Below are 47983 nucleotides of genomic sequence, written 5' to 3' on the forward strand. Positions count from 1 at the left end.
TCCACTTTAGTGGGATTGTATCACACACAGTCGTCTTTTTTGTTACATTTTAGAATTTTCAGTCAAGAAACTGCGAATAATCTTTTCACGCATGGCTAAGAAAATTGTGTTGTGACCAGTAGGGTGGACACGGTTGGTTAATAAAATTAAACCTGATTTTTTGATTCGATCTAGAATTATTAATGTGCCAGTAAAACCGGTATGAAGAATGATTGGGTAATGATTTTGAGGATCAAAACGTAAGTCCCAGCCCCAAGAACGCGGTTTGACATTTTGTGGCGTTTTATCTTCGAATAATTGGCTAACCACGTCTTGACTATAAGGCAAGACATCTCGCTTGAGACCAAGATAGCCTTGGCTAAAAGTGATTAGATCACGCATGTTAGAAAAGAGTCCAGCAGAGCCACAATCCGCTCCTAACTGTCTAGCTTTAGGATCATGGGGGATGCCTTGCAAAACGTGACCATTAACAATTGCTGTGGGCACGCATTCTTCTTTTTTAGGCGAAAAAGTTGTATTAATGAGTGGCATTTGATCAAAAATTTCGTGGGTGGCAACTTCTTGTACGGGTTGATCAAAAATCTTTTTGATTACTAATCCTAATAAAATAAAGTTGGTATCTGCGTAGCGCATTTTATGTTCAAACTCATCAGTTACTGGCAAATTAATAAGTGCCTTAAGTAGTTCGTCATGATTCAATTCATCACGGTGGGGAATCCAACCACGAATACCACTAGTATGAGTTAAGAGATGATAAAGTCTAACCCGAGGATCTTTAAACTCAGGTATGAATTCTTGCAATGGTTCTGTGAAGTTGAGTTTGCCCTGATCATAGAGTTTGAGCAGCTCATTTTCTGTAGCCAAAACTTTAGTCAAACTAGCCAGATCGTATTCTGCGAATGGACTCAGCTGCGTAACTTCAGGATAGATGCTAGCAAAGCCGGTTGTTGATGTGAAGATTTGCTTACCTTTAATAAAAGTGTAATTAACACCAGGTACAACGCGTTCAAAGACCATTGATTCAATTAAATGTTGTGTTTTATTATAGTTGATCATTATGCACATTCACCATCCATTAGTAACATTATAGACAAAATGACTTGACAAGCATAGCCAAAAACAGCATAATAATGAATGTTGATTCGCCCGTTGGTCAAATGGTTAAGACGCTACCCTCTCAAGGNCTACCCTCTCAAGGTGGAGTTATGAGTTCAATTCTCGTACGGGTGATTTACTGGGATATAGCCAAATTGGTAAGGCACAGGATTCTGGTTCCTGGATGTTTGGGTTCGAGCCCCAATATCCCAATAATTAACAAGTCGCAGTGATGCGGCTTTATTTTTTTGTATAAAAAAGACGGTTCACATTTTTGTGAATCGTCTTTTGCTTTTTTACATACCAGCCTTGATGATCTTCTTTTCAGCCATTTTCTTTCTGAGTGCAAGCATTGCAGTATAAGTTGAAAGAATGTAAACCTTCTTGGTTGGTAAATTCTTAATTTCTTCAATTAAACTATCATCGTCTGGGTTAGTACTCATCTTACCTGGATCGAAGCCAGAGATTTCTAATCTAAAGCCCATATCGTGCCAACGTTGACCACCAACGAGAACTTTCTTAATCTTCTTGCGATTAAGACCTTCGAAGTCTGCATCCCAAATCCAAGAAGTATCAATCCCATCAGCATGGTTAGCGTTAAGTAAAGTTACCAATGAGTAATCATCCTTCTCGGTATTTAGCATATGCAATACTTCGTCCAAACCAACAGGGTTTTTAACCAGAATCAAATCGATGTCCTTGCCACCGTAATGAATTAATTCTTGACGGCCAAAGATTCGTTTATTTTCTGCAAAAGCTTGTGCAACCTCAGCTTCGGTTAAGCCAAAGTGACGAGCAACAGAGTAAGCAGCTAAAGTATTGTAAATGTTGTAAGTACCACCAATATTGATTGAGTAATCTTTCTTACCCATTTGGAATTTCAAACTGTTAGGAGTTTGATTAATGATCTTATTAACCGTAAAAGTTAAATCAGGACGATGATAACCACAGTTAGGACAGAAGAAATCACCTAAGTTAGCGTAAATTCTTTCATGGTAGTGCAAAATATGATCGCATTTTGGACAAAGGACGCCATCAGTATTAACTGGTGCCTTGAAGTCGTTGTCTGCTTTGTCATTTGCTAATTTAAAACCATAAAAGATCTTCTTGTTGGGTAACTCTACGGACGAGAAGATGCTGGCATCCCCGTTAGCAATAATGGTTGCGTCAGGAGCTAGCTTGATTCCGTTAACGATTTTGTCGTAAGTCGTGTAAATTTCACCATAGCGGTCCATCTGATCACGGAAAATATTCGTTAATACGAAAACGCTAGGATGAAGCAGCTTCGTTACCATTTTTACATTTGCTTCATCAACTTCCAATACAGCGATCTTGCGCTTAACGCGTTTATGCTTGTGAGCTAAGAAAGCAGTAACGATTCCTTGTTGCATGTTGGAACCGGATGGGTTGGTTAACACGTCGCCATACTTTTTCTTCAAAGCTTCAACAATTAAGGCGGTAGTCATGGTCTTACCGTTAGTACCGGTGACGATCACGGTCTCGTAGCCTTTAGATAATGAATTAAGCACATCTGGATCAATTTTCATTGCGAACTTGCCAGGAAAACTTGTACCGCCCTTCAAGACATTGTGCAAGAACCAGTAACTGGACTTCCCAGCAATTTTAGCGATTCCTGATTTAAAACTCATGTACATCCCTCACTTTAAAACTATGTTTTAGTTTAGCATAGAGCGGGGATTAAAACGAGTTTTACTATTCATTTAACTGCACAAATTTTATTTTTCCTCTATACTATTAAGGCAAAGACTTTTTGATCAAGAGGGAGGAGCCGAAAAGTGGCGCAATTATTTTTTCGTTATGGTGCGATGAGCAGCGGCAAAACGATTGAAATTTTAAAAGTAGCACATAACTACGAAGCCCAAGGTCGTAAGATCGCCCTAATGACTAGTGGCTTAGATAATCGTAGTGGCGTAGGAACAGTCGCCTCAAGAATTGGACTTCATAGGAAGGCGATTCCGATTACTAGTGAGATGAATTTATTTGATTATATCAAAAAAATGAATTCACAAGATTTGGCTGACGGCGATGGCAAATTAGCTTGCGTGTTAATTGATGAAGCTCAGTTTTTAAAGAGACATCATGTCTTAGAATGCGCTAAAATTGTTGATGAGTTCAACATACCTGTAATGACATTTGGCTTAAAAAATGATTTTCAAAATCATTTATTTGAAGGCAGCGAGAACTTATTGATTTTTGCTGATAAAATAGAGGAAATGAAGACTATTTGTCATTATTGTGGTCATAAGGCAACGATGAATTTGAGAATAAATAATGGCAAGCCTGTTTATGAAGGTGAACAAGTACAAATTGGCGGCGATGAGAGTTATTACCCAGTATGTCGTTTCCATTATTTTCACCCGGATGCTAAGAGATAGAGAGGATATTTAATTTATGGATAAAGTTATGGCTCAATTAGAGGGTTTAGTCGCCCACTATGAAGAACTGCAAGAAATGATGGCCGATCCAGAAGTTATTAATGATACTAAGCGTTATATGGAGATTTCTAAGGAAGAAGCCGACTTGCGCGAAGTTGTTCAAAAGTACAAGAAGTACAAGCAAGATAAGAAAGAACTTGAAGACAACAAGAAGATTATTTCTGGTGATTCAGATCCTGATTTAGTAGAAATGGCTAAGGAAGAAAACTCAGAAATTGAAAAAGAAATTCCTAAGCTAGAAGAACAAATCAAGATCTTAATGCTACCTAAGGATCCTAATGATGATAAAGATATCATCATGGAAATTCGTGGAGCTGCCGGTGGTGATGAAGCTTCATTATTTGCTGGCGATTTGCTCAGAATGTATGAAAAATACGCTGAAAGACAAGGCTGGAAAGTTTCTTTGATTGATTCCGAACCAACAGAAGTTGGTGGTTACAAGCGTGTTGCCATCATGATTACTGGTGACAAGGTTTACTCAAAATTAAAGTATGAAAACGGTGCTCACCGTGTTCAACGTATCCCAGTAACTGAATCTCAAGGTCGTGTTCATACTTCAACTGCCACTGTTGCCGTTATGCCAGAATACGAGCAAGTAGACATTGATATTGATCCTAAGGATATTCGTGTTGATGTTTATCGTTCAAGTGGTGCCGGTGGTCAGCACATTAACAAGACTTCTAGTGCCGTTCGTATGACTCACTTGCCAACTGGTATTGTGGTTGCTATGCAGGACCAACGTAGTCAGCAGCAAAACCGTGAAAAAGCAATGCAAATTTTGAAATCACGTGTTTATGATTACTATGAAAGTCAAAACCAAGCTAAATACGATGCTAAACGTAAGAATGCTGTTGGTACTGGTGATCGTTCTGAAAGAATTAGAACTTACAATTACCCACAAAACAGAGTAACTGATCACCGGATTGGTTTAACTATTAACAAGCTTGATCGTGTAATGAACGGTGAACTTGATGAAATCATCGATGCATTGATTCTTTACAATCAAACTAAGCAATTAGAGGAGTTAGCTGATAAGAATGCCTAATACTTTAAAAGATTTGCGCATTGAAGCTGGAGAAGCTGCTGAAGACATTCGACCAGAAGATGTGGATTATGTTTTGGCTGAAAGACTTAATTTAACACCCAGTGAATTTGAAATGAAGCAAGACATGGTTTTATCCGATGAGCAGGTAAAACAGGCTAATAAAGATATTAAGAAGCTAGCTAAAGGCGTTTCCCCGCAATATATTTTGGGCTATGCTTGGTTCTTAGGTTATAAGATCATGGTTCAACGTGGAGTTTTGATTCCTCGATTTGAAACTGAAGAATTAGTTGAATGGGCTCTGCAGTCATTGAAGTCAGGCAATAAAGTTTTAGATTTAGGTACCGGTTCGGGATGTATTACTGTTGCTTTAGCAAAAGAAGCAGAGAAAAAAGGCATCAAGGCTCTAACTTTATATGCGAGTGATGTGACCGATACTGCTTTAAGAACAAGTGAAGAAAACTTCTTGAATTATCATCTTGATGTGACAACACGTAAGGCTAATGTCTTAATTGGCTTGGAAAAATTTGATCTGATTATTTCTAATCCACCATATATCAAAACAACTGAAAAGAATGTAATGGATAAGAACGTCTTGCAAAATGAACCTAAAGAAGCTCTTTTTGCAGGTAAAGATGGTTTAGACTTCTACAAGAAGTTTGCTAAGCAAGTTCGTGATCACTTGAATAGTCATGGCGAATTCTTCTTGGAATTTGGTTTTAGCGAAGAGGAACAATTAAAAGAACTATTTGCTAAGGAATTACCTGATTTTGATATTGAATTTAGAAAAGACATGGCCGGTAAGCCACGCATGATTCATGGAAGGTGGCAAAAATAAAAATTATGGAAACTAAGATTTTTAAAAAAGATCAATTGGATGAAGCTGTTAAGTTACTGGCAAAAGGTGAACTGGTTGCTTTTCCAACAGAGACAGTTTATGGCTTAGGAGCTATTGCAACTAATGAAAAGTCTGTTAAGGGTGTTTATGCTGCTAAAGGGCGTCCTAGTGACAATCCATTAATTGTGACTGTTTCTGGTGAAAAGATGATGGAACGTTATGCTAAAGAGGTCCCAGAAAGAGCTAAGAAATTGATCAAGCATTTTTGGCCAGGTCCTTTGACTTTACTTTTATTTGTAAAACCAGGTACTTTACCAGATGCTGTAACTGGTGGTTTGGATACAGTAGCTTTCCGTTGCCCTGATGATCAGTTGACTCATGATTTGATTGCTAAATTAGGTTATCCAATCGTTGGTCCATCTGCTAATACTTCGACTAAGCCCAGTCCAACAACGGCCCAACATGTTTACCATGACTTAAAGGGAAAGATTGCTGGCATTATTGACGGTGGTCCTACTCGTGTTGGTTTGGAATCCACGATTATCGACTTATCTGTAAAGACACCCATTGTTCTTCGTCCCGGTGAGATTACACCAGAAGAATTAAGTGAAGTTTTAGGTGAAAAAGTTTTAATCAATACTGGTAAAGTTGCTGATAAAGATGTGCCTAAGGCTCCTGGCATGAAGTATCGTCACTATGCTCCAAGCGAACCAGTTATTGTTGTTGACGATCCAGCTGATTTTAGCAAGATTAACTTTAATGAAAAAACTGGTGTGGCTGCTTTAGGTTCAGTTTTGGCTAAGATTGATTTGCCTAAAGAAAATAAATTTGATTTGGGCAATAATCTGGTTGATGCCGATCACAATTTGTTTGGCGGTTTGCGCTACTTTGATGATATGGATAATATTGAAACGATTTATGTGCAAGGATTCAATGAAGGCGAAGAAAGTTTAGCTTATATGAATCGTTTGAACAAAGCAGCTGGCGGACATCATTTTAATAAATAAAAAATAAGGCGCAAAGGGCTTTAAACCCTTTGCGTTTTTGATTAAAATATTTAGTGATTAAGTTATTTGATAATAGGAGGCATATATGGGAAAGTTTGTAGTTTTGGATCACCCATTGATTCAACATAAATTGACAATTATTCGTCGCAAGGATACGGGTTCAAATGAATTTCGTAGAATTGTCGGTGAAATTGGTGGTTTGATGACTTATGAAATCACAAGAGATTTGCCACTTGAAGATGTTGAAATCGAAACGCCAATGGGTAAGACAGTCCAAAAAGAAATTGCTGGTAAGAAATTGACAATTGTGCCAATTCTGCGTGCTGGTATGGGAATGCTTAACGGTGTTCTTGAGATGGTACCATCAGCTAAGATTGCGGTTATCGGTATGTATCGTGATGAAAAGACTTTGAAGCCACATGAATATTTCTTCAAGGCTCCAAAGGATATTGCTGAACGTGAATGCTTAGTCGTTGATCCAATGCTTGCAACTGGTGGCTCAGCTAATGATGCTATTGCTGCATTGAAGAAGCGTGGCGTTAAGGAAATTAAATTAGCAGTTTTGGTAGCAGCTCCAGAAGGTATTAAGGCTGTTCAAAAGGAAAACCCTGATGTTGACATCTATGCAGCAGCTGAAGATGAAAAATTGATGCCTAATGGCTACATCTTCCCAGGTTTAGGGGATGCCGGTGACAGATTATTCGGCACTAAGTAATCGTCCTTTTTGAAAAAAATATTAGCTCTAATGCGCTTTCATGTTACACAAAGATGATTTTTGGTGTTAAGATGATTTACGTGTTCGAGTTTTATTCAACACGAGAAGGGAGGTCACGAAGTAATGGAGAAATCATTTGTTTTTAAATTCATGGGCTTGAATTTTGATCTTACTGGGATCATTGGTTCAACGCTAATGGCTTTAGCAGTTTTTCTTATCTGCATTTGGCTTGCACGAAAAGTAGAAATGAAACCAAACAAGAGACAAAATGTATTCGAATATCTGCTTGATTTCACTAACGGTATCGTTAATGATAACGTTAGTGATGTAGATGCAAGGAAGCATTTGTCACTGTATGCTTTTGTTTTATTCCTTTTCATTTGGTTCATGAACCAATTAGGGATGTTCCTTGAAGTCAAAGTTGATGATTGGGTATTTGTAAAATCACCAACTGCTGATCCAGTAGCGACAATGACGTTTGCAATGATGACCTTGCTTCTATCGTTCACATTTGGCGTACAACGATTTGGCGTTGGCGGATATTTGAAGAATTATACGCAACCAGTTGGTTTTATGCTTCCAATTAACATAATTGAAGAGTTCACCAACTTCTTAACCCTATCATTACGTCTTTATGGGAATATTTATGCTGGTGAAGTTTTGCTAACATTAATCGGTAATGATCTGGCACATGCCGGTGGACCATTCACATTGATTCTAGCAGCTCCATTAGCCATGATTTGGCAAGGTTTCTCTGTCTTCATTGGCTCTATCCAGGCATATGTTTTCGTAACTTTGTCAATGGTTTACATTGGTAAGAAAGTTACTACAGAATAAATTTTTGGAGGTATAAATTTATGAAATATCTAGCAGCATCCATTGCGGCTGGTTTAGCAGCTTTGGCCGCATCATTTGGTAACGGTAAAGTTATTTCAAAGACTCTTGAAGGTATGGCTCGTCAACCTGAAAGTGCAGGTAACTTAAGAGCAACAATGTTCATTGGTGTTGGTTTGATCGAAGCCGTTCCTATTTTGTCAGTCGTTGTTGCCTTCTTGATTCTTTTCCTTTAATCGAAAGTCAAAAGTTTTTAGTTGAAGGATTTAATTAAAAAGAGAGAAGGGCAGTAAATGACTATTCAAACATTGTTTGCAGCCTCACATCATATTTACCTAGGTAATGCTATCTGGTATTTAATTTGTTTCGCCATCTTGATGCTTCTCGTCAAGCACTATGCTTGGGGTCCAGTATCAGATATGATGGAAAAGCGGCGGCAAAAAGTTATTAATGACTTGGATGCAGCTGCAAGTGATCGTAAAAAGGCTGAAACGCTTGCTAATGAGCGTGAAGCTGCCTTGAAGAACTCAAGACAAGAAGCGACACAAATTCTCTCTGACGCTAAGAGTAATGCGCAAAATACTGGCAAAGAAATCGTAGCAAGTGCTAACGAAGATGCGGCAGCAATTCGAAAGAAAGCAAATGAGGAAGCTGCTAAGGCTAAAACAGATGCTTTGAATTCTGCACGTGATCAAGTTGCTGATATTTCTGTAGCAATTGCTGAAAAAGTTATTGCTAAGAATTTATCTGCTGAAGACCAAAAAGATTTAGTCGACCAATTTATTAAGGGGTTGGATGATTAATGGCTTTAAGTAGAGAAGAAATAGCTGCACGCTACGGTGCCGCTTTGTTCGGTTATGCGCAAGATAGTAAAGTACTCGACACTGTTTATGAAGAAATGGCGGAATTAAAAAAAGCAGTTACTGCTAATCCCAAAATCATCAGTGTCCTCAGCGATCCTATTTTAAGTAGTAAAGATAAAAAGTCTGTATTGACTGCAATTGAAAAGGATTTTTCAGATGAAGTTCAAGGCTTTTTGAATTTGTTACTTGAATATAACCGCTTTGGCGATTTGGTTGATATTATTGACCGTTTCGTTTTGCTTTATGATAATGAAAAGAAGATTGCATCTGGTATAGCAACTACTGCTATTAAACTAGATGATGATCAGCTTAAACGTTTAGGTAAAAGTTTCGCTAAGAAATATAACCTAAATAATGTGCGTCTTGAGAATAAAGTTGATCCAAGTATATTAGGCGGCGTGGTCCTTCAAGTTAAGGACCGTGTGATTGATGGATCAGTTAAAAATAAACTGAAGAAGATCCGTGCGCAAATAATTGATAAAAATTAAAAGAGGTGAAACCATTGAGCATTAAAGCGGAAGAAATTAGCTCCTTGATCAAGCAACAACTTGAACATTACGATGATAAGCTCGATATCAACGAAGTTGGTGTTGTAACTTATGTTGGTGATGGTATCGCCCGGGCTCACGGACTTAATGATGTATTAGCTGGTGAGTTGTTAAAATTTGATAACGGTTCATACGGTATTGCGCAAAACCTTGAATCTAATGATGTTGGTATCATTATTTTGGGTCAATTCGATAATATTCGTGAAGGTGACCGTGTTCAAAGAACTGGTCGAATCATGGAAGTTCCTGTTGGTGACGCCTTAATCGGTAGAGTAGTTAACCCATTGGGTCAACCAGTTGATGGTTTAGGTGAAATCAAAGCCGACAAGAGTCGTCCTATCGAAGCTAAAGCTCCTGGTGTTATGGACCGTCAATCCGTTAAGCAACCACTTCAAACTGGTATTAAGGCTATTGATGCCTTAGTTCCAATTGGTCGTGGTCAGCGTGAATTGATTATCGGTGACCGTAAGACTGGTAAAACTAGTTTAGCTATCGATACTATCCTGAACCAAAAAGGACAAAACGTAATTTGTATTTACGTTGCTATTGGTCAAAAGGAATCAACCGTTAGAACTCAAGTAGAAACTTTAAAGCGTTTTGGCGCAATGGATTACACCATTGTTGTTGAAGCGGGCCCAAGTGAACCAGCACCAATGCTTTATATTGCACCATATGCTGGTACTGCTATGGGTGAGGAATTTATGTACAATGGCAGGGACGTATTAATCGTATTTGACGACCTATCCAAACAAGCCGTCGCTTACCGTGAACTTTCCTTGCTTCTCCGTCGTCCGCCTGGTCGTGAAGCCTACCCAGGTGACGTCTTCTACTTACACTCACGTCTTTTGGAACGTAGTGCAAAGTTGAGTGACAAACTTGGTGGTGGTTCATTAACGGCCTTACCAATCATTCAAACTGAAGCCGGAGACATTTCAGCATATATTCCAACCAACGTAATTTCTATTACTGATGGTCAGATTTTCTTGCAAAGTGATTTGTTCTTTGCTGGTACTCGTCCAGCCATTGATGCCGGTAACTCAGTTTCTCGTGTTGGTGGTAACGCACAGATCAAGGCAATGAAGAAAGTTGCTGGTACTTTACGTACTGACCTTGCTGCTTATCGTGAACTTGAAAGTTTCGCTCAATTCGGTAGTGATCTTGATCAAGCAACTCAAGCTAAGTTGAACAGAGGTCAAAGAACTGTTGAAGTTTTGAAGCAACCACTTCATGATCCAATTCCTGTTGAAAAACAAGTTTTGATTCTTTATGCTTTGACACATGGTTACCTTGACTCTGTTCCAGTTGAGGACATTAGCCGTTTCCAAAATGAATTGTTTGATAACTTTGATAGCAGTCATGCTGATTTGCTTAAGACAATTCGTGAAACTGGTGAATTGCCTGATGATAAGAAATTATCAGCAGCCGTTGAGGAATTCAGTGAAAGCTTTACACCAAGTAAGAAATAGGAGGTAGATTATGCCTGCATCTTTACTTGAGTTAAAGAGAAAAATTGCTTCAGTAAAACAAACTGGTAAAATCACAGAAGCCATGAGAATGGTTTCTGCATCAAAATTGAATCAAACTGAAAATCGTGATAAGGGATATACCGTTTATAACGATCATGTTCGTCAAACGATTTCACGTTTAATCAGTTCTCAAGTTGTAGATAGTTTACGTGACAAAGATATCTCTATCGATAAGAACAATGTTGCGAAGATCGACTATACTGATGTCTTTGGCTTGGGAATAACAGCTGATATGATTCAACCACGTAAGCATATCAAGACTACTGGTTTCTTAGTTGTAACTGGTGACCGTGGCTTGGTTGGTTCTTATAACAGCTCTGTTATTAAGAATATGATGAGCATCTTTGAAGATGAACGTGCTCAAGGACACGAGATCAAGGTGCTTGCCGTAGGTTCTGTTGGTGCACAATTCTTTAAGAAGAATAACATTAATGTTGTTTACGAAAAAGATGGTGTATCTGACGTACCAACTTTTGATGAGGCTTTACCAATCGTTTCAACTGCAATTAAGATGTTTTTGAATGGTGTATATGATCAACTTTATGTATGTTATACGCACCATGTTAACTCATTATCATCTGCATTCCGTGTTGAAAAAATGTTACCAATTGTCGATTTGGATATTGGCGTTAAAGAAGCTGAAGCACATAAAGAATTAGAATATGATATCGAACCTGACGTTAACAGCGTATTAATGAAGCTGCTTCCACAGTATGCTCGTTCAACAATCTATGGTGCTATTTTGGATGCTAAGACTGCAGAACATGCTAGTTCAATGACAGCTATGCAGAGTGCGACTGATAATGCTAATGATTTGGTATCAAACTTAACAACAAAATTAAATCGTGCTAGACAGGCACAAATTACTACTGAAATTACCGAAATTATCAGTGGTGCAAATGCCTTAGAGTAATAAAGAAAAGGAGGTAGATGTTTTGAGTGAAGGTGAAATCGTTCAAGTAATCGGCCCAGTTGTCGATGTTAAATTCCCAACCGATAAGAACTTGCCTGATATTAACAATGCCTTGCGTGTACTTAAATCCAAGGATGAAAGCATTGTCCTTGAAGTTACGCTTGAGCTTGGTGATGGTGTGTTAAGAACGATCGCCATGGAATCTACCGATGGTCTTCAACGTGGTATGAAGGTCGAAGATACTGGTGCTCCTATTTCAGTTCCAGTTGGGGAAGATACTTTAGGTCGTGTGTTCAACGTTTTGGGTCAACCAATTGATGGTGGTCCAGAATTTCCAAAGGATCACCCTCGTGAAGGTATCCACAAGGAAGCACCTAAGTACGAAGATTTGACTACCAGTCGTGAGATCCTTGAAACTGGTATCAAGGTTATTGACTTGCTTGAACCATATGTACGTGGTGGTAAAGTTGGTCTGTTCGGTGGTGCCGGTGTTGGTAAGACAACTATCATTCAGGAATTGATTCATAACATTGCCCAAGAACACGGTGGTATTTCCGTATTTACTGGTGTTGGTGAAAGAACTCGTGAAGGTAACGACCTTTACTTCGAAATGAAAGCTTCAGGCGTTTTAAGTAAGACTGCCATGGTATTTGGTCAGATGAACGAGCCGCCTGGTGCCAGAATGCGTGTTGCATTAACTGGTTTGACTCTTGCTGAATACTTCAGAGATGTTGAAGGTCAAGACGTATTGCTCTTTATCGACAATATCTTCCGGTTTACTCAAGCTGGTTCAGAAGTTTCAGCTTTGCTTGGTCGTATGCCTAGTGCCGTAGGTTATCAGCCAACTTTGGCAACAGAAATGGGTCAATTGCAGGAAAGAATTACTTCTACTAAGAAGGGTTCAATTACTTCAATTCAAGCCGTTTATGTTCCAGCCGATGACTATACTGACCCAGCTCCATCAACCACATTCGCACACTTGGATGCTACTACTAACTTGGAACGTAGCTTAGTTGAACAAGGTATTTATCCAGCTGTTGACCCACTTGAATCATCTTCAAGTGCCCTTGACCCAGAAGTTGTTGGTAAAGAGCATTATGAAGTTGCTACTCGTGTGCAACACGTTTTGCAACGTTACCATGAATTACAGGATATTATTTCTGTTTTGGGTATGGATGAATTGTCAGATGAAGAAAAATTGATCGTTGCACGTGCACGTAAAGTTCAATTCTTCTTATCACAAAACTTCTTTGTTGCTGAACAATTTACTGGTGTACCAGGTTCATATGTTCCAATTAAGGAAACCATTAAAGGCTTTAAGCTTATTTTGGATGGTCATCTTGATGATTTACCAGAAGATGCCTTCCGTGGCGTTGGCCCAATTGAAGATGTTTTGAAGAAAGCACAAAAGATGGGTGTAACTCCAAGTGATCCAGAAGCTAAAGCATTGCTAGAAAAGTAGGGTGATGTCAAATGGCAGATCCAGAAAAACTTTTTAGAGTAAATGTGGTAACTCCTAATGGAATGATCTATTCCCACCGTGGAAGCATCGTTGATGTACGCGCTGTTGATGGTGAACGTTCTTTGATGTACAACCACTTACCATTATTGACTCCACTTGTAATTAGTGAAGTTAAGGTTAAGCGTAGTCGTGAAATGAGTTCGAGAATCGATCACATCGCTATTAGTGGCGGTTACATTGAATTCTCTGATAATGTTGCGACAATTATTGCTGATAGTGCTGAACGTGCTAGAAATATCGATGTTTCTCGTGCTCAAGCCGCTAAGGAAAGAGCAGAGAAGCGTTTGAAGGAAGCACGTGAAAAGCATGATGAACGTACTGAAGAACGTGCTACAGTTGCTTTGAAACGAGCACTTAACAGAATCAGCGTTTACAACACTAAAGGTCACTAGAAGAGTAAAAAGACGGATGCAAAATTTGCATTCGTCTTTTTTTGTTAATAAGGAAAAAATATGTTTCAATTAGGTGTTCACGCTATTATTAGCATTATTATTTATTTAATTGCTGTTGGTTTATCATTCCAAGCGATGAAGGCTGTGCAATTAGATAAAATTATTCGTAAAGGTCGAATTTTTGAAACTCAATTGTTATATTTATTTGGTGCGATTGCCTTAGGATTTTTAGTAGGCAATTTTGTTATTACCTTTATTGATACTTCAATGCAACTTAGTAATTTGTTTTAAAGATTGTCTTAAAACAAGGAGAGTGAAGGAAACTCTTTGTTATTTATGGTAAAATGGACCATGAATAATTATGGAGGGTTATCGTGGCACGAGATATAGGAATTGATTTGGGGACAGCTAATGTATTAATCAATGTCTCTGGAAAAGGAATTGTTTTGAATGAACCTTCTGTAGTTGCTGTAAATACCGATACCAACAAGGTAGTTGCAGTTGGCTCAGAGGCATATGAAATGGTAGGTAGAACACCAGGTAATATTCGCGTAATTCGCCCACTTAAGAATGGTGTAATTGCGGACTTTGATATTACCGAAGAAATGCTGTCCTACTTTATTGAAAAGTTAAACGTAAAAGGTTTTATGTCTAAGCCTAATATTTTGATTTGTGCTCCAACAGGAGTCACTTCAATTGAGCAAAAGGCAATTATCCAAGCTGCCGAAAAATCTGGTGGTGGCAAGGTTTACCTTGATTTCGAACCTAAAGTTGCTGCTGTAGGTGCAGGGTTAGATATTTTTAAGCCTCAAGGCAATATGGTAATTGATATCGGTGGTGGTACTACCGATGTTGCAGTTTTGTCAATGGGTGAGATTGTTACTTCACGTTCACTTCGCTATGCGGGTGATCGGATGAATCAAGCTGTAATTAGCTATATCAAGAATAAGCATAACTTGCTCATTGGTTCTAGAACAGCTGAACAAATTAAGATCGAAATTGGTAGTGCATTTGAGCCTGATGAAGATCAACAAATTACTGTTCGTGGTCGTGATGTAGTTGATGGTTTGCCAAAACAAACTACAGTAACTGCACCTGAGATTCAATCAGCTTTGCATCCAGGACTAATGTCAATTATCGCTGCAGCTAAGGAAGTTCTTGAAACTACACCACCAGAACTTTCTGCCGATATTATTGATCGTGGTATTATGCTTACTGGTGGTGGAGCATTATTAAAGAATATTGATAAGTTGATTTCATATTACTTGCAAGTTCCTGTATTAACAGCTGATCATCCACTTGAGGCTGTTGCTTTAGGTACAGGTACCTTGCTTAAGAATATTGAAAAACATCAACGTCACTAAGTGAGGAGATTACTTGCGTAAGATTTTGATTTTTTTAGTGCGAGTTTATCAGAAATTAATATCTCCACTCTTTCCACCAAGTTGTAGATATTATCCAACATGTTCCACATATATGATTGATGCTCTCAAAAAACATGGCCCTATTTTAGGGTTAATTATGGGAATCTGTCGTATACTTAGGTGTAACCCATTTATTCGTGGTGGAGTGGACCCTGTTCCTGATAATTTTACTATTTTTCGAAATCCACATCCGGAGAAATATGAGGATGAAATTATTGCATCGAAGTTTCATCCGGATAGCAAGTAGGAGGATCTATGTCAAAAAAATTAGAAAATATTGATATTGAAGTTAATGAACTTAAAGGTAAGAGCTTGCTAACGTGGGAAGTTGTTATTCCAAATAAGAAGTCCATTGGTTTAATTGAAAAAGTTGAAGGCCGTTATCGTGCTACTACTACCAAGACTAGCAACGTTTTGTTTGCTAATAGTCTTGAAAGCAGCATCAATGATTTGCTTTCATACTTCACATTACATGAAAAATAATATATAAGTAGTGATTATTTAATGGCAAAAGTTGAAAATGAAACGAGTCTGATGGACCGATTGGCTTGGAATGCAATTATTCCAATCGTAATCTTGGCCCTAATCAGTTTGTACTGTATTTATGTAGCTGCTTTAGGGGACCCGAGTCATATTGGATCTCCGGTAAAGGCTGTGCTAATGCAAGCAATCTGGTATCTGATTTCTATTGCAATTGTGGTAGTTGTCATGCAGTTCGATGCGGATCAACTATTTAAGATTGCACCAATTTTCTTTGGAATCGGCATTTTCCTGCTAATAGCAGTATTATTCTTATATAACCGTAGTACATTTGCTGATACTGGAGCAAAGAGTTGGTTTAAGTTAGGACCGATTACCTTTCAGCCATCAGAAATAATGAAACCGGCATTTATTTTGATGTTGGCTCGTGTAGTTAAGGATCATAACGATAAGTATGGTCATACGATCAAGTCAGATTGGTTGTTACTAGGAAAAATAGTTGCTTGGCTTGCTCCAGTTGCAATATTATTAAAATTGCAAAACGACTTTGGTACTATGCTGGTTTTCATCGCCATTGTAGGTGGCGTAGTTTTAGTATCCGGAATTTCGTGGAAAATTATTATTCCGCTTTATGGGATAGTAATTGTTGGTGCGATTGCCGTTATCTTGCTAGTGGTTACGCCAGGTGGTCAAGCATTATTAAGCCATTTCTTCCAGGCTTATCAGTTTGAAAGAATTAAGTCTTGGCTTGATCCATCTGGTGATACTTCATCAGGTGCTTACCAATTATGGCAGAGCATGAAGGCCATTGGTTCAGGACAATTATTTGGTAACGGTTTTGGTAAAGCTAGTGTCTATGTTCCAGTTCGTGGATCTGATATGGTTTTCTCAGTAATAGGTGAAAACTTTGGTTTTGTTGGCTGTGTAGCTTTGATTTTAGTTTATTTATACCTAATTGTTCAAATGGTTAAGATATCGTTTGACACTAGAAATATGTTTTATTCTTATATTTCTACTGGTGTTATTATGATGATCTTGTTCCACGTTTTTGAAAATATTGGTATGAATATTGATCTATTACCATTGACAGGTATTCCATTGCCATTTGTTTCGCAAGGTGGTTCTGCTTTGCTAGGAAATATGATTGGCATTGGTTTAATCCTATCAATGAAATTCCACAACCGAGATTACATGTTCAGTACAGCTGGCGACTTTTAGAGAATATTTTTAAGCATTTGGGTAGATTTGCTCAAATGCTTTTTCTATACAAAAAAGGATTCAAGCAATCTTGATTGATACTTGAATCCTTTTTTAATGAAAAATATTTAATTATTTCTCTAAAGCATTAGCAATTTCTTCAGCACGGCATACTAAAACGTCACACTTTGAAGTTCTAGTTACGTATTCAGTAACACTACCAATAAGCAAACGTTCAACAGCGTTCAAACCAGTAGCACCTACAACGATCAAATCAATGTTGTGCTTCTTAGGGAAGTCGTGACCGATAATTGTCTTAGGTGAACCGAATTCAATTGAGTAATGAGAATCCTTAACGCCAGCCTTAACAGCACGAGCTTGGTAATCCTTCATTCTCTTTTCGGCATCCTTTGAAACTTGTTCAACCATTGCGGAATCAAAGCTAGAAACGTTTTGGAATGAACGAGTATCGATTACGTGTAAAATTTCCAAAGTTGCGTGGTTACGTTTAGCGATGGCTACAGCCTTGCTGAAAGCTAAATCAGCTTCTTTTGAACCATCGACAGAAACTTGAATATTCTTATATTGTGAAAGCATTTTCTAAGCACCTCTTCCTAACTTCTATTTTACCAAAATTTTGCTTGTTATTAGGAATTAATTATTCTTTATTCGTAATTGATAAACCAAATGCCAAAATGGTAAGGGAAGCAAGGAATAAAATAATTAGGTTCAAATACTTGTTTCCCATAAATAAAATAATAATTCCAATGACGCTTTCAATTAATAGAGCGATTGAAGTCCACTTCAGAATATTAGCTAGATGTGGATCGCCACCAACGTCATAAATCAAAAAATGACCATTTCTTCTGTGCCACATATACCAAGCAGTTAATAACAAAAGAAAAATAAAAACGATCATTACGATCTTAATTATCATATTTATATCAAACTCCAATTATAAAAAAAGACGGTCAACTTAAGACCGTCTCATTTAATATTCTAAAGAAATCCGAGTTGACTAAACATAGCATAATGACGCTTGTTGAACCCGCAGTGTTCAAAATTTGAGCTGACGTCGCAGCGAATATGGATCTTGCGCTGAGGCAATGTTCCGATTCGGTAGTTATTCGCCAACTCCCACGTCTTATAGTTTGATCGGTCAACTTTATACATTTAAGCTTGTCGATCAACTCAGATCACTTATTATAATACGCAATATTATTAATTTTGTCAATAATCATGAATGCGCTAACTTAGCTATTCTGGTGGTGTTTTTGCAAATCAGCTTGTTGCATCTTTTTCAGTTTCTGATAGATCATTTTATATCTTTCTTCGACTTTAGAATTTCCTTTAGGTGTGAAATAGCTAGCGTTTATTAAATTATTAGGCAGATATTGTTGAGCGACCCAATCGTTTTGATAATCGTGTGGGTAAAGATAATTAATACCATGACCTAATTTCTTAGCTCCAGAATAATGCGCATCTTTTAAGTTAGCTGGAATAGCTCCTAACTTTTTGCTTCTGACATCGCTAAGAGCGGTATCGATGGCTGAAATTGCACTATTACTTTTAGGTGATAATGCCAGCTCAATTACAGCATTAGCTAAAGGGATGCGAGCTTCTGGCAAGCCAACCATTTGAGCAGCTTGAATAGCTAACATTGCATGTTCAGCAGCAGCGGGATTTGCTAATCCAATATCTTCGTAAGCAATAACGGATAGACGCTGGCAAATTGAGATTAAATCACCAGATTCAATTAATCTAGCCAAATAATGTAATGCTGCATCAGTATCGGACCCTCTGATAGATTTTTGAAAAGCAGAAACTAAGTCGTAATGCCCATCTCCTGAAGCATCAAAATTCTGAACTTTCATTTGAATAGAATCTGCCATTTCTTTCTGTGTAATTAGAATAGTAGAATCATCTTTTTGTTCATTTTTTAATTCTTGCTTAGTAGATAGGACAGCTAGTTCAAGGCTGTTTAAAGTGGATCTTAAATCACCGTTGCCTTTTTCGATTAAAAGTTTGCGTGCATCATCAGTTAGTTTGACATGATACTTTCCCAAACCATTTTCTTTATCTGTAAGAGCTCTATCGATGGCTTTAGAGGCATCTTCACTAGAAAGAGGCTTTAATTCGAAAATCTGACAACGAGAACGAATAGCAGGAGAGATCGAAATATAGGGATTTTCAGTTGTCGCACCAATTAAAATGATTTGTCCAGATTCTAATAAAGGCAAAAGAAAATCTTGTTTTGTTTTATCTAAGCGATGAATTTCATCAAGAAGTAAAACAACTGTACCACTCATTTTGCCTTCTTCAGCTACTTGTTGTAGTTGCTTCTTACCATCTGTTGCAGCATTGAGCTTTCTGAAAGCATATTTAGTTGAACCGGCTATAGCACTAGCAATACTGGTTTTACCAATGCCTGGTGGGCCGTAAAGGATCATAGAAGATAAAAGGCGAGCTTCAACCATTCGACGAATGATCTTGCCAGGACCAATCAAATGTTGTTGACCAACAACTTCATCAAGATTTTTAGGTCGCATACGATATGCTAATGGTTTCATTTTTTATCTCCATGAAACAGACGATGCCAAAATCCTTCACGCTTCTTGTTAGTTGTATCAAGCTCTAATCGAGGCATTTCAGGAGCATAGACTTGGTTAATCTTGATTCGCTGACGATTAATAGCTTTATTGGATACAACTAAAACTGCGGTGTCATGAGGGCCTGTTTTGGCTGTTTCATTATTTACTAAGGTAAAAGGAATATCATGCTTGCTACAGCTGGCTTCAACATCTCCTAAAAAGCCATCATCAGTAATATTACCGTTGATTAAAATAGTATAACCTTTGAAATCAGTAACATGTTTTAAAAATAGGGAAGTTAATTTAGAATCTTTAACTTCAGTATTATCCATTCGAATGAGGCAGCGTTCACGCAAAGAACCTAAGAAACGTCTGCGTTCGTCAGGTTTGGTTTGTGGTGTAATGCCTTGAGCAGCTTGCTCAACGCGTTTGTTTAAGTCTTCAGTCATGTAATCATCCTTTCTGCTTAGTATTAATTGTAACAAAAAAACCTTTCCCATAATGGGAAAGGCTTTTCGACAAAATAAAATGTAAAAATTAAAGTAACTTGTTGTAGTATTCAACAACGAGTGATTCATCAATTTCTGGTTCCATTTCGTCACGTTCTGGTAAACGTACAAGAGTACCTTCCATCTTGTTGTCATCAAATGAAACAAATGATGGACGAGCAGTAACTGCGTCTAAGGCATCCTTAACTTGTTGCAAGTTCTTTGAGTTTTCCTTCAAACCAACAACTTGGCCTACGCTGACTTCGTATGAAGGAATGTCAACGCGCTTACCATCAACAGTGATGTGACCGTGGTTAACTAATTGTCTAGCTTGTTCTCTAGTAGTAGCTAAACCAAGGCGGTAAACAATGTTGTCCAAACGACGTTCAAGCAAGATCATGAAGTTAACACCGTGTTGACCTTCACGAATCTTACCAGCGCGTGCGAACAAAGTTCTAAATTGACGTTCGTTTAAGCCGTACATCCAACGTAACTTTTGCTTTTCGTGTAATTGTTGGCCATATTCTGACAAACGACCGCGGTTGTTAGGACCGTGTTGACCTGGAGCGTAATTACGACGTGCGATTTCCTTACCAGTACCTGAAAGGGAAATACCTAATCTTCTTGAACGTTTCCAACTTGGACCTGTATATCTTGACATAAAAATCCTCCATAAAATTTAAATAATAATTTTTGGAGTAAAATATTACGAATAAGTTCAACATTCGTGCATCTCAAATTCACATTTTCGCCCCATGCAGCGTGGGTTACTCGTTCACTAAAGCGTTTCAAGATGTTGACGTTCTTGTCACTTATTGCTGCAAATATTTTACACGATTAGTATTATATAGAGTTAGGAATAATAAATCAAGAAATGGAACAGCTTTTTCACATCTTTAGGTCATGTTTTGTTATAATTATGGTAGTTTTGGAGGATAAACAATGCCATCAATTCAAGCTATTATTATTATCGCCGTTGTAATCCTGATCATTGTTATCATCGCTTCAATGTTGCTCATCAATCGCAAGCAGCTTCGTGAGATTGAAGTAATTGCCGCTGCTGTTGACGAAATTGAGAAGATGCATCTTGAGGAAGATATCAAGCGACTGAATAAGATGGATTTAGCGGGTGAAAGTTTAACTACATTAAATACTTGGCGAAAGAGCTATAATGATGCTTCAACCAAAAAAATACCACATGTTCGCAAATTATTTGAAGAAGCAGCTAATGATAATTCAACTTATAGACTCTTTAAAGCTAGAAAAAAGATTAAAAAAGCACAAGAAATTATCAAGCCAACTTTAGAAGATGCTCGTAATACGAAGGCTGTCTTTACTGAACTACTCGAATCAAATAAAGAAAATCAGATTCAATATGATGCCTTGATTAAGGTATATCGGGAGCTTAGAAAAGATGTCCTGGCTAGTTCATTTGAATATGGTGCTGCTATTGATCAAATTGAAGATCAATTAGCTTCAATGGAAAGTGACTTTGAAGAAGCTAAGAATTTATCTTCACAAGGTGACCATGTTGAAGCTAAACGAGTTCTTTCTAAGATCAGAATGGCCTTGGGTGGATTGCAAAAACAATTGCCTAAAATTAAAGATGGTTATCATCAATTAGAAGTTGTTTTCCAAGATCAATTAAGGGAATTATCTGATGCATATAAGAAGATGATTTCTGAAAAGTACTATATTACTGATGTAGATGTTTTAGAGCGCATTAAAGAAATTCATGACGAAATCGATGATGCACGTAAGCTTTTATCAGAAACTAAGGTAGACGAATTAGCTAAGACTAATAAGAAAATCTCTGGTGAAATTAGTTCACTTTATAATGTTTTGGCTAAGGAATATAAAGCTCGGCCTTTCGTTGAAAAGAATCAGAATAAGATGTTGACTTTGATTGCTCACCAACAGGCTGCTTCTAAAAAGTTGGTTGAAAAACTGCAGCATATTGATGAGAGTTATGAATTGACTCATGGAGAACTTGAAAAAAGCAAGGAATTAGAAAAAGAAGTCAACAACATGAACCGTCAATATACTGTCGATACGCAAAATATTGCTGACGGTAAGGGTGTTTATTCAGCAATTCAAGATTCTTGGCTTCAAATGCTCGATCGTTTGCGTAAAATCGATCAAGAGCAAGCAAAGATGTCTACTGATGTTGATGGCTTATACGATTCAGAAAATGTAGCTAATGATTCAATTAAGCGTTTTAAACAAGAAGTTTCATTAGTTTACCGTCGACTTGAGCGTCGTAATTTGCCAGGCAATCCAGATAGTTTTGTTCAAATGTATACTTTGGTTGTCAATGAAATTGGTCATGTCAGTGATGAGTTAAGCCGAGTCAGAATTAATATGGAAAAAATTTCCAATGAATTAATTCAGATTTCTGACGATGTGGAGAGACTTAAGCGTGAAGCTGATGACATCATTAATTCTAGCAACTTGGTAGAATTAACTATGCAGTATGCCAATAAGTATGCTGATAAGGATCCGGTTAAACAAGCTCAAAAGACGGCTATGCAGCTTTATGATGAATATCATTATAAGGAAGCTTTAGATACGATAGCAACAGCTCTTGAAAAAGTAGAGCCTGGTAGTTATCAAAGATTGGAAAATTCATATTATTCAGAACAAAGAGAATAAATTATTGAAGCATTTCGATATTTAGGCTAAAATTTAAAAGTCGTTAAAACGGTCAAGTCATTGACCGTTTTTTGATAGAGGGGTAATATTAGTGATTTATTTTGACAATAGTGCAACAACAAAAATAGATCCTCAAGTTTTAGATACTTATAATAAGGTAGCAACTAATATTTGGGGTAATCCTTCAAGTTTGCATAAGATGGGTGATAGAGCTCATCAACTGCTTGAAGCTTCACGTAAGCAAATTGCTGATTTATTGGGAACCAAACAACATGAGATCTTCTTCACGTCGGGTGGTACAGAATCAAACAATACGGCTATTAAAGGAACGGCAATTCAAAAGCGTGAGTTTGGTAAGCATATTATTACTTCTAGCGTTGAACATGCTTCTGTCGCAAATAGTTTTACAGCCTTAGAGAATTTGGGTTGGCGTGTAACTCGTTTACCTGTTGATAAAGAAGGCAGAGTAAATGTCAATGATTTAAGGAATGCGATTGATTCAGATACTACTCTGGTTTCAATTATGGGTGTTAATAACGAAATTGGAACTATTCAACCAATTGAAGAAATTAGTGATTTGCTAGAGAATTATCCGACAATTCAATTTCACGTTGATAATGTCCAAGCTTTAGGTAAGAACATTTGGGACAAAGTCTTTACGCCTCGAGTTGATCTTTCTAGTTTATCTGCTCATAAGTTTCATGCACCACGTGGTATCGGTATCTTATATAAAAAGGAAGGTAAGATGCTGAGTCCACTTCATGATGGTGGTGGTCAAGAAAAAGGCTTGCGTTCAGGTACCGAAAACTTACCTGCTATTGCTGGTATGGCAAAGGCTATACGTTTGCTTTTACAAAATGAGCCAGAAAAGGCTGCTCGAGAAGCTGCAATTAAGGCTAAGATCGTTGATTATCTTAAGCAAAAGCCTGGCATTGATATCTTTTCACCAGTTCAAGATAATTTTGCACCGCATATTCTTTGCTTTGCTTTAGAGGGTATTCGTGGTGAAACTTTAGTTCATACTTTGGAAGATCAAGATATTTATACATCAACTACATCTGCATGTGCTTCTAAGACAGCTGATGAGGCAAGTACCTTGGTTTCTATGCATATTGATGATAAGATTGCTACTAGTGCAATACGTTTGAGTTTTGATGAGACAAATACGCTTGCAGAAGCAGATGAATTTATCAAGGTCTTTGATAAGATCTACAATCATTTTGCTAAAATTAATCATTTGGGAGAGAATTAATGGAATATACAGAAGTTATGGTCCGTTATGGGGAACTCTCAACTAAGGGGAAGAATAGAAAGGACTTTATCAATCGTTTAGCTACTAACGTTGAAAGAGTCTTGAAGGATTTCCCTCAAATTGAATTTCACCCACGGCACGACCGGATGCACATCATTTTGAATGGTGCACCATTTACTGAAGTTGATAAGCGACTTAAAAAGGTTTTTGGTATTCAAACCTACTCACCAGCTATTAAAGTTCCTAAGACTTTAGAGGATATTAAGAAAACCTCTTTGGAATTAATGAATGAAACTTTTAAGCCAGGAATGACTTTTAAAGTTAATACTAAACGAAGTGATCATAAGTTTGAATATGATACTAATCAACTTAACAATTTAGTTGGTGACTACTTATTTGATCATATCGATCATTTGAAGGCTGAAATGAAGCATCCGGATTTAGTATTGAGAATTGAAGTTCGTCAAGATGCTGTTTATATTTCAAATCAATTGCTTCATGGTGTTGGCGGGATGCCAGTTGGTACTGCTGGCAAGGCCGTTATGATGTTATCAGGTGGGATCGACTCACCAGTTGCTTCATGGCTTGCCCTCAAGCGTGGAGTAGATATTGAAATGGTCCACTTCTTTAGCCCGCCTTACACTACTGAGAAGGCTTTGGCTAAAGCTAAGGAATTAACTGGTATTTTGGCAAATTACGCTGGCAAGATTAACTTTATTGCTGTCCCATTTGCTGAAATTCAGGAAACCATTAAGGAAAAGTTGCCTGAAGGTTACTTGATGACAGTTCAACGTCGTTTTATGTTGCAATTAGCTGATCGTATCCGTAAGATGCGTGGGGGCTTGGCAATTTTCAATGGTGAATCTGTTGGTCAAGTTGCTTCTCAAACATTGCAATCAATGGTAGCAATTAACGATGTAACAACCACTCCAGTTATTCGTCCCGTAGCTACGATGGACAAGACCGAAATCATTGCTAAGGCTGAAAAGATTGGTACCTTTGATCTGTCAATCAAACCATTTGAAGATTGTTGTACTATCTTTGCTCCGCCTCGTCCTAAGACTAAGCCAAAGTTAGAAAAAGCACGTGAATATGAAGCACGTCTGGATGTTGAAGGACTGATTCAGAGAGCTTTGGATGGTATTGAAGTAACACCAATTTATCCAAATGAAAAATTCTTGGATGATAAAGCACAAGAAGATAAAGATTTATTGTAAAAAGAAAGCATTCTATAGTAATTAACTATAGGATGTTTTTTGCTAGAAAAAATCTGATTTTTATCTATTGATTCTTTCTATATAGAAAGTAGGAATTTCAAATGACAATAGGAGAATTACTAAAATCAACTCGCTTAAATGCTGGCTGGACTCAAAAAGAAATGGCAGCTGGTGTTGTTTCGGAATCGTTTTATTCTAAAGTAGAACGCAGTATTCATCATATAGACGCAGATACTTTGCTTGAAATCTTGAAAGCTAAAAGAATCAATCCAGCTCTTTTTTTTAATGCAGCTCCTACTGATGAAAAAAATACAGCAAGTAACTTAATAACTAATAAAATTGTCAATGCAACGAATCGTAGAGACATACAAGCTTGGCGGCAAGCAGCAGAAGAATATGAAGAAAATAAGAAAAAGGGTATTGAATACACGCAATGGGTAAGTTATGTGCTAGATCTTGGACAAGCATGGATACTGCGTTCACCTGAAAAAGTGACATTAAAAACGCAAGCACAGATAAAGAGAATAGTTAATGAAGACAATTGGAATATGTTTACCTATAATCTTATTGGCATGGCGTTTATTGTCCTAAAACCAGATGAAGTAAAATATTTTACTCATCGGGCTTATTCAATCTTTAAAAAGTCTAAGGGAATAGTGAATGATCAAGTAACAAATAGTGTAAATTCTTTGGCAGTTAATTTTTTGATATATGCCTATATTCATAATTTTGATAAAAGAGAATACCAAGAAACATTCGAACTTTTTAAAGAATTACCGATGGATCCAGGAAATCTTATTTATCGCATAGTTTTAAAATATTATCAGGCTTTGTTAAACCAGAGTCAGAATGATATTGAAAAATACGGTTCTCTTTTAAAAGGTGAAGAATTTTTCTGTGTTTTACAAGATGATAAGTAACTAAGAAAGGCTTAGAATATAGCCTTTTTCTTTTACCCTAAAATTCAACTTTCGATATAGAAAGTTTGCGTACTATATAAAAATTTTCCAATAAGATATTTTTGGAAGTGACAGAATATGGTAACAATAGGGCAACAATTAAGTAAAACTAGACGAAAATTAGTCTTAAATAAAAGTCAAATGGCTAAGCATATAATAAGTGTTTCCTTTTATTCCAGAGTTGAAAATAATACAACTACAATTTCAGCAACAAATTTAATTAGACTTTTGCGTTATCACGATCAATCGATTATTAAATTCATGCAACCTTTTGCAAATAATGCTCTTAGTTTGCAAATTTATGAAAGTAAAATAAATGAGGCTTTTCAACGTAAGGATATTACAAAACTGCAACAACTCAAGAGTAAAATGAATTTCAAAATGATTCATCAGATCATTAATTTAAAGTTGAATGAACTTGAACAAAATGCAAAAACTCGTTCACCAGACGTTACGCATCTAAAGCATGACATGCTTCAAATTGAAAATTGGGATGCTAATTATTTATGGGTATTTTTAAACATAATGAATTATTATGAATTCACTGATTTGGAAGGATTAATAGGATCTATATTTAATAAATATAGAAATAGTAGTCAATATGATCCCACAACGTTGAAATTTTTAGCAGAAATTGCAGTAAATTATCTAAAAATATGTTATTCCAATCAGGATACTAAATTCGAAATGAAGAAAGCTATAGATTTTGTAAAGTCATTGCCAAACACAGTCGATATTTTTAATGAAAAACTAGTAATTACATATTTTGAATCCGTAATTAATAAAGAGGATAAGACTGCAATTGAGATATCTCAATTAGCACAAAATATTGGTTATACAATATAGCCTTTTTAGTCAGAATATGAATATTAAGCTTTAATTAGTTTCTCTAAGATTATTTGCAAATATGTAGTTTTTAAGTTCTGAGAGAAATCGATCTTCATAATATGAGTAAAAGAAAAAATTATCTCAATTCTATTATGAAAATATGATAGAGGAACATAAATGACTATTGGTGAGCAGTTAAAAAGAGAGCGATTGCTTCTTGGAATTACTCAAAAACAAATGTGTGCGGGAATAATTACAGATGCAACTTATTCTAGAGTGGAAAGAAATAAAATTGAAATTAATATCATTAATTTAATACGTATTCTAAATAAATGGCAAATTTCATTTAATGATTTCTTTTCTCCATTTGATATTTCTCCAATTAACCAAGAAATTGGTTATGCGTTTATCAATCGAGATATACCTAAGCTTGAAGCTTTAAGCAAGGACGGACGTGTTCAGGATGAAAGCCATCAATTTGAATTTCGACTGATAAAGGCTATTTTAAATGATAAGATTGCAGATTTATCTGCTGATATGAAGCAAAAAGCTAGATGGCAAATCTTACCAGTTGGAGAATTTAATACTAATTTTTTGTTCAAGTTACAATTAGTAATGCCATTCTATAGTTTTGAAGAGAGTAAGTTACTTATTAGTTACGTTTTAGATTCTAGTAAAGAAATAGATGTAACTGATAAAAGCACAAGTTTTCTTCTGAGCGTACTTGTTGCCTATATAAAGCAATGTATTCAGAGTAATCAGATGGATGAAGCAAGAAAAATTATTGATTTTATTCAGAATTTTCCAAACGGCTCTTCCGTTTATGTCTATAAAGCATTGGCTTTATATAATTTAGCTGATATTGAGAAAGATGAAAAAAGAAAAGTAAAGACAAAGAATTTAATAGACCTTGTAGGTTATTCTAAATGTCTTAATTAGTGGTATAGATAGGAGTTTTTATGAGAAAATCAATTAAATATTTAGGTATTATTTCAGTAGCCTTGTTTGCGGTATCACCCTTGATTCCTGCTGATCTACAGTTATCAGTTGATACAGTTGATGCTTCTGCCAAAATTGATAACGATTCAACTTTTATTAAGCTTATTAAGAGTAAGCCATATTTTGTTGTACAACCTGGTCAAGATATCGCAGACTTTGAAAATTCAATTGGCTTAAATGATGATGATGACAAAGATCAATCAATTAACGACATTACTCCAAGTGTTGGGAAGGTCGACTTAACGGAAGGTGTAAGTTATGGTCGGTACTATTTAGCAAAAAATGGAGAAATGTACGAATACGATGAGGATGCCTTTAAGGCGGGTAGGACATATGTTTTGATACCCAACTTTACGATCACTGATTTGAAACCAGGAGCTAAATACACATTATATAGTAACGGGTCTGATGGTATTTATGATAATGAAAAAGCAGATGAAGATGGACAATTAAATGCTGAATTCTGTATTCCAATCTATGTGGGACAAGCTCCAAGCAATACTTCAACGTCGGGTTTAATTCCAGGTAAAGACTTTAGTTTTGATGCTAATAAAGGTTCTAGCTCAGCAAAGAGCAATATTACTTCTGGTGTAAAGAAGACTAAAAAAGTTGGCTTGAAAAAAGTTCAGACTAAACAGTTTAAAACTAAGTTATACAGTGCTAAAGGTATGGTAAAGAAAGTTTTGCATGGCCGAAAAATATTGAAAATTAATGGAAAGAAAAAAATTAAAGTAAGTCACAAATATCGTGTGGCTTATAGAGTCAAGATTCATTTTTCAACTTATTATATTTTAGCTAATAAATTAAAGCTGATTAAATAAAAAATACACTCGAATTCCAAGTTACTGGTTTTCGGGTGTTTTTTATTTATGAAATAAAAATTAAAATTCACTCTTGATTTAGCAAATATGTAAAAAATAAGGTCTGATAAAATCCCGTCTTTATAATTTAAACGGTAATTAAGAGTGAATGAAATAAATAAGGATGAATAAAGCTTAATGGATAAATTGTCAATTGTTGTGCCTTGCTTTAATGAAGAAGAATCAATACCGCTATTTTATTCAGCAGTAAATAAAGTCTTAGAGAAGATTCTTAATCTTGAAGCGGAGTATTGGTTTGTTAATGATGGTTCAAAGGATTCTAGCTTGGCAAAGATGAAGGAATTACGTGAAAAGGATAAGCATGTTCACTATATTTCCTTTTCACGTAATTTTGGTAAAGAAGCCGCATTATATGCAGGCTTGCAAAACGCAACAGGCAACTATGTTGTAGTAATGGATGTAGATTTGCAAGATCCACCTAAGTTCTTGCCTAAAATGTATGACTTGATTAAGTCTGGTCAATATGACTCTGTTGGATGCAGACGCGTAGATCGCAAAGGTGAGAATAAATTTAAATCATTCTTGAGTGATAAATTCTACGCTGTCATTAATAAGATATCAAAGACTCAAATTGTTCCAGGTGCGCGTGACTACCGTATGATGACCAGACAGATGGTCAATGCCGTTTTATCTATGAAAGAGTATAGCCGTTTTTCCAAAGGTATTTTTTCATGGGTAGGATTTAAGACCAAATATCTTGAATATCACAATATTGAACGTGTAGCTGGTGAGACTGATTGGACTACTTGGAAGCTATTTAAATATGCAATGAATGGAATTGCAGATTTCTCCCAAGCACCTTTGAACCTTGCAGTTTGGATTGGACTTTTTTCTTTTGCATTATCCCTGCTTGGGATTTTGTTCATTATTATTAGAAAAATCGTCAGTCCAGCTTCAAGTGTTTTTGGTTGGGCAAGTTTAGTTGCAGTTATTTTGCTAATTGGGGGATTGCAGCTTCTGTGTATCGGTATAATTGGCCGATATGTTGGAAAAATTTATCTTCAAGTTAAAAATCGTCCAGTTTATATAGTTAAAGAAAAGGAATAATGAATGAAAAATATTAAGTGGGAAAAAGTCTGGGGAGTAGTTTGGCCATATTTAGTATTTATTGCAGTAACAACGATTATGATTTGGCCACAATTAAAAATAGGAGTTTTTACAAGCGGTGCAGATACATTCTTTCATTCTGCTCGCTTTTATGATGCTGCGATGCAAATACATAATCATAATTTTAGTTCTTTTCAATCAAATTATGGTTTCCAACAATCCGGTCGTGTCATCAATGCGTTGTATGGACCAGGTTTTGCATATTTAAATGGATTAATTTTATTGATGGTAAAAACGTGGTTTAATTATCAAATTTTAACAGATTACTTTATCTGTTTATTGGGTGCAGGTACTATGATGTGCCTTTTGCAATATGTAAAAATTAATAAACCACTTTCTGTACTTCTGAGTATTCTTTTTATAAATATTGGTATGATCCCATCATATATAAATAGTCATACTTTTAATGGATGGGGACAAGCATGGATGCCACTAGTTTTACTGTGTGGTGTACGAATAATTATAGACAAGAAAAGACCGATTAACTGGATACAGTTAATGGTAGTTATGAGCGTAATTATTCAAATTCATATATTGAGTACTTTAATGGCTGTTTTTTTGTTAATACCCTTTTTTATAATTTGTTTATGCCTACATAAAAATGATAAAAAAATATGGATTGATTTATCTAAAGCAATTCTTGGAACTATATGTTTAACAGCAAATGTTTGGGGAGCATATATAGCTTTATATTCTTCTAATAGACTTGCAACTCCTGATGCATATGACTTGAGATTGGGTGGAGTTCAGTTAAGTGGATATAAAGGTTATTTTGGAACTTATGGAACAGTATCTGGTCACATATTGCCGTTAGTGTTGTTTTTAATTATCTTACAATTCATATTCATAATTCGTAATTTTAAGCAGAATCTTATTAATACAACTGTTACTATTTATGGTTTGATCATTCTTGCTGTAGCCTCAATTTATTTTCCATGGGGTGTTGTTCAAAGAATTTTTCCATTCACAAAATCATTGTTTCAATTTCCGTATCGATTAATAGTAATTGCTTACCCATTATTAATATTGGGAATAGGATTAACAATTCGACTTAATTTTATGCAAGTAAATTGGAAAAAATATATATCTATTATATTTGTTGGCCTTGCATTAATTGAAAGCATAGTTTCAACAGTACGCACAACGCGTTATTTTAGTTCATATCATACAGTTAGCGCTACAGTGCAGCGTGCAAGTAAAGATAAGGATTTATCTAAGATCTTTGATAATAAAGTTTATGGTAGACAGTCTGATTACCTTTCAGTTTCTAAAGATTATGTTCCTGGAAAAATGAATAATTTATATAGGAAGAAAGTACTAAAGAAACAGAAAGGTTATAAGCATTTTGTAGATCACAATCGTTTAATACTCAAATGGAATGCTGAAAATAGTAAAAAGGTTACATTGCCATTAGTAATGTATTCTCAAAGTGAACTGATTGTAAACGGAAAACATTTTAATGGAAAGAAAAATTCGGTAGGAAGCCCAATTATTTCACAGAAAAAAGGAGCCAACAGCGCAATTTTGAGTTTTAAAGTTCCTACATATTTTTATGTATTGTTGTGGATAACGATTGTTTCTTGGGTTATATTATTAATTTTTGGTTTATATAAAGTTGGATTGAAATTTACAAAATGATAAATAAAAAAGTTGAAGGTATATTAAAAAAGATTTGGCCATATCTGGTATTTATTGTAGTTGCCATTCTTTTGGTTAGTTATCAAATTCAAAAGCATACCACTATCGTAGTTGCAGATAGTTATTTTCATTTTTCTCGTTTTTATGATGCGGCCGAACAAATTAAGAACCATAATTTTAGTTATTTTCAAATGAATTATAGTTTTAATCAGACTGGCAGAATAATTAATGGTTTCTATGGGCCATTTTTTGCATATCTGATGGGCGGATTACTGCTTTTAGTAAAGAATTGGTTTAATTTTCAAATAATAACTACATTCTTAATATCTTTAATTTCAAGTGTTGGAATGTATTTATGCTCTAAAAAGGTAACTAACAATACAATAATTAGTACTTTAGTAGGTATTATTTATATGTCACAAGTAAAACTATGGAGTAGTGGTTCAACTTTTACATCAATTAGTTCCATGCTTGTGCCGTTCGTCTTATTATGTGGAATTAGAATGGTAACTAACCATGAAAAACCAATTAATTGGATACAATTAGCGTTGATTATGGGAATAGTTTCACAAATTCATGTTTTGAGTATTGTTCTATTTATAATTCTATTATTACCATTCTTTATTGGCGGATTAGTAAAAGCAAAAAGTAAATCAAGAATGTGGTTGGATTTGCTTTTTGCTGTATTGATAACTTTCTTACTTACAGCAAATATTTGGTTTAGCCTTTGCTATGCCAAATTAGGTGAGAATCTATTTAATCCAATTTCTACAAGTATGACAGGAGGAGCAATTTCTCTTCGTCGTTTTACCATACTTACAATTATCGTATATTTAATTCAATTGGTTTACGTGATAATCCATTGGAAAAAAAGTTTTTTAAATAGTTTTATAACAAGTCTGGCAGTTGTATTCGGAGTATTGTCTACTAAAATTTTTCCATGGAGATTGATTCAACAGCATTTTCCAATTTTAAAAGAAACATTTCAATATCCAAGACGAATTAGTGTTTTGTTTATTCCTTTAATTTTAATTGCACTTGGAATAACAGCTAATGAAATAGTGAAAAAAGATAATAGAGAAATTAGCGTAGGCGTTATTGTATTGCTTAGTTTAGTATTTTTAAGTAGTTATAATCGTACAATAAGATTGAATAGTTTTTATACTGTTAATACTTTTATGCTGAATACGGAAGAGAATCATAGGCAAATTGCTGCCGTTAGGTCTAAGAATCCAGGTGAGTTATTTGTGAAAAAGATTATAACAGAACCGGATTATTTGCCTAAGTATAAGAATATTTCTAGTAGAAAAGCTATTCGAGTTTATAGCAAGACTTTAAAGGATTCTAATAGCAGGTTTAAACATAAAGTCCTTTCTAAAGGAAGATTAGAAATTAGTTGGAAAGGAAAATCCTTAAAAGAAATCACACTACCTTTAGTTATCTATAAGAGATCCCAATTGATATTAAATGGTAAACAAGTTGGTAATGTGCACAAAAATGCTGTAGGAATGCCTCGAGTTAAACAATTAGTTGGTAAAAACGTTGCAATTCTCAGTTTTAAGACCACATTCTTATTTAAGATGCTTATAACCATTGCTATCTTAAGCTGGATAATAATATCTGTATCAGGTATTTCATTTACAATCAAAGAACGAAGAAACGGCAAGAGTGAAGTTTTATGAGAAAAGTAATACCAAAATACCTTTTATGGATGTTGGTTAGTATCTTTGCATTTTTACAAATATTAGGTGGACAATTAAATTTTATGGTTTTATCCTTCAAGGGCTTGTCTGCTTCAATACTAAATAATGTGTTCATTATACTTATATCTTTAATATTGGGGTATAAATACAGCGGTAAGAAAATAAAACCAGTTAATGTATTTATATACTGGATTTTGACAGTAATAACTTTAATGATTGTATATCTGGCATACTGGGTCAGATATCCTCAGAACATGAATATCTGGCAATTACTGCATATATTTTTTCCAGTCTTAACTAGTAGTTCGGCTATGTTAACCGGACTACTTTGTTGTATTCTAGTCCAACCATACTTGTATGATTTGCAAGCAAGACTTAGTGCAAAACAAAATACATTATTATTAATAGCATTAACATTACTAGGTTTTACTATTTCAGTGGGAAAATATCCTTTTGATAAATCAATATACGGTCTATATTTGATTCTATTTTTTGCCTGGGGAATGTTTTTAGCAAAAATACATACTTCAAGAAAGCTTCGTATTAGTCTCATTGTCTCAACAATTATTTCATTATTGGTTATGGTCCTTGGAGTATATGGTTTTTATGCTATTTATTGGTATCAAAGACTTGAACGAGGAAAAGTTGTTGACTGGAATTATCAATTATTGTCGAATATAACTTCGCCTTTAGTATTTATTGTGACTATCACTCTCTTTCTAATTTCTGAAAAAGCAATTAAGAAGTTAAGTGTTAATAACTTAATAATCTTTATACCAGTAATTATTTTTGCACAAGCTAAAAATGATACTTTCTTCCTGGTAAGATCTTTCTTGCCAGACCACCTTAATTTCATTTTCTCAATAGTGATTCTATTGATATTAGATTATGGAATTACTTTTTTCTACCGAAGGTTTATTTTAAACTTTAGATCAGTTAAAAAACTGTTGAGTAATAATGATGATCTTTTGGAATTTTTAAGCAGGTTTTGTCATCAACTATTTAATTGGATCCAAAAGAATAAAGTAACTTTATTAACTTTGATTTGGTTACTTGTTTTAAGCTTTAGCTCTTATTTGATTGTGTCTGATCATTTAAAGATCAGTGTATTAAATAATACTAGTTGTAATGCAATAACCTTTTTACTAGCACAAGAATCTGGGACGATAGTTTTAACGGCTATTTTTTTGTATGTTGTGTTTATGCTGGTATATTTAATACTTACCAGATATTGGTCTTCTATAATATTAGTGAGTCTATTAACAATTTTTTGGTCAATTGCTAATAAGATAAAGCTAAATATGAGAGGGGATGCAATTTTTCCTGACGATTTAAACGAAGTAATCAATGTTAAAACTTTGATTCCAATGATTGACCAAAAACTGATTCTGGCAAGTGGAATAGTAATTTTACTTGTGATCATCCTGGATGTTTTCTTAGAGATAAAACATCCAATTAAATTGACCGTGTCATGGAAAAAGAAATTAGTCCTAGGCTTATTAAGTATTTTGGTTTTGATAACGCCACTTCATTTTAATCATAAGGGGAACGTAATCTACTACATCAGTCGCAGTTTTGGTAATAAACCTTCTTTTAACAATTCTAAACAAGATCTTCAATTGCATGGACCGGTTTTTACCTTTTTAGATTATATTGATCAAGTTCATGTAATGAATGAACCCAAAGGATATACGAAGGATAGTATTGATCGGATAAATGCCAGATATCGAAAAGTAGCTCAAGAAATCAATCGACAAAGAAAGAATAAATTAAATAAACAAACTATTGTTTTCAACCTGAGTGAAAGTTTCGTTGATCCGTACACTTTTCCAGAAATGAAATTTAAACCCGGTTTTGTTAATCCAATCAAATACATTCAGTCTTTAAAGCATACTAATACATATGGAACTATGCTTTCCGATGGCTATGGTGGCGGAACTGGAGATATGGAATGGGCAAGCTTAACAGGGTTAAGTATGGGTATTTTCAAAACACCTGTAATTCCATTCGTCCAAATAGTTCCCAAGCATCAATTCTATCCAACTATTGGTATGAACTTTAAGTATAGCTCTGCTATTCATCCATTTAATGGCACCTATTATTCACGAATTGAGGATTATCAAAGATTTAAATTTAACAAGTTTATCTATAATGGTTCAAAGTACCCACTTATCGATCAGCATAAAATAGATAAATCACCTTATAATTCTGACTTTACTGCATATTCTAATGGGTTAAAGCAAATTAAGGATTATCCTCAAGGGCAGTTTATGAATATAATTACTATTCAGAATCATATGCCATATAATAACTGGTATTCTAAGAACAATTATGCCAACTTGTTCAGCAATAAGTTGCTTGATGAAGCTGACAAACAACAAATGGCCACTTATATTAAAGGCTTGAATTATACAGATAAAGCTGTAAAGAGATTTATTAATCAAATTGATAAGATTAACAAGCCAATTACATTCGTGTTCTATGGAGATCATTATCCTAAGATAATAGCTCAAAACTATGTAGCAAAGTATCCAATTAAAATGCATTCCACTCGTTACTTTATTTATGCAAACAAGTACGCACAAGAACATGGTGTGAAGAGTAAGTTAACCGATAAAACTTCCTTTGTTAGTGCAAGTAATTTTATTGCCATGACCCTGGCACAAACTAATTCGAAAGTTACACCTTACCAAGCGCTTTTAACTAGAATTTGGCAAGAATTACCTACTATTACAGTTAATTACAAGGGTAAAAAGAATCCAGAGCTTATTAACCAATTAGGACGTAAAGTTTCTAGTAATAAACTAAATAAAAAGCAGAGACTTCTTCTGAGAGATTATAAATTGATCCAGTATGATATGACTGATGGCTCTGCTTATAGCTTAAAGGCCGAAGGATTTTATAAATAAACAAGAAAGATTAGTGAAAGTCGAAATATATGAGAAAAATAGATAAACTAATTCGTTCCGAAAGTTTTATTCAACTAGTCAAGTATGTCTTGATTGGCGTTCTTGGTTTAGTAGTTGATTTCGGTATTTATACAATTCTGACTCATTTTAAAATGAACGTTGAAATTGCTAATATTATCTCTTCCACTTGTGGCATAATTAATAATTTCTTTTGGAATTCATATGCTAATTTCAAAGTCCATGACCGATTAATATTAAGATTCATTTCTTATTTTTTAGTAGGACAAATTACTACTATCTTTACTACTATTTCATTATTTATCTTTGTTACGAAAATGTGCTTCCCGCACTTGATAGTGAAGATTATTGCTACCTTTGTCGCCACGCTGATTCAATTTGTAATCAACAAAATAATTACTTTCAGAAAAAGTAAGAACAAGATTTAAAGGATCATCTGTATTAATTTACAGATGATCTTTTTGATTAATCACAACCTAAAAAATCTTCTATATGGAAGATTTCAGGTATTTATCCCTATGTTTATTTACGATAGACACAGAAAGTGGGGATAATTAATGACCATTGGATATCAGCTTAGAAAGATACGACAATTTTTAAACTTAACTCAGTCACAAATGTGTGCAGGAATTATTAGTGAATCATTTTATTCTAAAGTTGAACATGATAAAAGTGACCTTAGTTTTGATAAACTATTAGCAATCTTAAAGGCGCATAATATATCGCTTTATGACTTTTTTGAAGTGTTTGATGAAGAAAACTTGCCTAAAGTTAAACTAAGAAAGCAAATTTATACTGCTTTTAATAATCGTAATATTAATCAACTAAAAAGAATTAAGAAGAGTTTAAATAAAAAGGATACGATTGAAAGCTTAAAAATCAACTTGATGTTAGCTACTTTGAATCAACAAGTTTATGAAATACCCGAAGAAATTCAAAAAGAGATTATGAGTAAATGCCTAAAAGTGGATCTGCGAAAACAAAAAGATTTCTGGAATTTAGCAATTTCTACATCTATATATAATTTTAGTGAATTAAGTGCATTTATAGATTATATTTTAGAGAATTCAACTGAATTAAATTTTTCAAATGACAATATGTTAGTTTCATTATTAAATCTGATAATTAATTATCTGGACCGTTGTTTCCATGAAAATTGTCTAGATAGGATTCGAATGTTAGGAGCTTTTGTGGAACAAATTCCTGATAGTTTTACGATTATTTTTCATAAATTGATTGTGAAATATTATGTTGCTTTAGCAGATAATGATGTTGTACTTGTGACAAAAATTGAGAATTTACTGAATAAGAGTGGATATCAATATTATATGAGAACACTATCCGTAGTTGAATAGAGGAATGAATATGTTAATTGGAGAACGTTTAAGAAAAATACGCGATTCATTGGGATTAACTCAAACCCAGATGGCAGCTGGCATTATAAATCGTTCCTTTTATTCACGTGTAGAGAAGAACAAAAACGCAATCAGTACTCGTGATTTAATGAAGATTTTGTATCATCATGAAGTGTCAATGGTTCAATTTTGTCAAGAATTAGGTGAAACTAAGCCACAGATTGTAAATTATCAAGAAGAGATCGTTCAAGCCTATCTGAAAGAAGATATAGTAACTCTTAAGAAAATTTATAAAAAAAGAAACTTTGTAGATATTAGAATTAAAAGCTTTATTCTCTTACTGATCTCAAAGCTTGAAGAAAAAATTGATGAGGTAAAAAGTATAATTCATAAGGATCCCAATTATAGTTATTTACAAGAATGCAATTGGAGTGAAGAAAACCTGTGGTTTACCTATTTCGTTATGGATCTATATAATATGGATGAATTACAAAATTTGGTTAATACACTCGTTAATAAATATCAGAATAGGTTAAGTGATCGTCAGACTGCACATTTAGTAGCTCGTGTTTTAATTAAATATTTAGATTTTTGTGTAAAGAAGCATCAAATGAACAAAGAAATGAATGATGCAATTAAGCTGTTAAAATTTTTACCAAATGAAGTAGAATTTGGAATTTATAGGATTCTTGCTGTATATTATGAAGAGGTTTTAAATAAGAATTATCAAAATGTTAACCTGATAGTTGATACTCTACAGGATAATGGTTTGAATTATAAAAGTGGAGGATAAAAAAGTGACCATTGGGGAAGCACTTAAGCAGGTTCGCCTGCATGAAGGCCTAACGCAAGAACAGATGGCAGCTGGAATTATTTCGGAATCTTTTTATTCAAAAGTTGAACGTGATGTTCACCAAATAGATGCTAATTTACTATTGGATATTTTAGTTGCGCATCATATAGATGTGGGAAGCTTTTTTAGTAAAATTAGCAATCAAAAAACTAAGCAAGAACCAGATTTTGATTTAATGAATCAAATCAGTTTTGCCCAAAATAAAAGGGATTTGCATAAGCTTGATGAAATTACTGAAGAAATTAAGAATAGGAAAGAAAAGCCTAGTTTTTGGTTACAATTTAGACTTGAAAATGCTTATGCTTGGACACTTCATTCTGGTGATCAGATTGATCCAGAATTGAAGAAGAAAGTTAAAGCCATTATAGTTGATGAAAACTGGAATAGAACGGCTTATCATTATTTAAGTCAAGCGGTAATTTTCTTGGATATTGATGATGCATATCAATTAGTCAATTCGGCTTTTAGAGCATATAAAAAGAGACCAGCTACTGATACTTTTACGTTGCAATTTGTAGCTATGATTGCAGTTAATTTTTTAAATTGTTGTTATCATAAGCATGCTAGTAAGAAATATGCAGAACTTGCAATTCAATTTTTACGCGAGCTTCCAATGGATGGCGCGATTGGCATTAATAGTGTTCTGGGAACATATTATGAAGCTTTATTTAATAGTGATCGGGCAACAGCTGATGAAGTAGCTGATGTCTTAAGGAAAAGCGGGTATGTTTCATTAATTGAAGACACATTGAAATGAATATAAAAGAACCTCAACTCGAAAGGAGTTGAGGGTTTTTGTATAATTTTTACTGATTGATACATGAAAATGAAAGAAAGATATAAATGAGAATTGATAAATACTTAGCTAATATGAACGTAGGCTCACGCAAGGAAGTTCATCAGTTAATTAAAAAAGGAATAGTTTCAGTTAACGGGCAGACTGTCAAAACGCCTAAAGAAAAGGTCGCAGAAACGGATGAAGTAACGGTTAATGGAGAAAAAATTGTTTATCAGAAATACCATTATTTTTTGATGAATAAGCCTAAAGGCGTACTGTCAGCGACTGAGGATCGTAGTCAAAGAACTGTGATTTCTTTGCTAGATCTGAAAGATCAATATCAAGGAATTGTGCCAGTAGGTAGATTGGACAAGGATACAACAGGCTTGTTGCTTTTGACCAATGATGGACAATTGAATCATGAATTGTTAGCACCTAATAAGCATGTGGCTAAAGTTTATCGTGCAAAAATTGCTGGCGTAGCCGACGAAAATACTGTAAAAACTTTTGCTTCAGGGATGACTTTAGGTGATGAGACTAAGCTTAAGCCGGCAAAGCTGACCGTTTTGAAACAGGATCTCGAACATGATAGCTCAGAAATTGAAATTGAAATTAGCGAGGGAAAGTATCACCAGATCAAGCGCATGTTTGGTGCTGTAGGGATGAAAGTAGTTGAACTGGAACGGATTTCAATGGGTAAGTTGAAATTGCCTAACAATTTAAAGCGCGGACAATATATTGAAATTGATGTGGATGAGATTAAGTAAAATAGTATAAAGACAATGAATTTACTCACTAACAAAAAGACTTTACGAGATTATAGGATTATATCTTTTTTATTTTTAGCTAAAATGCTATAATCGTTACCAAAGCCATGATCAAGAGGTATCAACTTTATTTACAGAGAAAAGCCAGATAGCTGAGAGGCCAAAAGTTGATTTGTAGCTTGATTAGCTGACTAATTGAACTTAAGTAGGTTAGTCCGGACACTTCAGCGCCGTTATCGTTTATTGAGAGAAGCACATTTTGTGCTTAACCATAGGTGGTACCGCGGTTAGTAAATCGTCCTAGACAACATTGTCTAGGACTTTTTTATTGGAGGAAATTTTTAATGACAGATTTAGCACCTAAATACAACCCAAATGAGGTTGAAAAAGGCAGATATCAAGAATGGCTTGATGAAGATTTATTCAAGCCATCTGGTGACAAAAAAGCTCACCCATATTCAATTGTTATTCCACCACCAAATGTAACTGGTAAGTTGCACTTGGGTCATGCTTGGGATACTGCAATTCAAGATACTTTAATTCGTTTCAAGCGTATGCAAGGCTATGATACGCTTTACCTTCCTGGTATGGACCACGCAGGTATTGCTACTCAAGCCAAGGTTGAAGCTAAGCTTCGCAAACAAGGCAAGGATCGTCATCAAATGGGACGTGAAGCCTTCGTTAAGCAAGTTTGGGACTGGAAAGATGAATACGCAGCAATCATCAAGGGCCAATGGGCTAAGATGGGTCTTTCACTTGATTACTCAAGAGAAAGATTTACCTTGGATAAAGGTCTTTCTAAGGCTGTAAAAAAGGTCTTCGTACAACTTTACAATGAAGGCTTGATTTACCGTGGCGAATACATCATCAACTGGGACCCAGCTTTACAAACTGCTTTGAGTGATATCGAAGTTATTCACAAAGATGATAAGGGTGCCTTCTATCACATCAAGTATCCATTCGTAGATGGCTCAGGTTATGTAGAAATTGCTACTACTCGTCCTGAAACTATGTTTGGTGATACTGCTGTTGCCGTTGCTCCTGGGGACAAGCGCTACAAGGATATTGTTGGTAAGGAATTAGTATTGCCACTTGTTGGTCGTCATATTCCAATTATTGAAGACCAACACGTAGATCCGGAATTTGGTACTGGTTTGGTTAAGATTACTCCAGCCCATGACCCTAACGACTTCCAAGTTGGTAACCGTCACAATTTGAAGAGAATTAACGTCATGAACGATGACGGTACCATGAACGAAGAATGTGGCAAGTATGCCGGTATGGATCGTTTTGACTGTCGTGAACAATTAGTTAAGGACCTTAAAGAAGAAGGTTACTTAATTAAGATTGAACCAATCGTTCACTCAGTTGGTCACTCAGAACGTTCAGGCGTTCAAGTTGAACCAAGACTTTCTAAGCAATGGTTCGTTAAGATGAAGCCACTTGCTGACAAGGTTCTTGAGAATCAAAAGACTGCTGGCAAGGTAAACTTTGTTCCAGAACGTTTTGAAGGTACTCTTGACCACTGGATGGAAGATGTTCATGATTGGTGTATTTCACGTCAATTATGGTGGGGACACCGTATTCCAGCTTGGTACAACAAGAAGACTGGCGAAACTTATGTAGGAGTTGAAGCACCTAAGGATGCTGAAAACTGGGAACAAGATCCAGACGTACTTGATACTTGGTTCTCAAGTGCTCTTTGGCCATTTTCAACCTTAGGCTGGCCAGACACCGATTCTGCTGATTTTAAGCGTTACTTTCCCACTAATGCTTTGGTAACTGGTTACGACATTATCTTCTTCTGGGTATCCAGAATGATGTTCCAAAGTCTGCACTTCACTGGTAAGCGTCCATTTAATGATGTTGTTTTACACGGTTTAATGCGTGATGAACAAGGACGCAAGATGAGTAAGTCACTTGGTAATGGTGTCGATCCAATGGATGTTGTTGACAAATACGGTGCCGATGCCCTTCGTTGGTTCTTATTGAACGGTACAGCTCCTGGTCAAGATACTCGTTACGATCCTAAGAAATTATCAGCTGCTTGGAACTTCATTAACAAGATTTGGAATGCAAGTCGTTTCGTAATTATGAATCTTCCAGAGGATGCTAAGCCTGCTCATATGCCAGACGTATCTAAGTTTGACTTAGCTGATAGCTGGATCTTTGATCGCTTGAACCATGTTGTTGGTGAAGTAATCCGTTTGTTTGACGAATACAAATTCGGTGAAGCAGGTCGTGAACTTTACAACTTTATCTGGAACGACTTCTGTGACTGGTACATTGAAATTTCTAAGATTGCCTTAAATGGTGATGACGAAGAATTAAAGGCAAGAAAGCAAGACAACTTAATTTGGATTCTTGACCAAATCTTGCGTTTGATGCACCCAATCATGCCATTTGTAACTGAAAAGTTGTGGCTTTCAATGCCTCATGAAGGCAAGTCTATTATGGTTGCTAAGTATCCAGAAACCCACAAGGAATTTGAAAATAAGCAAGCTGATAATGACATGGCCTTCTTGATTGAAACTATCAAGGCTGTACGTAACATTCGTATGGAAGTAAATGCACCGATGTCTAGTCCAATTGATATTATGATTCAATTAGATGATGCTAAAGACAAGCATATTTTGGACGAAAATGCTGATTACGTAGAAAACTTCTTACATCCTAAGGCACTTACTGTGGCTGAAGAAATTGAAGCTCCAAAGCTTGCTAAGACGGCCGTAATTCCAGGTGCACAGATCTTTGTTCCATTGACTGAATTAGTCAATGTTGACGACGAACTTGCCAAGATGGAAAAGGAAGAAAAGCGTCTTGAAGGTGAAGTTGCTCGTTCAGAGAAGAAGCTTGCCAATAAAGGCTTTGTTGACCATGCTCCAGAAGCAGTTGTTAATAAGGAAAAAGAAAAGAAGGCTGACTACGAAAGTCAATTAGCTGGCGTTCGTGAAAGAATTCAAGATTTGAAAGAGAGTAAATAATTGAAGTTTGCTAATGCTCAAGAGGTAATCAGTTACCTGTATTCTCTGCCTCACTTGCATCCCAAGAATGATCTTTCTTTTATCAAAAAAGTACTAGCAGAATTGGGGAATCCGCAAGATAAAGTGAAGACGATTCACATTACGGGCACGAATGGCAAGGGCTCAACTTCATATTATTTATCAAACCTACTCAAAAAGGCTGGTCAGAAGACTGGCCTTTTTGTCTCACCATATGTCTATCGTTTTAATGAACGAATTCAATTGAATAATCAAGACATTAGTGATGATGATCTGGTTAAAGCTGCTAACATCGTTCAGGCTGCTTGCGATAGATTGGAGAAATTTTCATTAGTTACTTTTGAGTATGAAGTAGCTATAGCCTTTGTTTATTTCGCTCAAAAAAAGTGTGATTATGCAGTTATTGAAGTAGGTATCGGTGGTGAACATGACAAGACTAATGTCATAACGCCTGAGGTTAGTGTGATTACGACAATTGGTTTGGATCATGAAAAAATTATCGGGCCAACAATTCAAGATATTGCACGAGAAAAAAGTGGCATTATTAAAAATCATCGATCTGTAGTTTTAGGAAATGTACCTCAAAACGTCCTTCTAATTTTGCTAGAAAAGGCTAAAGCAGAGAATGCTTCTGTTTATCAATTAGGAAAAGATTTTGACGTTAGTGTTGCTAAAGAAATTAATTATGATGATCCAAATCATAGTTTAACTTTTAAGTTACGTCCAAAAGTTGAAGCTTTCGATATTGCTGTTGCATTTAAGGCCTTTAGTTTACTGAAACTAAATTTGTCGACGGCAGAGATAGAACAAGCAATTAACCAAACGACTATACCAGGTCGCTATCAGATTTTGCAGAAAAAACCACTAATTATTTTGGACGGTGCACATAATATTCAAGCAATGACTAATTTGCTAAATGTAGTTCATGCAATAGCTAAACAAAAACAAGGACATGTTTATGCTTTAGTGACTATGATGAAAGATAAAGATTTGGAGCAAGTTTTTGATTTATTTGATAAGCAAGATCAAGTTTTGCTTACAACTTTGTCTTACCCACGTGTAGCAAAAGAAAATGATTTTCCAATTGATGTCCAAAGAAGATATAATTATGAGGGAAACTATCAAACCGGATTTACTGAATTAAAAAAGAAGCTAAATGATAATGATATCTTGCTCGTTACAGGTTCATTTTATTTAGTAAGTGCGATTTTGAATTGGAAAGGGAAAAAGTAATGCATGTTAAAGGAATAAATGATGATATTCAAGGCATTATTTTTGATTTGGACGGCTTGCTGGTCAATTCAGAAAAGTTGTATTGGGATGCCAATATTCAAGCGGCAGAAGAAGATAAACTTGGTACACCGCGGGATGCTTATCTGAAATTGACTGGTGCGACAGTGAAAGAAATGCAGGATTTTTATCATAAGTATTTCAAAACTGCAGCTGATCGTGACCGATTTATTAAACGGACAGATGATCTAGTTTGGCAGTGGACCGATGAAGGAAAGCTCAAGCTGCAAGAAGGCGTGCAAGCAGCGTTAGATGAATTTCAGAAGCGAGGTTTGCATATGGCAATTGCTTCTAGTAATTATGAAGACGTTTTACAACATGCACTTTGGGCAACTGGAATTAGAAATTATTTTGATTTTCATCTTAGCTACTTAGATGTGCAAAAAGGCCACATTAAAGCTAAGCCAGCACCAGACATCTATTTAGCTGCTGCTAAAAAAATAGGTTTACCCAGACAAAATATTCTGGTGTTTGAAGATTCTTCAACCGGTGTACAATCGGCAGCTAATGCTGGCTTAAAATGTGTAATGGTGCCAGATTTGATTCCACCTACGGAAAAAGATAAGCAAAATGCTGTAATGATTTGTAAAAACTTTTTTGAATTTCTCAAGAGAATTTAGCCCTTTTTTGCGTAATAAGTAATGAGGGGGAATTTTATGATAAAAAAGAACTCAAATCATTGCTTTGTAAATACGGACTTAGAGTTGTTGACACATTTGTTTGAACAGTTTAAGGATCAAGGAATTACTGATTTTAAGCAATTAATATTGTTCTTACGTAAGCACGAACTTACTAGTTTTGACGAGTTGGTACAATATATTACCGGTCCTGATTGTCCAGATGAAGTTGCTATTGCTGCTGAGGAAGTATTTGATCGCTTACGAATGGCTTCACCCAAGCGAAAAGCGGTTTTAACTTCTAGCGTAGAAGTAGGCAACTATTTAGCTGATAAGCTTGTTGGCCATAAGCAAGAGGAATTATGGGCTTTATACATTGACAATGGTAGTCATGTTATTGCTGAGAAAAAGCTTTTTCAAGGAACATTAAATAGATCGGTTGCTCATCCGCGGGAAATTTTCCGCTGGGCTGTAATCTATGGATGTTCAGGTATTTTTATTGCTCATAATCATCCGAGTGGCAAATTAATGCCATCTTCGAATGATTTTGAATTGACTGAAGATCTTAATGAAGTAGCCAAAATGATGAAAATTGACTTTTTGGATCATTTCATTGTGGGTCAGGGACACTATTTGAGCATGCGTGAAGAGAAATTGTTTTAAACTTCTTTAAAATTCACGCGAAAATCAACTTTAAAGAGATAGTATGCTATAATTATTCAAGATTTAGAGACCGCAACAATAAGGAGAGATTTTTGTGTTTGGATTAGGTACAAAAAATATTGGTATTGATTTAGGTACAGCCAATACACTTGTTTATATGGAAGGTAAAGGAATTGTTTTAAGAGAACCTTCTGTAGTAGCAAAGAATACACAAACTGGTGAAGTTATCGCCGTGGGTTCAGAAGCTAAAGAAATGATTGGTAGAACACCTGGTACTATTGTGGCTATTCGCCCAATGAGAGATGGTGTAATTGCTGATTATGACACGACTGCTGCTATGCTTAAGTACTTTATAGAAAAGACGGTTAGCAATTCTAAACCTTCAGTAATGGTATGTGTTCCTTCAGGTGTTACTGAAGTTGAAAAACGGGCTGTTATTGATGCTACTAGAGTAGCAGGAGCTCGTGAGGCTTTTGTTATTGAAGAACCATTTGCTGCAGCTATTGGTGCTGGGCTTCCAGTTATGGATCCTACTGGTTCGATGGTTGTTGATATTGGTGGAGGTACTACAGATGTAGCTACTATTTCGTTAGGTGGTATTGTATCATCAACTTCAATTCGTCAAGCTGGTGATAAGTTTAATAGTGCAATTATTAATCATATTCATTCTAGCTTTAACTTATTAATAGGTGAAAGAACTGCTGAAGATATTAAAATTCAGATTGGTTCTGCCTCTGTAGAAAAAGCTAAAGAAATCGAATCAATGAATATTCGTGGTCGTGATTTAGTTACTGGTTTACCAAAATCAGTTGATGTTGAAGCTGTTGATATTGCTAAAGCTATTCAAGATGTTGTACAAAATATTATTATTGCAATTAAGGAAACTTTGGAACAAACTTCACCTGAAATTGCTGCTGATGTTATTGATCATGGCATTATATTGACTGGTGGCGGTGCATTGTTGAAGAATTTACCAGAAGTTATTTCTGAAGCAACCAAGGTTCCTGTATTTATTGCTCAAAATCCACTTGATTGTGTAGCAATTGGTACTGGTGAATCACTAAAAAATATTGAAGTAATGCGTAAAAGTCGCAAATAATAAAAAAGCCGGCTGTAGCCGGTTTTTTCTTAGGATCAATTCTTAATGAAAAAATTTCTGCAAAATAAAAAATTATTATCAACTTTTATTATAATAGTTACTGTTTTAGCCGTTTTAGGCGGAAGTGTTAGTTTGCGTAATAAACGTAATACACCATTTTTAGTTCAAAGTTTAGGCAACGATCTTGTTGCTCTGGGGACTAGAATAATTGATATTCCAGTTAGCTTTGTCTCAAATGGGTTAAACAGTGTCCATAATATTTTAAATACTCAAGAAGAAAATGATCATTTAAAGCGTGAAGTTACTGAATTAGGACAAACCAAAGCACAAAATGCCATAATTCAAAAAGAAAACAAACAATTAAAGTCTGCTTTAAAATTAAAAGATACATTAAGTGGTTATATGATGGTTAATGCTTCAGTTATTTCACGTGCTCCAGATACTTGGTCAGATATATTGACAATTAATAAGGGGAGTTCTGCAGGTATTAAGAAGAATATGGCTGTGATGAGTGGTGGTGGTGTTATTGGTCGAATTCTTGAAGCAAATGCTGCTTCTTCTAAGGTTGAATTAATTACTACTACTGATGAATCAGCTAATCGTTTTTCCGTCCAAGCAGATGCTTCTAATGGTAAAAGTGTGCACGGAATTATTACTGTCACTTCGAATAACAATTTAGCCTTTACGCAAGCAGTTGACGGACGTAAACTGAAGGCAGGTACTAGAGTTTACACTAGTGGTATGGGTAGTAACTCTCCTAAAGGCTTATTAATTGGTACTGTAACAAATACAACTCGTGATTCATTTGGCTTATCTGATCAGATTCGTATTAAGCCTGCTGGAGATATTAATGATCCATCTGTAGTGACAGTTATTGAAAGACAGGTGGCTAACTGATGTCTATTTTGCGTAAATGGGCGTTGGCAATTGCAATTTTTATAGCTTTGATTGTTGATGGAATTTGTTCTCTTTATCTTCATCAATTTATGACTTATGATAATTTTGGTGTTACAAGCGTAATTCTACCAATTAGTATGATGCTTATTGGTTTGTTTGACGATACTAACGAGAAAGAAATCTATTTAGCTATTGGGGCAGGAGTTGTTGCTGACATTTATTTTTACAGTATTGTCGGTATTTATACAGTTTTTTTACCAGTCAGCTGTTGGATTTGTCAAAAAGTAGCCCGATTTTTACCAGAAATTTTCTGGGCTAGACTTATTGTAATTTTAGTAGGAACAACTGCATTTGTTGCCTATAGTTGTCTTATTTTTGATATAATCGGCCTTGTAGCTACTTCAATTTATACTTTGTTAATGGAATTATTAGTTAATCTAGGTTGGTCAATTATTTTCTTCATTTTGTTATATTGGATTTGGGGTAATTTGGTACAAGATTATCCATTCTTAGTTGATTTGAAAGCTTATCGCGTATAAAAATAAAGTGTCTGGGAAAAAACTAACCC

General features: G+C 35.4%; 48 protein-coding genes and 2 tRNA genes. 43 read left to right on the plus strand and 7 right to left on the minus strand.

What is annotated here, in order from left to right; all coding sequences use genetic code 11:
• Positions 1-42: 42 nt before the first annotated feature.
• On the minus strand, positions 43-1056 hold the full coding sequence (locus FC57_RS05085; RefSeq protein ID WP_007126396.1) for a serine hydrolase domain-containing protein: 1014 nt from the start codon (positions 1054-1056) through the stop codon (positions 43-45).
• A gap of 87 nt (positions 1057-1143) precedes the next feature.
• Between FC57_RS05085 and FC57_RS05090 the strand changes: the two genes are divergently transcribed.
• Both FC57_RS05090 and FC57_RS05095 read left to right on the plus strand, forming a co-directional pair.
• Positions 1144-1230 (plus strand) — tRNA-OTHER (locus FC57_RS05090).
• 5 nt (positions 1231-1235) lie between these two features.
• Positions 1236-1308, plus strand: a tRNA-Gln gene (locus FC57_RS05095).
• 83 nt (positions 1309-1391) lie between these two features.
• On the opposite strand, the gene FC57_RS05100 is transcribed toward FC57_RS05095, so the two are convergent.
• Positions 1392-2744, minus strand: a complete 1353-nt coding sequence (locus FC57_RS05100; protein WP_007126395.1) for a Mur ligase family protein — start codon at positions 2742-2744, stop codon at positions 1392-1394.
• 147 nt (positions 2745-2891) lie between these two features.
• Here FC57_RS05100 and FC57_RS05105 point away from each other — a divergent pair, with 147 nt between their 5' ends.
• From FC57_RS05105 to FC57_RS05190, 18 genes are all read left to right on the plus strand, one after another.
• Entirely contained in the window at positions 2892-3491 is a 600-nt protein-coding gene (locus FC57_RS05105) for a thymidine kinase (RefSeq protein WP_007126394.1), read from the plus strand.
• Positions 3492-3507: 16 nt separating this feature from the next.
• Positions 3508-4596: a peptide chain release factor 1 gene (gene prfA, locus FC57_RS05110; protein ID WP_007126393.1), complete on the plus strand. Its 1089-nt coding sequence runs from the start codon at positions 3508-3510 to the stop codon at positions 4594-4596.
• Positions 4589-5431, plus strand: a complete 843-nt coding sequence (gene prmC / locus FC57_RS05115) for a peptide chain release factor N(5)-glutamine methyltransferase (protein WP_007126392.1) — start codon at positions 4589-4591, stop codon at positions 5429-5431. The genes prfA and prmC overlap by 8 nt, the downstream gene beginning before the upstream one ends.
• A gap of 5 nt (positions 5432-5436) precedes the next feature.
• Positions 5437-6438 carry an L-threonylcarbamoyladenylate synthase gene (locus FC57_RS05120; RefSeq protein WP_040529748.1) on the plus strand — a complete coding sequence of 334 codons (1002 nt, stop codon included), beginning with the start codon at positions 5437-5439 and terminating at the stop codon, positions 6436-6438.
• 85 nt (positions 6439-6523) lie between these two features.
• Positions 6524-7153, plus strand: a complete 630-nt coding sequence (gene upp / locus FC57_RS05125; protein WP_007126390.1) for a uracil phosphoribosyltransferase — start codon at positions 6524-6526, stop codon at positions 7151-7153.
• A gap of 123 nt (positions 7154-7276) precedes the next feature.
• Positions 7277-7990, plus strand: a complete 714-nt coding sequence (gene atpB, locus FC57_RS05130; protein ID WP_007126389.1) for a F0F1 ATP synthase subunit A — start codon at positions 7277-7279, stop codon at positions 7988-7990.
• A gap of 20 nt (positions 7991-8010) precedes the next feature.
• Complete coding sequence (atpE, locus tag FC57_RS05135) at positions 8011-8223, plus strand: F0F1 ATP synthase subunit C (RefSeq protein WP_007126388.1); 213 nt, start codon at positions 8011-8013, stop codon at positions 8221-8223.
• Positions 8224-8280: 57 nt separating this feature from the next.
• On the plus strand, positions 8281-8790 hold the full coding sequence (gene atpF, locus FC57_RS05140) for a F0F1 ATP synthase subunit B (protein WP_007126387.1): 510 nt from the start codon (positions 8281-8283) through the stop codon (positions 8788-8790).
• Entirely contained in the window at positions 8790-9338 is a 549-nt protein-coding gene (gene atpH, locus FC57_RS05145; protein WP_007126386.1) for an ATP synthase F1 subunit delta, read from the plus strand. Before atpF ends, atpH begins: the two co-directional genes overlap by 1 nt.
• Positions 9339-9352: 14 nt before the next feature.
• Positions 9353-10864 (plus strand): F0F1 ATP synthase subunit alpha, encoded by a 1512-nt coding sequence (gene atpA, locus FC57_RS05150; RefSeq protein WP_040529745.1) that lies wholly within the window; start codon positions 9353-9355, stop codon positions 10862-10864.
• A gap of 10 nt (positions 10865-10874) precedes the next feature.
• Positions 10875-11837: a F0F1 ATP synthase subunit gamma gene (locus FC57_RS05155; protein ID WP_007126384.1), complete on the plus strand. Its 963-nt coding sequence runs from the start codon at positions 10875-10877 to the stop codon at positions 11835-11837.
• A gap of 22 nt (positions 11838-11859) precedes the next feature.
• Positions 11860-13299, plus strand: coding sequence for a F0F1 ATP synthase subunit beta (gene atpD / locus FC57_RS05160; protein WP_007126383.1), 1440 nt, complete (start codon positions 11860-11862; stop codon positions 13297-13299).
• An 11-nt stretch (positions 13300-13310) separates the two neighbouring features.
• On the plus strand, positions 13311-13751 hold the full coding sequence (locus FC57_RS05165; protein WP_007126382.1) for a F0F1 ATP synthase subunit epsilon: 441 nt from the start codon (positions 13311-13313) through the stop codon (positions 13749-13751).
• Between the two features lie 60 nt (positions 13752-13811).
• Positions 13812-14042, plus strand: a complete 231-nt coding sequence (locus FC57_RS05170) for a DUF1146 family protein (RefSeq protein ID WP_007126381.1) — start codon at positions 13812-13814, stop codon at positions 14040-14042.
• Between the two features lie 83 nt (positions 14043-14125).
• Entirely contained in the window at positions 14126-15115 is a 990-nt protein-coding gene (mreB, locus tag FC57_RS05175; protein ID WP_007126380.1) for a rod shape-determining protein, read from the plus strand.
• Positions 15116-15128: 13 nt separating this feature from the next.
• The gene (gene yidD, locus FC57_RS05180; protein WP_040529742.1) at positions 15129-15422 is read left to right on the plus strand and encodes a membrane protein insertion efficiency factor YidD; all 294 of its coding nucleotides are present in this window, start codon (positions 15129-15131) and stop codon (positions 15420-15422) included.
• 8 nt (positions 15423-15430) lie between these two features.
• Positions 15431-15658: a DUF2969 domain-containing protein gene (locus FC57_RS05185; protein ID WP_007126378.1), complete on the plus strand. Its 228-nt coding sequence runs from the start codon at positions 15431-15433 to the stop codon at positions 15656-15658.
• Between the two features lie 21 nt (positions 15659-15679).
• A complete protein-coding gene (locus FC57_RS05190; protein ID WP_007126377.1) occupies positions 15680-16873 on the plus strand; it encodes an FtsW/RodA/SpoVE family cell cycle protein in 1194 nt (397 codons plus the stop codon).
• Between the two features lie 111 nt (positions 16874-16984).
• Here FC57_RS05190 and FC57_RS05195 read toward each other — a convergent pair whose 3' ends face one another.
• The 5 genes from FC57_RS05195 to rpsD all read right to left on the minus strand — a co-directional run bounded on the left by FC57_RS05195 (position 16985) and on the right by rpsD (position 20592).
• The gene (locus tag FC57_RS05195; protein WP_007126376.1) at positions 16985-17449 is read right to left on the minus strand and encodes a universal stress protein; all 465 of its coding nucleotides are present in this window, start codon (positions 17447-17449) and stop codon (positions 16985-16987) included.
• A gap of 61 nt (positions 17450-17510) precedes the next feature.
• Positions 17511-17789: a hypothetical protein gene (locus FC57_RS05200; protein WP_007126375.1), complete on the minus strand. Its 279-nt coding sequence runs from the start codon at positions 17787-17789 to the stop codon at positions 17511-17513.
• A 316-nt stretch (positions 17790-18105) separates the two neighbouring features.
• The gene (locus tag FC57_RS05205) at positions 18106-19422 is read right to left on the minus strand and encodes a replication-associated recombination protein A (protein ID WP_007126374.1); all 1317 of its coding nucleotides are present in this window, start codon (positions 19420-19422) and stop codon (positions 18106-18108) included.
• A complete protein-coding gene (locus FC57_RS05210) occupies positions 19419-19892 on the minus strand; it encodes a YueI family protein (protein ID WP_040529739.1) in 474 nt (157 codons plus the stop codon). Before FC57_RS05210 ends, FC57_RS05205 begins: the two co-directional genes overlap by 4 nt.
• A gap of 88 nt (positions 19893-19980) precedes the next feature.
• Positions 19981-20592 (minus strand): 30S ribosomal protein S4, encoded by a 612-nt coding sequence (gene rpsD / locus FC57_RS05215; protein WP_007126372.1) that lies wholly within the window; start codon positions 20590-20592, stop codon positions 19981-19983.
• 281 nt (positions 20593-20873) lie between these two features.
• On the opposite strand from rpsD, the gene ezrA reads away from it, so the two are divergent.
• The 23 genes from ezrA (at position 20874) to mreD (ending at position 47954) form a co-directional block, all read left to right on the plus strand.
• Positions 20874-22583 (plus strand): septation ring formation regulator EzrA, encoded by a 1710-nt coding sequence (gene ezrA / locus FC57_RS05220; protein WP_007126371.1) that lies wholly within the window; start codon positions 20874-20876, stop codon positions 22581-22583.
• Positions 22584-22674: 91 nt separating this feature from the next.
• Positions 22675-23835, plus strand: coding sequence for a cysteine desulfurase family protein (locus FC57_RS05225; protein WP_007126370.1), 1161 nt, complete (start codon positions 22675-22677; stop codon positions 23833-23835).
• Entirely contained in the window at positions 23835-25052 is a 1218-nt protein-coding gene (gene thiI / locus FC57_RS05230; protein ID WP_007126369.1) for a tRNA uracil 4-sulfurtransferase ThiI, read from the plus strand. The genes FC57_RS05225 and thiI overlap by 1 nt, the downstream gene beginning before the upstream one ends.
• 101 nt (positions 25053-25153) lie before the next feature.
• Complete coding sequence (locus tag FC57_RS05235; RefSeq protein ID WP_007126368.1) at positions 25154-25972, plus strand: helix-turn-helix domain-containing protein; 819 nt, start codon at positions 25154-25156, stop codon at positions 25970-25972.
• A 117-nt stretch (positions 25973-26089) separates the two neighbouring features.
• Complete coding sequence (locus tag FC57_RS05240) at positions 26090-26857, plus strand: helix-turn-helix domain-containing protein (protein WP_007126367.1); 768 nt, start codon at positions 26090-26092, stop codon at positions 26855-26857.
• 159 nt (positions 26858-27016) lie between these two features.
• Positions 27017-27778, plus strand: coding sequence for a helix-turn-helix domain-containing protein (locus tag FC57_RS05245; protein ID WP_007126366.1), 762 nt, complete (start codon positions 27017-27019; stop codon positions 27776-27778).
• Positions 27779-27798: 20 nt separating this feature from the next.
• A complete protein-coding gene (locus FC57_RS05250) occupies positions 27799-28659 on the plus strand; it encodes a hypothetical protein (RefSeq protein WP_007126365.1) in 861 nt (286 codons plus the stop codon).
• Between the two features lie 177 nt (positions 28660-28836).
• Positions 28837-29766: a glycosyltransferase family 2 protein gene (locus tag FC57_RS05255; protein ID WP_007126364.1), complete on the plus strand. Its 930-nt coding sequence runs from the start codon at positions 28837-28839 to the stop codon at positions 29764-29766.
• A gap of 3 nt (positions 29767-29769) precedes the next feature.
• The gene (locus tag FC57_RS05260; RefSeq protein WP_007126363.1) at positions 29770-31464 is read left to right on the plus strand and encodes a hypothetical protein; all 1695 of its coding nucleotides are present in this window, start codon (positions 29770-29772) and stop codon (positions 31462-31464) included.
• Positions 31461-33146 carry a glycosyltransferase family protein gene (locus FC57_RS05265; protein ID WP_007126362.1) on the plus strand — a complete coding sequence of 562 codons (1686 nt, stop codon included), beginning with the start codon at positions 31461-31463 and terminating at the stop codon, positions 33144-33146. Before FC57_RS05260 ends, FC57_RS05265 begins: the two co-directional genes overlap by 4 nt.
• A 332-nt stretch (positions 33147-33478) precedes the next feature.
• Positions 33479-36076 carry an LTA synthase family protein gene (locus FC57_RS05270; RefSeq protein ID WP_236253592.1) on the plus strand — a complete coding sequence of 866 codons (2598 nt, stop codon included), beginning with the start codon at positions 33479-33481 and terminating at the stop codon, positions 36074-36076.
• 29 nt (positions 36077-36105) lie between these two features.
• Entirely contained in the window at positions 36106-36522 is a 417-nt protein-coding gene (locus FC57_RS05275; RefSeq protein ID WP_007126360.1) for a GtrA family protein, read from the plus strand.
• Between the two features lie 129 nt (positions 36523-36651).
• The gene (locus FC57_RS05280) at positions 36652-37449 is read left to right on the plus strand and encodes a helix-turn-helix domain-containing protein (protein ID WP_007126359.1); all 798 of its coding nucleotides are present in this window, start codon (positions 36652-36654) and stop codon (positions 37447-37449) included.
• Between the two features lie 10 nt (positions 37450-37459).
• Positions 37460-38242: a helix-turn-helix domain-containing protein gene (locus FC57_RS05285; RefSeq protein ID WP_040529737.1), complete on the plus strand. Its 783-nt coding sequence runs from the start codon at positions 37460-37462 to the stop codon at positions 38240-38242.
• A 4-nt stretch (positions 38243-38246) separates the two neighbouring features.
• Positions 38247-39059 (plus strand): helix-turn-helix domain-containing protein, encoded by an 813-nt coding sequence (locus tag FC57_RS05290; protein WP_040529735.1) that lies wholly within the window; start codon positions 38247-38249, stop codon positions 39057-39059.
• 86 nt (positions 39060-39145) lie between these two features.
• Positions 39146-39847 (plus strand): pseudouridine synthase, encoded by a 702-nt coding sequence (locus FC57_RS05295; RefSeq protein ID WP_007126356.1) that lies wholly within the window; start codon positions 39146-39148, stop codon positions 39845-39847.
• A 344-nt stretch (positions 39848-40191) separates the two neighbouring features.
• Positions 40192-42831, plus strand: coding sequence for a valine--tRNA ligase (locus tag FC57_RS05300; RefSeq protein ID WP_007126355.1), 2640 nt, complete (start codon positions 40192-40194; stop codon positions 42829-42831).
• Positions 42832-44082: a bifunctional folylpolyglutamate synthase/dihydrofolate synthase gene (locus FC57_RS05305; protein ID WP_007126354.1), complete on the plus strand. Its 1251-nt coding sequence runs from the start codon at positions 42832-42834 to the stop codon at positions 44080-44082.
• Positions 44082-44759, plus strand: a complete 678-nt coding sequence (locus FC57_RS05310; RefSeq protein WP_007126353.1) for an HAD family hydrolase — start codon at positions 44082-44084, stop codon at positions 44757-44759. Before FC57_RS05305 ends, FC57_RS05310 begins: the two co-directional genes overlap by 1 nt.
• Before the next feature lie 36 nt (positions 44760-44795).
• Entirely contained in the window at positions 44796-45419 is a 624-nt protein-coding gene (locus FC57_RS05315) for a JAB domain-containing protein (RefSeq protein ID WP_040529731.1), read from the plus strand.
• A 94-nt stretch (positions 45420-45513) separates the two neighbouring features.
• Complete coding sequence (locus FC57_RS05320; RefSeq protein ID WP_007126351.1) at positions 45514-46518, plus strand: rod shape-determining protein; 1005 nt, start codon at positions 45514-45516, stop codon at positions 46516-46518.
• A 45-nt stretch (positions 46519-46563) separates the two neighbouring features.
• Positions 46564-47415, plus strand: coding sequence for a rod shape-determining protein MreC (mreC, locus tag FC57_RS05325; protein WP_007126350.1), 852 nt, complete (start codon positions 46564-46566; stop codon positions 47413-47415).
• Positions 47415-47954, plus strand: a complete 540-nt coding sequence (gene mreD / locus FC57_RS05330; protein ID WP_007126349.1) for a rod shape-determining protein MreD — start codon at positions 47415-47417, stop codon at positions 47952-47954. Before mreC ends, mreD begins: the two co-directional genes overlap by 1 nt.
• The last annotated feature ends 29 nt before the right edge of the window (positions 47955-47983 follow it).

Source organism: Lactobacillus ultunensis DSM 16047, assembly GCF_001436305.1.
Classification (GTDB): Bacteria; Bacillota; Bacilli; order Lactobacillales; family Lactobacillaceae; genus Lactobacillus; species Lactobacillus ultunensis.

What these genes read in the sequence shown, in the direction of transcription:
- FC57_RS05085 (WP_007126396.1), bottom strand. Translation starts at nt 1,056, where the DNA reads ATGATCAACTATAATAAAACACAACATTTAATTGAATCAATGGTCTTT.
- FC57_RS05100 (WP_007126395.1), bottom strand. Translation starts at nt 2,744, where the DNA reads ATGAGTTTTAAATCAGGAATCGCTAAAATTGCTGGGAAGTCCAGTTAC.
- prfA (WP_007126393.1), top strand. Translation starts at nt 3,508, where the DNA reads ATGGATAAAGTTATGGCTCAATTAGAGGGTTTAGTCGCCCACTATGAA.
- prmC (WP_007126392.1), top strand. Translation starts at nt 4,589, where the DNA reads ATGCCTAATACTTTAAAAGATTTGCGCATTGAAGCTGGAGAAGCTGCT.
- FC57_RS05120 (WP_040529748.1), top strand. Translation starts at nt 5,437, where the DNA reads ATGGAAACTAAGATTTTTAAAAAAGATCAATTGGATGAAGCTGTTAAG.
- upp (WP_007126390.1), top strand. Translation starts at nt 6,524, where the DNA reads ATGGGAAAGTTTGTAGTTTTGGATCACCCATTGATTCAACATAAATTG.
- atpB (WP_007126389.1), top strand. Translation starts at nt 7,277, where the DNA reads ATGGAGAAATCATTTGTTTTTAAATTCATGGGCTTGAATTTTGATCTT.
- atpE (WP_007126388.1), top strand. Translation starts at nt 8,011, where the DNA reads ATGAAATATCTAGCAGCATCCATTGCGGCTGGTTTAGCAGCTTTGGCC.
- atpF (WP_007126387.1), top strand. Translation starts at nt 8,281, where the DNA reads ATGACTATTCAAACATTGTTTGCAGCCTCACATCATATTTACCTAGGT.
- atpH (WP_007126386.1), top strand. Translation starts at nt 8,790, where the DNA reads ATGGCTTTAAGTAGAGAAGAAATAGCTGCACGCTACGGTGCCGCTTTG.
- FC57_RS05155 (WP_007126384.1), top strand. Translation starts at nt 10,875, where the DNA reads ATGCCTGCATCTTTACTTGAGTTAAAGAGAAAAATTGCTTCAGTAAAA.
- FC57_RS05165 (WP_007126382.1), top strand. Translation starts at nt 13,311, where the DNA reads ATGGCAGATCCAGAAAAACTTTTTAGAGTAAATGTGGTAACTCCTAAT.
- FC57_RS05170 (WP_007126381.1), top strand. Translation starts at nt 13,812, where the DNA reads ATGTTTCAATTAGGTGTTCACGCTATTATTAGCATTATTATTTATTTA.
- FC57_RS05185 (WP_007126378.1), top strand. Translation starts at nt 15,431, where the DNA reads ATGTCAAAAAAATTAGAAAATATTGATATTGAAGTTAATGAACTTAAA.
- FC57_RS05190 (WP_007126377.1), top strand. Translation starts at nt 15,680, where the DNA reads ATGGCAAAAGTTGAAAATGAAACGAGTCTGATGGACCGATTGGCTTGG.
- FC57_RS05195 (WP_007126376.1), bottom strand. Translation starts at nt 17,449, where the DNA reads ATGCTTTCACAATATAAGAATATTCAAGTTTCTGTCGATGGTTCAAAA.
- FC57_RS05200 (WP_007126375.1), bottom strand. Translation starts at nt 17,789, where the DNA reads ATGATAATTAAGATCGTAATGATCGTTTTTATTTTTCTTTTGTTATTA.
- FC57_RS05205 (WP_007126374.1), bottom strand. Translation starts at nt 19,422, where the DNA reads ATGAAACCATTAGCATATCGTATGCGACCTAAAAATCTTGATGAAGTT.
- FC57_RS05210 (WP_040529739.1), bottom strand. Translation starts at nt 19,892, where the DNA reads ATGACTGAAGACTTAAACAAACGCGTTGAGCAAGCTGCTCAAGGCATT.
- rpsD (WP_007126372.1), bottom strand. Translation starts at nt 20,592, where the DNA reads ATGTCAAGATATACAGGTCCAAGTTGGAAACGTTCAAGAAGATTAGGT.
- ezrA (WP_007126371.1), top strand. Translation starts at nt 20,874, where the DNA reads ATGCCATCAATTCAAGCTATTATTATTATCGCCGTTGTAATCCTGATC.
- thiI (WP_007126369.1), top strand. Translation starts at nt 23,835, where the DNA reads ATGGAATATACAGAAGTTATGGTCCGTTATGGGGAACTCTCAACTAAG.
- FC57_RS05235 (WP_007126368.1), top strand. Translation starts at nt 25,154, where the DNA reads ATGACAATAGGAGAATTACTAAAATCAACTCGCTTAAATGCTGGCTGG.
- FC57_RS05240 (WP_007126367.1), top strand. Translation starts at nt 26,090, where the DNA reads ATGGTAACAATAGGGCAACAATTAAGTAAAACTAGACGAAAATTAGTC.
- FC57_RS05245 (WP_007126366.1), top strand. Translation starts at nt 27,017, where the DNA reads ATGACTATTGGTGAGCAGTTAAAAAGAGAGCGATTGCTTCTTGGAATT.
- FC57_RS05250 (WP_007126365.1), top strand. Translation starts at nt 27,799, where the DNA reads ATGAGAAAATCAATTAAATATTTAGGTATTATTTCAGTAGCCTTGTTT.
- FC57_RS05255 (WP_007126364.1), top strand. Translation starts at nt 28,837, where the DNA reads ATGGATAAATTGTCAATTGTTGTGCCTTGCTTTAATGAAGAAGAATCA.
- FC57_RS05260 (WP_007126363.1), top strand. Translation starts at nt 29,770, where the DNA reads ATGAAAAATATTAAGTGGGAAAAAGTCTGGGGAGTAGTTTGGCCATAT.
- FC57_RS05265 (WP_007126362.1), top strand. Translation starts at nt 31,461, where the DNA reads ATGATAAATAAAAAAGTTGAAGGTATATTAAAAAAGATTTGGCCATAT.
- FC57_RS05270 (WP_236253592.1), top strand. Translation starts at nt 33,479, where the DNA reads ATGTTAACCGGACTACTTTGTTGTATTCTAGTCCAACCATACTTGTAT.
- FC57_RS05275 (WP_007126360.1), top strand. Translation starts at nt 36,106, where the DNA reads ATGAGAAAAATAGATAAACTAATTCGTTCCGAAAGTTTTATTCAACTA.
- FC57_RS05280 (WP_007126359.1), top strand. Translation starts at nt 36,652, where the DNA reads ATGACCATTGGATATCAGCTTAGAAAGATACGACAATTTTTAAACTTA.
- FC57_RS05285 (WP_040529737.1), top strand. Translation starts at nt 37,460, where the DNA reads ATGTTAATTGGAGAACGTTTAAGAAAAATACGCGATTCATTGGGATTA.
- FC57_RS05295 (WP_007126356.1), top strand. Translation starts at nt 39,146, where the DNA reads ATGAGAATTGATAAATACTTAGCTAATATGAACGTAGGCTCACGCAAG.
- FC57_RS05300 (WP_007126355.1), top strand. Translation starts at nt 40,192, where the DNA reads ATGACAGATTTAGCACCTAAATACAACCCAAATGAGGTTGAAAAAGGC.
- FC57_RS05310 (WP_007126353.1), top strand. Translation starts at nt 44,082, where the DNA reads ATGCATGTTAAAGGAATAAATGATGATATTCAAGGCATTATTTTTGAT.
- FC57_RS05315 (WP_040529731.1), top strand. Translation starts at nt 44,796, where the DNA reads ATGATAAAAAAGAACTCAAATCATTGCTTTGTAAATACGGACTTAGAG.
- mreC (WP_007126350.1), top strand. Translation starts at nt 46,564, where the DNA reads ATGAAAAAATTTCTGCAAAATAAAAAATTATTATCAACTTTTATTATA.
- mreD (WP_007126349.1), top strand. Translation starts at nt 47,415, where the DNA reads ATGTCTATTTTGCGTAAATGGGCGTTGGCAATTGCAATTTTTATAGCT.